At 64.9% G+C, this 56321-nt stretch carries 53 protein-coding genes and 1 pseudogene (2 of these 54 only partly in view); 20 read left to right on the forward strand and 34 right to left on the reverse strand.

The genetic code is table 11. The features are described from left to right. The 3 genes from SB764_RS23455 to SB764_RS23465 form a co-directional block, all read left to right on the forward strand. Positions 1-726: the 3' end of a TonB-dependent receptor gene (locus tag SB764_RS23455; RefSeq protein ID WP_410865072.1), read on the forward strand. The gene continues 1479 nt to the left of window position 1, outside the view; the window shows 726 of its 2205 coding nt (coding positions 1480-2205); the start codon falls outside the window, past its left edge; it ends in the stop codon at positions 724-726. A 149-nt stretch (positions 727-875) separates the two neighbouring features. After that, positions 876-2546, forward strand: coding sequence for a thiamine pyrophosphate-binding protein (locus SB764_RS23460; RefSeq protein WP_410865074.1), 1671 nt, complete (start codon positions 876-878; stop codon positions 2544-2546). A 2-nt stretch (positions 2547-2548) separates the two neighbouring features. Continuing rightward, a complete protein-coding gene (locus SB764_RS23465) occupies positions 2549-4135 on the forward strand; it encodes an aldehyde dehydrogenase (NADP(+)) (RefSeq protein ID WP_321854985.1) in 1587 nt (528 codons plus the stop codon). Positions 4136-4253: 118 nt separating this feature from the next. Here the strand turns inward: SB764_RS23465 and SB764_RS23470 are convergent, their stop codons facing one another. Next, the gene (locus tag SB764_RS23470; protein ID WP_065058463.1) at positions 4254-5216 is read right to left on the reverse strand and encodes a LysR family transcriptional regulator; all 963 of its coding nucleotides are present in this window, start codon (positions 5214-5216) and stop codon (positions 4254-4256) included. Positions 5217-5466: 250 nt separating this feature from the next. Continuing rightward, positions 5467-6708, reverse strand: a complete 1242-nt coding sequence (locus SB764_RS23475; RefSeq protein WP_065058464.1) for an MFS transporter — start codon at positions 6706-6708, stop codon at positions 5467-5469. Between the two features lie 278 nt (positions 6709-6986). Here SB764_RS23475 and SB764_RS23480 point away from each other — a divergent pair, with 278 nt between their 5' ends. Continuing rightward, on the forward strand, positions 6987-8537 hold the full coding sequence (locus SB764_RS23480) for a methyl-accepting chemotaxis protein (RefSeq protein WP_065058466.1): 1551 nt from the start codon (positions 6987-6989) through the stop codon (positions 8535-8537). A 55-nt stretch (positions 8538-8592) separates the two neighbouring features. On the opposite strand, the gene SB764_RS23485 is transcribed toward SB764_RS23480, so the two are convergent. The 5 genes from SB764_RS23485 to SB764_RS23505 all read right to left on the reverse strand — a co-directional run bounded on the left by SB764_RS23485 (position 8593) and on the right by SB764_RS23505 (position 16213). Next, positions 8593-10710 (reverse strand): TonB-dependent siderophore receptor, encoded by a 2118-nt coding sequence (locus tag SB764_RS23485; RefSeq protein WP_410865077.1) that lies wholly within the window; start codon positions 10708-10710, stop codon positions 8593-8595. A 233-nt stretch (positions 10711-10943) separates the two neighbouring features. After that, positions 10944-12986 (reverse strand): Fe(3+)-hydroxamate ABC transporter permease FhuB, encoded by a 2043-nt coding sequence (fhuB, locus tag SB764_RS23490; RefSeq protein ID WP_244145643.1) that lies wholly within the window; start codon positions 12984-12986, stop codon positions 10944-10946. Beyond that, a complete protein-coding gene (locus tag SB764_RS23495) occupies positions 12979-13824 on the reverse strand; it encodes an ABC transporter substrate-binding protein (protein WP_231957457.1) in 846 nt (281 codons plus the stop codon). Before SB764_RS23495 ends, fhuB begins: the two co-directional genes overlap by 8 nt. Before the next feature lie 125 nt (positions 13825-13949). Further along, on the reverse strand, positions 13950-14537 hold the full coding sequence (locus SB764_RS23500) for an ATP-binding cassette domain-containing protein (protein ID WP_410865079.1): 588 nt from the start codon (positions 14535-14537) through the stop codon (positions 13950-13952). Next, complete coding sequence (locus SB764_RS23505) at positions 14534-16213, reverse strand: cyclic peptide export ABC transporter (RefSeq protein WP_321904757.1); 1680 nt, start codon at positions 16211-16213, stop codon at positions 14534-14536. The genes SB764_RS23500 and SB764_RS23505 overlap by 4 nt, the downstream gene beginning before the upstream one ends. A 253-nt stretch (positions 16214-16466) precedes the next feature. On the opposite strand from SB764_RS23505, the gene SB764_RS23510 reads away from it, so the two are divergent. Continuing rightward, on the forward strand, positions 16467-17252 hold the full coding sequence (locus SB764_RS23510; protein ID WP_074983782.1) for an AraC family transcriptional regulator: 786 nt from the start codon (positions 16467-16469) through the stop codon (positions 17250-17252). 30 nt (positions 17253-17282) lie between these two features. Here the strand turns inward: SB764_RS23510 and SB764_RS23515 are convergent, their stop codons facing one another. From SB764_RS23515 to SB764_RS23525, 3 genes are all read right to left on the reverse strand, one after another. Next, positions 17283-18830 (reverse strand): intermembrane transport protein PqiB, encoded by a 1548-nt coding sequence (locus tag SB764_RS23515; protein ID WP_410865081.1) that lies wholly within the window; start codon positions 18828-18830, stop codon positions 17283-17285. Positions 18831-18937: 107 nt separating this feature from the next. Beyond that, positions 18938-19138, reverse strand: a complete 201-nt coding sequence (locus SB764_RS23520; RefSeq protein ID WP_065058475.1) for a hypothetical protein — start codon at positions 19136-19138, stop codon at positions 18938-18940. Between the two features lie 87 nt (positions 19139-19225). After that, positions 19226-19888, reverse strand: coding sequence for a DUF3313 domain-containing protein (locus SB764_RS23525; protein WP_065058477.1), 663 nt, complete (start codon positions 19886-19888; stop codon positions 19226-19228). Between the two features lie 284 nt (positions 19889-20172). Between SB764_RS23525 and SB764_RS23530 the strand changes: the two genes are divergently transcribed. Continuing rightward, positions 20173-20757, forward strand: coding sequence for a TetR/AcrR family transcriptional regulator (locus tag SB764_RS23530; protein WP_065058479.1), 585 nt, complete (start codon positions 20173-20175; stop codon positions 20755-20757). Positions 20758-20779: 22 nt separating this feature from the next. On the opposite strand, the gene SB764_RS23535 is transcribed toward SB764_RS23530, so the two are convergent. From SB764_RS23535 to SB764_RS23545, 3 genes are all read right to left on the reverse strand, one after another. Continuing rightward, entirely contained in the window at positions 20780-20980 is a 201-nt protein-coding gene (locus SB764_RS23535) for a DUF1289 domain-containing protein (RefSeq protein WP_410865084.1), read from the reverse strand. A gap of 3 nt (positions 20981-20983) precedes the next feature. Then, positions 20984-21256, reverse strand: coding sequence for a metal/formaldehyde-sensitive transcriptional repressor (locus tag SB764_RS23540; protein WP_065058482.1), 273 nt, complete (start codon positions 21254-21256; stop codon positions 20984-20986). Between the two features lie 74 nt (positions 21257-21330). Beyond that, positions 21331-22173, reverse strand: coding sequence for a nickel/cobalt efflux protein RcnA (locus SB764_RS23545; RefSeq protein WP_410865086.1), 843 nt, complete (start codon positions 22171-22173; stop codon positions 21331-21333). Between the two features lie 323 nt (positions 22174-22496). Here SB764_RS23545 and SB764_RS23550 point away from each other — a divergent pair, with 323 nt between their 5' ends. Then, the gene (locus SB764_RS23550) at positions 22497-22835 is read left to right on the forward strand and encodes a hypothetical protein (RefSeq protein WP_321904755.1); all 339 of its coding nucleotides are present in this window, start codon (positions 22497-22499) and stop codon (positions 22833-22835) included. An 85-nt stretch (positions 22836-22920) separates the two neighbouring features. On the opposite strand, the gene SB764_RS23555 is transcribed toward SB764_RS23550, so the two are convergent. The 9 genes from SB764_RS23555 to SB764_RS23595 form a co-directional block, all read right to left on the reverse strand. Continuing rightward, positions 22921-24708: an ABC transporter transmembrane domain-containing protein gene (locus SB764_RS23555; protein WP_410865088.1), complete on the reverse strand. Its 1788-nt coding sequence runs from the start codon at positions 24706-24708 to the stop codon at positions 22921-22923. 69 nt (positions 24709-24777) lie between these two features. Then, positions 24778-25074: a hypothetical protein gene (locus SB764_RS23560; RefSeq protein WP_065058487.1), complete on the reverse strand. Its 297-nt coding sequence runs from the start codon at positions 25072-25074 to the stop codon at positions 24778-24780. A gap of 16 nt (positions 25075-25090) precedes the next feature. After that, positions 25091-25711, reverse strand: coding sequence for an RNA polymerase sigma factor (locus SB764_RS23565; protein WP_183715000.1), 621 nt, complete (start codon positions 25709-25711; stop codon positions 25091-25093). 105 nt (positions 25712-25816) lie between these two features. Continuing rightward, positions 25817-27442 carry an ABC transporter ATP-binding protein gene (locus SB764_RS23570; RefSeq protein ID WP_410865091.1) on the reverse strand — a complete coding sequence of 542 codons (1626 nt, stop codon included), beginning with the start codon at positions 27440-27442 and terminating at the stop codon, positions 25817-25819. Beyond that, positions 27439-28584, reverse strand: coding sequence for an ABC transporter permease (locus SB764_RS23575; RefSeq protein ID WP_321904752.1), 1146 nt, complete (start codon positions 28582-28584; stop codon positions 27439-27441). Before SB764_RS23575 ends, SB764_RS23570 begins: the two co-directional genes overlap by 4 nt. A gap of 14 nt (positions 28585-28598) precedes the next feature. After that, positions 28599-29648 (reverse strand): ABC transporter permease subunit, encoded by a 1050-nt coding sequence (locus tag SB764_RS23580; RefSeq protein WP_322007318.1) that lies wholly within the window; start codon positions 29646-29648, stop codon positions 28599-28601. A gap of 7 nt (positions 29649-29655) precedes the next feature. Further along, positions 29656-31608 (reverse strand): extracellular solute-binding protein, encoded by a 1953-nt coding sequence (locus tag SB764_RS23585; RefSeq protein ID WP_410865093.1) that lies wholly within the window; start codon positions 31606-31608, stop codon positions 29656-29658. A gap of 46 nt (positions 31609-31654) precedes the next feature. After that, entirely contained in the window at positions 31655-33763 is a 2109-nt protein-coding gene (locus tag SB764_RS23590) for a TonB-dependent siderophore receptor (RefSeq protein WP_410865095.1), read from the reverse strand. Positions 33764-33908: 145 nt separating this feature from the next. Then, on the reverse strand, positions 33909-34547 hold the full coding sequence (locus SB764_RS23595; RefSeq protein ID WP_065058494.1) for a TetR/AcrR family transcriptional regulator: 639 nt from the start codon (positions 34545-34547) through the stop codon (positions 33909-33911). A gap of 304 nt (positions 34548-34851) precedes the next feature. Here SB764_RS23595 and gcvA point away from each other — a divergent pair, with 304 nt between their 5' ends. The 5 genes from gcvA to SB764_RS23620 all read left to right on the forward strand — a co-directional run bounded on the left by gcvA (position 34852) and on the right by SB764_RS23620 (position 39369). Further along, positions 34852-35805 (forward strand): transcriptional regulator GcvA, encoded by a 954-nt coding sequence (gene gcvA, locus SB764_RS23600; RefSeq protein WP_410865097.1) that lies wholly within the window; start codon positions 34852-34854, stop codon positions 35803-35805. A gap of 105 nt (positions 35806-35910) precedes the next feature. Next, positions 35911-36429, forward strand: a complete 519-nt coding sequence (locus SB764_RS23605; RefSeq protein WP_176080057.1) for a RidA family protein — start codon at positions 35911-35913, stop codon at positions 36427-36429. Between the two features lie 25 nt (positions 36430-36454). Beyond that, entirely contained in the window at positions 36455-37663 is a 1209-nt protein-coding gene (locus SB764_RS23610) for an aminotransferase class V-fold PLP-dependent enzyme (RefSeq protein WP_321904747.1), read from the forward strand. Positions 37664-37767: 104 nt separating this feature from the next. Further along, complete coding sequence (locus SB764_RS23615) at positions 37768-39054, forward strand: type II toxin-antitoxin system HipA family toxin (RefSeq protein WP_410865100.1); 1287 nt, start codon at positions 37768-37770, stop codon at positions 39052-39054. 9 nt (positions 39055-39063) lie between these two features. Then, positions 39064-39369: a helix-turn-helix domain-containing protein gene (locus SB764_RS23620; RefSeq protein WP_065058502.1), complete on the forward strand. Its 306-nt coding sequence runs from the start codon at positions 39064-39066 to the stop codon at positions 39367-39369. Positions 39370-39557: 188 nt separating this feature from the next. On the opposite strand, the gene SB764_RS23625 is transcribed toward SB764_RS23620, so the two are convergent. The 6 genes from SB764_RS23625 to SB764_RS23650 all read right to left on the reverse strand — a co-directional run bounded on the left by SB764_RS23625 (position 39558) and on the right by SB764_RS23650 (position 43688). After that, entirely contained in the window at positions 39558-39851 is a 294-nt protein-coding gene (locus SB764_RS23625) for a hypothetical protein (RefSeq protein ID WP_321904745.1), read from the reverse strand. Positions 39852-39908: 57 nt separating this feature from the next. Beyond that, positions 39909-40067: a hypothetical protein gene (locus SB764_RS23630; protein ID WP_156773650.1), complete on the reverse strand. Its 159-nt coding sequence runs from the start codon at positions 40065-40067 to the stop codon at positions 39909-39911. Positions 40068-40269: 202 nt separating this feature from the next. After that, entirely contained in the window at positions 40270-41337 is a 1068-nt protein-coding gene (gene tssG, locus SB764_RS23635; protein ID WP_410865102.1) for a type VI secretion system baseplate subunit TssG, read from the reverse strand. A gap of 104 nt (positions 41338-41441) precedes the next feature. Next, the gene (locus SB764_RS23640) at positions 41442-41699 is read right to left on the reverse strand and encodes a PAAR domain-containing protein (protein ID WP_410865104.1); all 258 of its coding nucleotides are present in this window, start codon (positions 41697-41699) and stop codon (positions 41442-41444) included. 190 nt (positions 41700-41889) lie between these two features. Next, a complete protein-coding gene (locus tag SB764_RS23645; RefSeq protein ID WP_410865106.1) occupies positions 41890-42522 on the reverse strand; it encodes a hypothetical protein in 633 nt (210 codons plus the stop codon). Between the two features lie 8 nt (positions 42523-42530). Further along, positions 42531-43688 carry a hypothetical protein gene (locus SB764_RS23650; RefSeq protein WP_410865108.1) on the reverse strand — a complete coding sequence of 386 codons (1158 nt, stop codon included), beginning with the start codon at positions 43686-43688 and terminating at the stop codon, positions 42531-42533. Between the two features lie 746 nt (positions 43689-44434). Here SB764_RS23650 and SB764_RS23655 point away from each other — a divergent pair. Together SB764_RS23655 and SB764_RS23660 are read left to right on the forward strand one after the other, a co-directional pair. After that, positions 44435-44557, forward strand: a complete 123-nt coding sequence (locus SB764_RS23655) for a hypothetical protein (protein ID WP_260178188.1) — start codon at positions 44435-44437, stop codon at positions 44555-44557. 160 nt (positions 44558-44717) lie between these two features. Further along, positions 44718-44921, forward strand: a pseudogene (locus tag SB764_RS23660) (helix-turn-helix domain-containing protein); the annotation flags it as partial. 302 nt (positions 44922-45223) lie between these two features. Here SB764_RS23660 and SB764_RS23665 read toward each other — a convergent pair. The 6 genes from SB764_RS23665 to SB764_RS23690 all read right to left on the reverse strand — a co-directional run bounded on the left by SB764_RS23665 (position 45224) and on the right by SB764_RS23690 (position 50453). After that, complete coding sequence (locus tag SB764_RS23665; protein WP_110327369.1) at positions 45224-46159, reverse strand: dihydrodipicolinate synthase family protein; 936 nt, start codon at positions 46157-46159, stop codon at positions 45224-45226. A gap of 102 nt (positions 46160-46261) precedes the next feature. Further along, positions 46262-47146 carry a glycosyltransferase family 2 protein gene (locus SB764_RS23670; protein WP_110327368.1) on the reverse strand — a complete coding sequence of 295 codons (885 nt, stop codon included), beginning with the start codon at positions 47144-47146 and terminating at the stop codon, positions 46262-46264. A gap of 111 nt (positions 47147-47257) precedes the next feature. Next, the gene (locus SB764_RS23675; RefSeq protein WP_231957461.1) at positions 47258-47980 is read right to left on the reverse strand and encodes a GntR family transcriptional regulator; all 723 of its coding nucleotides are present in this window, start codon (positions 47978-47980) and stop codon (positions 47258-47260) included. 69 nt (positions 47981-48049) lie between these two features. After that, on the reverse strand, positions 48050-48841 hold the full coding sequence (locus SB764_RS23680) for an aspartate/glutamate racemase family protein (RefSeq protein WP_065058534.1): 792 nt from the start codon (positions 48839-48841) through the stop codon (positions 48050-48052). Then, the gene (locus tag SB764_RS23685) at positions 48838-50082 is read right to left on the reverse strand and encodes a D-amino acid dehydrogenase (RefSeq protein WP_065058536.1); all 1245 of its coding nucleotides are present in this window, start codon (positions 50080-50082) and stop codon (positions 48838-48840) included. The genes SB764_RS23680 and SB764_RS23685 overlap by 4 nt, the downstream gene beginning before the upstream one ends. Continuing rightward, complete coding sequence (locus SB764_RS23690; RefSeq protein WP_176080077.1) at positions 50079-50453, reverse strand: RidA family protein; 375 nt, start codon at positions 50451-50453, stop codon at positions 50079-50081. Before SB764_RS23690 ends, SB764_RS23685 begins: the two co-directional genes overlap by 4 nt. 312 nt (positions 50454-50765) lie before the next feature. On the opposite strand from SB764_RS23690, the gene SB764_RS23695 reads away from it, so the two are divergent. The 6 genes in view from SB764_RS23695 to SB764_RS23720 are tightly spaced (at most 31 nt apart) and all read left to right on the forward strand, a layout consistent with a single transcriptional unit that may run on beyond the window. Continuing rightward, positions 50766-51860: an ABC transporter substrate-binding protein gene (locus SB764_RS23695; protein WP_065058540.1), complete on the forward strand. Its 1095-nt coding sequence runs from the start codon at positions 50766-50768 to the stop codon at positions 51858-51860. Between the two features lie 31 nt (positions 51861-51891). Next, the gene (locus SB764_RS23700; protein WP_065058541.1) at positions 51892-52785 is read left to right on the forward strand and encodes a branched-chain amino acid ABC transporter permease; all 894 of its coding nucleotides are present in this window, start codon (positions 51892-51894) and stop codon (positions 52783-52785) included. Beyond that, entirely contained in the window at positions 52778-53665 is an 888-nt protein-coding gene (locus SB764_RS23705; protein WP_410865112.1) for a branched-chain amino acid ABC transporter permease, read from the forward strand. The genes SB764_RS23700 and SB764_RS23705 overlap by 8 nt, the downstream gene beginning before the upstream one ends. Further along, positions 53662-54447: an ABC transporter ATP-binding protein gene (locus tag SB764_RS23710; RefSeq protein ID WP_065058543.1), complete on the forward strand. Its 786-nt coding sequence runs from the start codon at positions 53662-53664 to the stop codon at positions 54445-54447. The genes SB764_RS23705 and SB764_RS23710 overlap by 4 nt, the downstream gene beginning before the upstream one ends. Beyond that, on the forward strand, positions 54444-55163 hold the full coding sequence (locus SB764_RS23715) for an ABC transporter ATP-binding protein (protein WP_065058544.1): 720 nt from the start codon (positions 54444-54446) through the stop codon (positions 55161-55163). The genes SB764_RS23710 and SB764_RS23715 overlap by 4 nt, the downstream gene beginning before the upstream one ends. Beyond that, positions 55160-56321 carry the 5' portion of an MFS transporter gene (locus SB764_RS23720; RefSeq protein ID WP_321892236.1) on the forward strand. 227 nt of this gene lie beyond the right edge of the window, so the window shows 1162 of its 1389 coding nt (coding positions 1-1162); the start codon lies at positions 55160-55162; its stop codon lies off the right edge, out of view. The genes SB764_RS23715 and SB764_RS23720 overlap by 4 nt, the downstream gene beginning before the upstream one ends.

Here is a 56321-nt window from a genome sequence, read left to right on the forward strand (position 1 = left end):
AACGATTCCGCGACCACGCCGATTCTCGGCCTCGTCTACAAGCTTCAGCCGAATCTGTCGATCTACGCGAACCGCGCGGAAAGCCTCGTCGAAGGCGGCACGGCGCCGAGCGGCACTGCCAACGTCGGCCAGGTGCTCGCCCCGTTCCGCGCCAAACAATACGAAGCGGGCGTCAAGTACGACGCGAATCACTACGGCGCGGCATTCGCGATCTACCAGATCAAGCAGCAGGTCGCGTACACGAACAGCGTGACCAACATCTACGCGGCGGACGGCATTCAGCGCCACCGCGGCGCGGAGTTCTCGATGTACGGCGAGCCGCTCAAGGGCCTGCGCGTGATCGGCGGCGTGTCGTATATCGACGCCAAACTGATGGACACGGGCGACGCCTCGGAGAACGGCAACCGTCCGATCGGCGTGCCGGCCTGGACCTTCAACGCGAACCTCGAATACGACGTGCCGCAACTGCCGGGTCTCACGCTGATGGGCCGCGCGATCTGGACCAGCTCGCAGTATCTCGACACGGCGAACACGCAGAAGATCCCGTCGTGGACGCGTTTCGACGTGGGCGCGCGCTACAAGACGCAGATCCTCAAGCACGACACGAGCTTCAACGTGATGGTGACGAATCTCGCCAATCGCTCGTACTGGTCGTCGGCGCTCGGCGGATATTTGACGCAGGCCGAGCCGCGCACGGCGTGGTTCTCGGTGACGACGGACTTCTAAAGGGAGCCATCGCGCATGCCGCGCATAGCTGCTATGCGGCATGCGCGCGCCCAACGCCATGCGCGGTCCGGATAATTTCAGGCATTCCGAAGCGCGTCCGGCCCAGCGGCTGAGTTCGCGCGACACCTTGCAACAGGGAGCCTGAACTCATGTCTGAAATCGCCCAGCCGCGCAACGGCGGCCGCATCCTCGTGGACGCGCTCGTGCGCAATGGCGTCGATACCGTCTACTGTGTGCCCGGCGAAAGCTATCTGCCGGTGCTCGACGCCCTGCACGACGCGCATGGCGTGCGCACGATCACCGCGCGCCACGAAGGCGCGGCCTCGAACATGGCCGATGCCTACGGAAAGCTGACGGGTCGCCCCGGCATCTGTTTCGTGACGCGCGGCCCCGGCGCCACGCACGCGAGCAACGGCGTGCATACGGCGAGCGAAGATTCCACGCCGATGATCCTGTTCATCGGCCAGGTCGAGCAGGATTTCATCGGTCGCGGCGCGTTCCAGGAAGTCGATTACCGCCAGATGTTCGGCGGCATCGCCAAGTGGGTCACGCAGATCGAAAGCGTGGAGCGCATTCCCGAGATCGTCGCGAAGGCGTTCAGCGTGGCGCTCTCGGGCCGTCCGGGTCCGGTCGTGATCGCGCTGCCCGAAGACGTGCTGTTCGGTGCGGCCGCCGTGGCCGACGCACCCGCCGTGCGCATCGCGCATGCCGCGCCGGAACCGCAGGCGCTCGACACGCTGCGCGAATTGCTCGACGCCGCGACGCGTCCGCTGGTGGTGGTCGGCGGCACGGGCTGGGACGCCGAATCGGGCGCCGCGCTCAAGCGCTTCGTGCACGCCAACAATCTGCCGGTCGCGGCCTCGTTCCGCCGCCAGGATCTGTTCGACAATCGCGATCCGCATTACGTCGGCCAGCTCGGCCTCGGCGTGTCGCCGAAACTGTCGGATCGCGCCAAAGAGGCCGATCTGGTGATCGTCGTCGGTTCGCGTCTCGCGGAAACGACCTCGTCGGGCTACACGGTGTTCGAGAGCCCCGCGCCGAAGCAGACCATGGTGCATGTCCATCCCGACGCCGAGGAACTGGGCCGCGTGTTCCAGTCGCGTCTGCCGATTCACGCGTCGCTGCGCGCGTTCGCGCTGGCGCTCGACGGGGTAAAGCCGGTCGCGGCCGCCTCGCAGCAGCGCTGGCAGGCGTGGACGGAAACGGCGCGCGCCGACTACATCGCGCATTCAACGCCGCCCGCGCCGAGCGCGGAAATCCACGGCGTGGATCTCGCGCAGGTCGTCGCGCATCTGAACGACGTGCTGCCCGACGATGCCGTGATTTCGAACGGCGCGGGCAACTACACGGTCTGGGTGCATCGTTTTTACCGCTATCGCAGCCCAGCCACGGAACTCGCGCCGACCAACGGCGCGATGGGCTACGGCTTCCCGGCGGCCATCGCGGCGAAAATCCAGAATCCGCAGCGTTCGGTCGTGTGCTTCGCCGGCGACGGCTGCTTCATGATGTATCCGCAGGAACTGGCGACGGCGGTGCAGTTCGGCGCACCGCTGATTGTCATCGTCGTGAACAACAATATGCTTGGCACGATCCGCATGCATCAGGAGCGCGAATATCCGGGCCGCGTGTCGGCCACGCAATTCGTGAATCCCGATTTCGTGGCGATGGCGCAGGCTTTCGGCGCACATGCCGAACGTGTCGAGCGCACCGAAGATTTCGCGGCGGCCTTCGAGCGGGCGCAGCGTGCCGGCGTGGCGGCGCTCATCGAGCTTCGCACCGATCCGCTGCAGATCACTCCCGCTAACCGTTTGAGCGCATGAGCATGACAACCGACATTCAAGGCATGATGATCATCGGCGGCACGCCGGTGAAGGGCGCCGATGGCGTGACCTACGCGCACGCGGCGCTGACCGGCGAGGCGCTCGCGCCCGCCTTCGGCTGCGCGAGCGCCGACGACGTCGAGCGCGCCTGCACGCTGGCGGCCGACGCATTCGACGCCTACCGCGCACTCTCCGACGAGCGGCGCGCCGCGTTTCTCGAAGCCATCGCCCAGGCGCTCATCGATCTCGGCCCGGCGCTCACCGAACGCGCGCATCTCGAAACCGCGCTGCCGATGGCACGTCTCGAAGGCGAGCGCATGCGCACGGTGAATCAGCTGAAGCTGTTCGCGGCGGTCGTGCGCGACGGCCGCTGGCACGGCGCGATCATCGATCCGGCGCTGCCGCAGCGCGCGCCGCTGCCGCGCCCCGATCTGCGTCTGCGACGCATCGGCCTCGGGCCGGTCGCCGTGTTCGGAGCAAGCAATTTCCCGCTCGCGTTTTCGGTGGCGGGCGGCGATACGGCGTCGGCGCTGGCCGCGGGTTGCCCGGTGATCGTCAAGGCGCATCCGGCGCACCTCGGCACGTCGGAACTCGTGGGCCACGCGATCGCCCGCGCCGCGCGCGAAACCGGCATGCCGGACGGCGTGTTCTCGCTGCTGATCGGCGAAGGCACGGCGGTCGGCGAAGCGCTCGTGCGTCATCCGGAGATTCAGGCCGTGGGTTTCACGGGCTCGCGTCAGGGCGGTCTCGCGCTGCAACGCATCGCGCAGGCGCGCCCCGAGCCGATTCCCGTCTATGCGGAAATGAGCAGCATCAATCCGGTCGTGCTGTTGCCCGCGGCGCTCGAAACGCGCGGCGAGCAGATCGCCAGCGAGTACGCCGATTCGATCGTGCTCGGCACGGGCCAGTTCTGCACGAATCCGGGCATCGTGCTCGCGCTCGAAGGCGCGGCGCTCGACGCGTTCTGCGCGAAGGCTTCGCAGGCCATCAGCGCGAAGGCTGCGACGACCATGCTGACGCCCAATATCCACGCCGCGTATTGCCGCGGGGTCGATCGCCTCAGCGCGCTGGCCGACGTGACGACGCTCGCGAACGGCCGTGAAGCGGCAGGCGCGTTCGACGCGGTGCCCGCGCTGCTGCGCACCGATGCGCGCGCGTTCCTCGCCGAAGCGGAGATGCAGGAAGAAATCTTCGGGCCGAGTTCGCTGATCGTGGCGTGCCGCGATCTCGACGAGCTGCGCACCGTGCTGCGCCGCATGAGCGGCCAGTTGACGGCCACCGTGCATCTCGACGAAGCCGATCACGAGCACGCCCGCGCGCTGTTGCCGACGCTCGAGCGCAAGGCGGGCCGCGTGCTGTTCAATGCGTTCCCGACCGGCGTCGAAGTCAGTCATGCGATGGTGCACGGCGGCCCGTTCCCGGCGACGTCGGATACGCGCACGACCTCGGTTGGCGCGACGGCCATCGACCGTTTCCTGCGTCCGGTCTGCTATCAGTCGGTGCCCGATACGCTGCTGCCGGACGCGCTCAAGCAGGCGAATCCGCTCGACATCTGGCGTCTTTACGACGGCGATCTGAAGCGCGATTAACGTCGGAATTAAAGCCTGAATTAAAGCTGGAAAGTACAACGCCCGCGAATGCATCGCACGATGCGCTCGCGGGCGTTTTCATTGGCGCCGCGGTTTTTAAAAGCGCGGGCTGGATCGGTCAGCCTTCCGAAAGGTGCGGTTCGTCCGGCGTGCCGGGCGTGAGCGCCGTGCCGGGCCAGTCGCCGCTCGTCACCAGATCGGCGGCGACGTCGCGAATCATCTGCGCCACGCTCCAGACGCCGTCCGGCATCGTACGATTCTGCGGCCACGCAATCGCCACGTCGCGCATGACCACGGGATTGTCGAGCGGCACGCATTGCAGCCGGCCATCGGCGACTTCCTCGATCACGGAAGCGGCGGGCAGCACCGTGCAGCCGCATTGCGCGATCACGAGACGTTTGGTCAGCGAGATCGATCCGTCGCATTCGAGCACGATGCGCGGCGTGAAGCCGTGGCGCGCCGCGAGCGATTCGACCAGCACGCGCAGGCCGTGATGCGTGCTCGGCAGAATGAGCGGTACCTGGCCGAGCAGGCTGACGTCGGCGAGTCCTTCGGGCAGTGCGTAATTCGCCGGCGCGACGAGACAGATCTGTTCCGCGAGCAGCGTGTCGAACTGCATCGCGCCGCGATGCTCGGGCACGTACATGACGGCCAGATCGATTTCGCCGTCGCTCAGGCGGCCGAGAATCTGGCTCGCGAGACCTTCGATAAAGCGCACGCGCGTATTCGGATAACGCGCGCGCAGCCGATGGCCGAGGCTCGCGAACATGATGCGGGCAATCGTGGGTTGAGCGGCGATGACGAGCCGGGCGGGGCCGCTTTCGACGCCGCTGCGCATCGCGCCGCGCGCTTCGTCGAGCGTGCGTTCGAGCGTTTGCGCATAACCGAGCAGCTGGGCGCCGCGTTCGGTGAGCCCGACGCCACGGCCGCTGCGGCGGAAGAGACGCACGCCCAGTTCGGCTTCGAGCACGGCGATACGGCGGCTGACGGTGGACTGGTTCGCGCCCAGTTCCATCGCGGTGCGCGAAATGCTGCCGGTCTTCGCGACGTGGGCGAAGACGGCGAGGTCGTCTGAGTTCATGGGCGATTCACGAGCGGCGATGTACGCGCGAGTACCGGGGTGGCCGCGGGAGTGGCCGTGCGCATGATGGAGGCGCGGGCCGGTACGGATTGCGCAAGTGCTCGTTATATCACGTCATGACCCGGAAGCTGACGTTTTCCTTGATAGTGGAAAAGACGCGGCGCGTGACCGGGAATCGTTCGGAGACCCAGGCACGCGCCGCTTTCAGTCGAATTCAGGCGAATTCAGCCGAAGTGATCAAGCGTGAAAATCAGGCTTGCCCTTCGAGTTGCTTGTTGCGCGTTTCAGGCAGAAACACGGCGACGATGAACACCACCACATACGACGCCGCCGCCCACACGCCGATCGACTTCGCCAGCCCGACCGACGCGCTCGTGATGCCGACCGCAGCGGGCACCAGCGAACCGATGCCGCGACCGAAGTTGTACGAGAAGCCGCCCGCCGACGCGCGGATCTGCACCGGGAACAGCTCGGTGAAGCATGCGCCCATGCCGGAGACGATGCCCGACTGGAACAGTCCGAGCGGAAAGCCCAGCACCAGCAGCGCGGACATCGGCAGATGCAGGTGCGTATAAGCCAGCACCGTGAGCGTCGCGCCCGCCGCCGAGAGCGAGAAGGTCCAGCGTCGGCCGATCGCATCGCTCAGATACGCCATGCCGACGTAGCCGCAGAACGAGCCGAAGATATTGACGGCGAGATACATCGTCGTCAGGTTGATGGTCAGGCTTTGTGTTTCGCGCAGATACGTCACGAGCCACGTGAGAATCGTGTAGTTGCCGCCGAGCGCGCCGGCTGCCATCGCCGAGGCCAGCAGGGTGCGCGGCAACACGCTGGGCGCGAAGATGCGGCCGAAGGTGTCGAACAGACCGCTTTGCGCGCGGAATTCCGCCGCCGATTCGAAGGCCGCCGATTCGTCGACATTGCGGCGCATCCACAGCACCAGCAGGCCCGGCAGAATGCCCAGCAGGAACAGTACGCGCCACGCATATTGTTCGGGCAGCGCGCTGAACAGCACCCAGTAGAGCAGCGCGGCGAGCGCATAACCCACGGGCCAGCCGCTTTGCACGCAGCCCACGGCGCGTCCGCGAATGCGCTTGTCGACGACTTCGCCGATCAGGATCGCGCCCGCCGCCCATTCGCCGCCGAAGCCGAGACCTTGCAGACTGCGCGTGAACAGCAACTGATGGAAGCCGTTCGTGAAAGCCGAGAGGCCGGTGAACAGCGAGAACCACAGAATCGCCAGCTTGAGCACGCGAACACGGCCGATACGGTCGGCGAGCACGCCCGCAATCACACCGCCCACGGCCGAGGCAACCAGCGCCGAGGTGCCGATCACGCCGGCCTGCGCCTTGGTCATGTGCCAGGCGGTCAGCAGGGTGGGAATGACGAACGCGAAGAACTGCACGTCCATGGCGTCCAGCACCCAGCCGAGGAAACACGCCCAAAAGGTGCGCCGCTGGGAGGAATTCATGGTGCTGTACCACGTCTGCATGAGGTTGATCTCCAGCGCAGGCTGCCGCCCGCTTTGTTCTATATCGAAGGTCGGGCAAAGGCTGCCGAACCGTGAAATAACTTGTGACAGTGATTATGCGGGCATGCCCGATTGCCGCCCTTGCGTATGACGCATAGCAGATATGCGAAAAAAGACTGAGTGCGCAAATAACGCTGTGAAATGCTCAACGTTCTCAAGTTTCGATCATTGATGCCGTAGACGGGGGCAACGGCTCGAATTTGAATTCCTCTGTTCTTTCAGCGATTTCACTCTGCGATATGTTTAAAAAAATTACAATCCGCGCGCGCCTGGCTCTCGCGATGGGGTTTCTCGGCTGCCTACTGGTCATTGGCGGCTCGATGGGGGTTGCAGGTGTGAGTTCCAGCAATCACGATCTGCAAACGCTGTATTCCAATCAACTCGGCTCGGCGGTGGCGCTGAGCCAGACGAGCGTCGCGCTGGCGCGCAGCCGTCTGTGGCTGTTCCGCATTGGTCTCGCGCCCGATGCACCCGACATCGCGCGCTCCGAGCAGAATTCGCGCGATCAGCTCGATCACGCGAAGCAGTCGTGGGAGGCTTATCGCAAGCTGCCCAGCTATAACGACGAGGAAGCGCGCAAGGCCGACGAAATCGACGCCAAACTCAAGCAGTTGTTGCAGGACGGCTATGAGCCGATTTATCGCGCGATCGAAACGAAGGACGGCAATCAGATTCGCTCGGCAGTCCAGAATACGTCGTCGGCGTTATATGGCGATGTGACGGGCAGCATCGACGCGTTGCAGAAAATGCAGGCCGGTTTTGCCGTCGCCAAATACGATCGCGCGCAGGAGCGTTTCCACTGGTTCGTGACCGTGGCCGTATTGGGCGTGCTGTTTGCGCTGTGCGCCGCCGCGTTCGCATGGATCGCGTTGCAACGCGCCATCGGCCGTCCGCTTGCGCAGGCGCTCGCGCATTTCAAAGCGATTGCGAATGGCGATCTCACCGCGCGTATCGAAGTCAATTCGCTCGACGAAATGGGGCAATTGCTCGAAGGCGTCAAGGCGATGCAAACCAATCTCGTCGACATGATTGGCCGCGTGCGCGATGGCGCAAGCGCGATCAATACCGCCGCGCGCGAAATTGCCAGCGGCAATTCGGATCTCTCGCAACGCACGGAAGCGCAAGCCGCATCGCTCGAAGAAACGGCGTCGAGCATGGAGGAATTGACCGCGACGGTGCGCCAGAACGCCGAGAACGCGCGTCAGGCCACTTCGCTGGCGGGCGCGGCCTCGGATACGGCGCAACGCGGCGGCGTGGTGGTGGGCGAGGTCGTCCAGACGATGCAGGGGATTGCGGACAGCTCGCGGCGCATGAACGAAATCATCAGCGCGATCGAGAGCATTGCGTTTCAGACCAATATTCTGGCGCTCAATGCGGCGGTCGAAGCCGCGCGTGCAGGCGATCAGGGTCGCGGTTTCGCGGTCGTGGCGTCGGAAGTGCGCACGCTCGCGCAGCGCGTGGCCACGGCGGCGGGCGAGATTCGCGGCCTGATCGGTCAGGCGACGTCGCGCGTGGACGCCGGTTCGCGACTGGTCGAGGAAGCGGGCACCACGATCGCCGATATCATTCGCGACGTCTCGCGCGTGAACGAAATCCTCGGCGAAATTGCCTCGGCTTCCGAGGAGCAGAGCACGGGTATCGGCCAGGTGAACGTAGCGGTCTCGCAGATGGATCACGCGACCCAGCAGAATGCGGCGCTGGTCGAGCAGGCGTCGGCGGCGGCGCAGGCAATGGCGCAGCAGGCGAGCGGCCTCGATGAAGTGGTCGGTGTTTTCCGGGTGCGCAATTAAGCACACATCGCATTGCGCCGCGCGATATTGCCTTCGCGCGGCGCAATGCGAATCATCAGAAGTCCGATCGAACCGTCAGCATCACATTGCGCGTATCGCCGAATACGCTGTAATACGTGCTCGGCGGACGAATGTAATACTCGCGATTAAACACGTTATTCAATTGCAGCGACGCTTCAACATGCTTGTTGAATCGATAACCGATCTGCGCATTGAAAATCGCATAACCGCCTTGTTCGACGCCGCGTGAAATGCGCGTTTGCGCGAGCATGCCGCCGCCCACCGAGAAACCGCGCAACGTGCCGCGCGAGAACGTGTACTTCGTCCACAGCTTGAACAGGTGCTTCGGATCGGTGCCGTCGGTGAGATCGGGCGAGTCGTTCTCGTAGTGCGCATTCAGATACGTGTAGCCCGCGTAGACGTTCCAGTCCGGCATCGGCTGGCCCGTGACTTCGAGTTCCACGCCCTGATCGCGCGCCTTGCCCGCCGAGACGTAGTAATACTGGTGCGCGGGATCGGCGACGGCGCGGTTGTTGTCGTCGATACGGAACAGCGCGGCGTTCGCATTCAGGCGGCCATTCAGGAAGCTGCCTTTCACGCCCACTTCATACTGCTCGCCCGAACGCGGCGGCAGGCCCGCGCCCGAATACGTGCTCTCCGTTTGCGCGTCGAGAAAGCGCGCGTAGTTCGCATAGGCCGTGATCGACGGCACGATATCCCACAGCAGCCCGGCGGACGGCAGGAAGCGGTGATTGATCTGCGCGTTGGTGGTCCAGTCGCCGACGCTCGGCAGCGTCGATTGCGTGCGGTCCTGCAGGAAAGCCTCGCGGCCGCCGAGCACCAGCGTGAGCGGATCGGCGAGTTTGATGCGCGCCTGCGCATAGACGCCGTACTGCACGGTGCGATGATTGGTGCCGAACGTGTAGGGCACATCCACGGCGGGCACGGCGTTCGGATCGTAGAGACTGAACGCGCCACCGTACGGGCCGCTCAGCGCCAGATAACCCGATTGCGCGCTCGACGTCATCACCGAGTAATTCGCGCCGATGGTCAGCGTATGCGTTCGCCCGAACAGATGGATCGGGCCCGAGACGCTGCTGTCCGCGCCGAACCAGTCGTAGCTCGTGCGCTGGCGCTGATCGCCGTAGAGCGCGAGACCGTTCGCGGTCGCGCCCGGACCCGAGTACGCGTAATACGCTTTCGAGAGTTCGTGCCGATAGAACAGCGTGGTCGACGATTGCCAGTCGTTTTCGAAGCGATGCACGAGGTTCGCGTTGCCTTCCTGCAGCGAGGTGTACGCGTAGTTCCAGCTCGGGCTGAAGTTCTGCGTGAACGAGCTCGGCACGCGGCCGGTGAGGGCGGTGCGCGTGCTGTTGAGCACGCCGCCCGCGCCGTAGTCGATGCCCGAAATCGGCGAAACCTGATAGCCGCCCGAGAGCGAAAGCGTCGTGCGCGGCGTGAGATCCCAGTCGAGCGCGCCGTAGGCCATCACTTCCTTGCTGCGCGTGCGGTCGATCGACTGCGTGCCGTCGCTGCCGACCAGCACCGCGCGTCCGCGCAGCGTGCCGTCCTTGTTCAGCGGCCCGGTCACGTCGATCATCTGGCGCACGCTGCCGAACGAATCGACCTGCGTTTCGGTCGACAGATGGAATTGATCCTGCGGGCGCTTGCGCACGAGATTCACCACGCCGCCCGGCTCGCCCATGCCGTCGATCGAACCGGCCGGACCGCGCATGATTTCCACGCGGTCGTACATCGCCAGATCGAATTGCAGCTGATATTGCAGGCCGCTCAAGGTCGGCACGCCGTCGAACTCGATGCCGAGCTGCGAGCCGCGCGCGCGGAAATACGCGGTGCCGTCGCCGTAATCGATCGAGCTGACGCCCGTGACGTAGCGCAGCGCGTCCTGGATGGTCGTCACGTTCTGGTCGTCCATCTGCTGGCGCGTGAGCACGGAGACCGAGTTCGGCGTCTCCTTGATCGATTGCGCGACCTTGCCGCCGATGGTGGCCTGCTTCGCGGCGTAGGTGCCGCTGCCTTCGGTGGTTGCGTCGGCGTCGTTCGCGCCCGACACCGTCACGGCGGGCAGAACGTTGCCGTTCGCGGCAGGCGCGGTTTGCGCCCGCGCCCACGGCGAAGCGAGGCTCAGCGCCGCGAAAGCGATCGGCGTCATGGTGAGCGCGAAGCGCGGCGCGGCGCGCGTTACACGGCGAGGCGCCAGCCTCCACCATCCCGAAGCCGGTGCGCGCTGCGCACCACGGTGGTCTATTCTCGTTGTCATCGTCAATCATCCCACTGTTGAAAAAGGCCGAACGGCTTCCTCCCGCTCAAAGGCGGGCTGTAAAAAAATGCGAGGGACGATCGTTATGGACGGGTGTTTTGAGGGCCCCGTTTGCCCTTGATTGCCTAAGTGCTTCGACGGCCGCGCATGACCACGAGCGCGACGAGCCACGGACCGCCGAGCAGCGTGGCGACGAGGCCCGCCGCCACTTCCTGCGGAAACGCGATTTGCCGCCCGAGCCAGTCCGCCGAGACCATCAGCAGCGCGCCGAGCGTCGCCGCGAGATAGAGCTGCGGCATCGGACGCCGCGCGCCGGAAAAGCGTGCGATATGCGGCGCGATCAAGCCGACGAACGACAGCGGGCCGACCACCACGGTGGCCGCCGCCGTGGCCAGCGCGGCGAGCAGCAGCAGCGCGAAGCGCGCGCGGCCCACCGGCACGCCGAGGCTCGCGGCGGCATCCGCGCCGAGCGCGAGCGTGCCGAGCCAGCGCGCGGTTAGCGGCGCGACGGCGAGCGCGAGCAGCGCCAGCGCGGCCATGCTCCACGCGATGCCGGGCGCGACGTAATACGTGGAGCCGATCAGCAGATCGACGAGCACGCCCGCGCGCGGGTCGCCGCTCGACATCAGCGCGCCGACCACCGCCTGAAACAGCGCGCTGATCGAAATGCCGACCAGCAGCAGGCGCTCGGGCGCGAAGCGCGCGCGCCGTCCGAACCACAGCAACAGCAGCAGTGTCGCGAACGCCCCGGCGACGCAGCCCGCGAACAGCGCGGCGGGAACAATGCGCTGGCTCAGGAACAGCACGACGACCATGCCGAACATGCCGCCCGATCCCACGCCGAGCAGGTCGGGGCTCGCCATCGGGTTGGCGGTCATGCGTTGCAGCAGTGTGCCCGCGGTCGCGAGCAGGCTGCCCGCCGCGAGCGCCGCGACGAGATGCGGGACGCGCCAGAACAGCAGGGCGTCGATATGCGCGCGCGTCGCGATGCTCCAGCCGTCGGCGCTGCGCGACACCATCAGCGAGAGCACGCAGACGAGCGGCAGCAGCATGGCCCACAGCAGCGGCAGCGCGCGCGGCGCGAGTGAATTGTGGTGCGGAGCGTGGGGCGCATGGGTGTCGGGCCGCGTGCGCAAACGCGGCAGCAACGCGATGAGCAAGGGCACGCCGACAAGCGCGGTCACGCTGCCGGTTGCGATCAGATGGGCGGCAAACACGTCGGCGCGCGCGGCGAAGCGCACGATTTCATCGGTGAGCCACAGCAGGGCCGCGCCGGTCAGCGGCGCCCAGACGAGCCGGTCGCGCAGACGCCGCGCGCCCGCCAGACGCGCCAGCAGCGGCGCAGCCAGTCCAATGAAGCCGATCACGCCGACTTCGGCGACCACGAACGCCGTGAGCGCCACCGCGACGAACAGCGCCGCGCCGCGCATCCAGCCGACCGCCACGCCGAGATTGCGCACCGTGGCGTCGCCCGCATCGAAGAGACTCAGCGGACGGTAGAGCAGCACCGCGCCGACAAGACACAGCGCGAGCCGCACGGTCAGATGCAGCGCCGCTTGCCAGCCGCTCTGGTCGAGCGCGCCGCCGCCCCAGATCTGCAGGCCGGCGAGCCGGTCGAAATGCACCACCGAAATCGCGAGACTGATCGCGCCGCAATACAGGTTGACCACCATGCCGCCGAGGATCACCCCGAGCGGCGACATGCCTTGCGCCCACGCCAGCGCGAACACGGCGAGCATGGCGATCGCGCCGCCCGCGAGCGCCAGCGTGTCGCGGCCCAGCGCGAGCCAGCCCGGCATCCAGATCGTCGCGATCGAGAGCGCGAGATAGGCGCCCGGGAACACGCCGAGCGTCATCGGTTCGGCGAGCGGATTGCGCAGCACCTGCTGCATCAGCGTGCCCGCGAGGCCGAGCGCGGCGCCGCAGAGCAATGTCGTCGCGATGCGCGGCAGCAGGCTGTCGTGGACCAGCACCGCGCCGATGTCCTGCGCGCTGATCGATGCGGGCAGCGTGAGCGCGCTCCAGAACGGCGCGCCCGCGAGCACGCGATGCACGTCCGCGGCGGCGAGGCACGCGGCGAGCGCGAACAGCGCGCCGACCAGCGGCCAACGCCAGTCGCGCGGCAGCGCGGCGCGCTCAAGGAAGGGACGACGCGCAAGGTTACGCAAGGCCGCCTCCGCCGTTGTCGAGCGTGGCCTGCGCCACGGGAAGGGCGGCGGCGAAGCGCTGCATCGAGACGAGGCCGCCGAACGCGGCGATCACCGGCAGCACCGACACGCGCCGTTCGCGCACGGCGGGCAGCGCGCGCCACAGCGGGCTCGCGCTCAGCGCGGCGCGCAGGTCGTCGTGCAGCGGACCGACCAGCAGAATGTCCGCCTGCGGCACGTCGAACAGGCGTTGCAGCGCGACGGTGGCCGAGCCCGCCGCGTTGGTTGGCCAGGGCGCGTCCTGTGGACGACCCGCCGCGTCACGCGGATTCGCGGCGTTGCGCAGGCCGATGCGCGCAAGCACAGCGTCGAACAGACTGCCCGCGCCGTAGACGCGAAAGTGCCGCTCGTCGAGCGCTTCGGCGACGATCACCGGGCGCGTGGCGCGCGTCGGCGTGGCCGCGATCGCGTCGGCGGCCGCGGCGAATCCGCGCTGCGTGGCGGCGATCAGCGCCATGGCATGGTCCGGCGCGGCGAGCGCGCGCGCCATCGTCTGCGTTTCAGCGCAGAGCGCCTCGAATGGTTGCGCGGCGCTCATGTACGCGCCGAGCGTGAGCGTCGGCGCGATGCGTTGCAGCGGCGTCATCAGCGCCGCGTGGGCGGGCGTGACGATCAGCAGGTCGGGCGCGAGCGTGAGCAGCACGTCGAAATTCGGCTGATAGAGCAGCCCGACGTCGACGACGCCCGGCGGCAGCGGCGGCGCGACGATCCCGCTCGCGTACCAGTCCGGCAGCGGAATGCCGACCGGCGCGCGGCCGAGCGCGAGCAGCGTTTCGGTCAGCTCCCAGTTGAGGACCACGATCCGCCGGGGTGAACGAGGCGAACGAGGTGCGCGAGGCGGCGTCGCGCCGAAGCTTGATGTGGACGCCAGCGCGCCAAGTGCAGCGAGCACGCGACGGCGGCGCGGATTCGTGGTGTGCGCGCTCATGCCGGAAACCCCAGACGGCGCCCGCTCGACGGATCGACGCTCACGCTCATCGGCACGCCGTAAATCGATTCGAGCCGCAGCGGGTCGATGATGTCGGCGGCGCGCTCGCGCATCAGCAGGCGCCCCTCGCGCAGCGCGACGATGCGGTCGCAAAAGCGCGCGGCCAGGTTACGCGCGGCGTCGTCGTCGTTGAAACGGCCCAGTGCGCCGTGCCACGGATAGCGCCCGAGCGCGACGAGTTCGCGCACGGTCATGCCGTCGGTGAGCGGCGTTTGTTGCGGCAGATACGCGACCTGGCGCGCGAACTCGCGGGCGCTCCACTGTGCGAGCGGCCGGCCCGCGTAACGGATCGTGCCGGCGGCGGGATCGAGCTGGCGCGCGAGCAGTTTGACGAGCGTCGATTTGCCCGAGCCGTTGTGGCCGACGAGACCGGTCACGCGCGCGTGCTCGATCGTGAGGTCGAGCGGATGCAGCAGCGTGCGGCCACCGGCGGCGAACGCGACGCCTTCGAGCGCGAAGGCCGTCTGCGTCCCTGCCGTGTCGTGCGCTGATTCGTGAACCGCGTCGTGCAGGATCGCGTTCATGCTGCGCTCGCCATGTTGTTGCCGCTGTGGCCGTTACCGTCGGCGAGGCTGGAATGCGTCGCGCCGATCCGCCCGCTGTCGAGCTTGATCAGACGATCGGCGAGATCGAAATACCGATCGTCGTGCGTAATCACGAGCACCGTTTTTCCCTTCGTTTTCAGCTCCGGCAGCAGCGTGCGATAGAACACGTCCTTGAAGGCCGGGTCCTGATCGGCGGCCCATTCGTCGAACACGTAGAACGGCCGATCCTCCAGAAACGCGACCAGCAGCGCGAGGCGTTTGCGCTGTCCCTGCGAGAGCGCGAGCGTGGAAAACGCGCCGTCCTGAATCCGCACCTTGTGGTCGAGCTGCAGCGCGACGAGCAGCGCGCGCGCCGCGTTTTCGCGTCCGGCGCTCAAGCCGAGCAACGAATCGAACAGATGGAAGTCGCTGAACACCACGGAAAAATACTGTCGATAAGCGGCGCGTGTCGCGTCGTCCACGGCTGCGCCGTCGACGAGCAGGCGGCCGCGCTCGGGCGCATACAGGCCGACGAGCAGTTTCGCGAGCGTGGTCTTGCCGCTGCCGTTGCCGCCGACGAGGAACACCGTTTCGCCCGCACGAAACGTCAGATCGATCGGGCCGAGCGTGAAGAAACCGTCCTCGTTTTCGCGCACGTAACGATGCTCGACGCCTTCGAGCGCGATGCGCGAAAACGCGGGCTGAGCGGCTTGCGCGACATTTGTACCGACATCGGCAAGCCGGCCCTGTTCAGGTGGCAGCGCGGCTTCGAGCTTGCCGATCCGCTCGAACGCCACGCGCGCCGAGCTGATCGCAGGCAGCGCCGCCAGCAGGCCTTCCACGGGCATGATCAGGTAGAGAAAGACGAGTGCGTAACCGGACATCACGTGCGCATCGGCGTCGAACAGGCGCGCGAGCACGAAGATCGTCAGGCCGACGAAGCCGAACAGCAGCAGATTGCCCCAGCTCGCCGCGAGCGCATGCAGCACGTAGCCGCGCGTGCGTTGCGCGCGCACCGCTTCGACGTGCGGCGCGAGCTGGCCGCCGACGAACGCTTCGGCGCGTGCGCGATGCAGCTTCAGTTCCTTCGCGCCGTCGAACAGCGCGCGAAACTGGCGCAACAGCTCGTCCTCGCGTTCGCGCGATGCACGCAGATGACGCAGCGCGCGCGAACCGACGAGATGCGTGCCGAACGTCCCCACGCCTAGCACCGCGAGCGCGACGCCGAGAATCGGCAGCGACAGCATGCCCAGATAGGCGAGGCAACCGGCGATCACCGCACCCTGCATCGCAATCGACGGCAGGCTCACGAAGAACACGACGATGCTGTCGAGGTCCTGGGTCAGCGCGCCGAGCGCACGCGCCGCGCCGCAGCGCTCCAGATCGCGGAACGAGGCCGCGGCGATGCGGCCGATCGTCTGCATGCGCAGGCGCGCTTTCACGCGCTGGCCGAGATACATGAAGAGCGTCTGCGAACCCACGCGCGTGGCGAGCACCAGCGCCGCGAGTAGTGCGAAGCGCACGCCCAGTTGCACGAGTTGCGCGCCCGACGCCTGTAACGCCTGGTTGATGAGCGCGACGAGCGCCGCATTCGCGAAGCCGCTCACGAGACTCACGAGCAGGGCGAGTGGCAGAAGCCAGCGCGAGCTGCGGATCAATGAAGCAATCAGGGGCATAAGCGGCGGAAAAGTCGTTCGTGCGCGTGGCGATCGTGTGTGTCGACCCTATCGACCACAGGGTCCACCGGGGTAATTCCACGAATGAGAAGCATTATTGATTTCGGGCGGGGTTCCGCCAGAAGCCTTGATGGGTAAGGAGATTACCGGCTTATGCGAATTAAAGGCGGACAGGAGATATCGATTTTTTGACAATTTTTTGTCAATTTCCAATATCATGGGCCACTTCCTTTCGCGCCCGTACGTCCGTCCGATGAAGTCGTTTCTGCTCAAGCGCTACCCGATGGCTCGCACGCCGCTGCCGCGCGAGGTCGCTGCGACGCTCGTGACCTACCGCCACGGCGAACGCGTGACATGGCATCAGCATCGTCATGGTCAACTGGTATTCGCGGTCAAAGGCGTGATTCGCGTGCTCACGCCCGCGCGCACGTGGACCGTGCCGCAGTCGCGTGCGGTGTGGCTGCCGTCGGATGTCGATCATGAACTGCACGCGGTCGGCGATACGGCGCTGTGCAGCGTCTATCTGGAACCCGATGTGTTTCCCTGGCCGTGGGAAGATCCCGCCGTGATCGGCGTGTCGGCCTTGCTGCGCGAACTCGCGCTCACGCTGGTCGAGGGCGCGGACAGCTATACGGCCACGAGTCGCGCGGGCCTCGCCGCGCCGTTGATGCTGAAGGTGCTGGCGGAAACGCCCAGCCTCGCGGAGCCCGGCGTGCCCTTGCCGCGCGACGAGCGCCTGCTCAAGCTCTGCGAGCACATGATGAACGACCCGGGCAGCGATCTCTCGCTCGATTTTTGGGGCGAGCAGTTCGGTGCGAGCGGACGCACGCTCGCGCGCCGCCTGCATGCGGAAACCGGGCTGACCTTCGTGGCGTGGCGTCAGCAGATGCGCGTGGCGGAAGCGATCACGCGCCTCACGCTCGGGCATTCGGTAGCGCAGGTCGCGAAAGATCTCGGTTATCGCAGCGCGAGCGCGTTTATCGTCATGTTCCGCCAGGTGACGGGCGAATCGCCGCAACGCTATCTGGCGTCGAGTTGACGGCGCGCGGATGATTGACTCACGTCGCCTTCACTGACCCGAAGGCTTGCCCCACACGATCGATTCCGGATGGCGCTGGAGATAATCGGCCAGCGCGTTCACGCTCGCGAGCGTCCGGCGCAGTTGCGCCGTGGCCGTGCGCACGTCGGTTTGCAAGGGCGAATCCGCTTCGAGCGTGGCGCGTGCAGCGGCAAAAGACGTCTGCGCAAAAGCCAGCGTGGACTGCGTTTGTGGAACGGTTTCATCGTTCAGGGTCTTGAGTAGCGTATTCGCGCCGTCGAGCGACGCATCGACGTTCCTTCCGATTTCGTCGAACGGCACGCGATCGAGTTTCGCGACGATATCGCCGAGCAGATCTTGCAGTTCTTCGATGGTGTTGGGCACCGTCGGCAGTTCGACCGCCGCGCGCTTCGCATCGAAATGAACGGGCGGCGCCTTGGGGAAAAAGTCGAGCGCGATATAGCGCTGGCCCGTGAGCACGCTGCCCATGCGCACCTGGCCGCGCAGACCTTGCGCGATCATGTCGCTCAGCAGCGTGCGTCCGCCCGGGCCGTCGCCTTTGCCGAGCGCCGCGCGATAGCGTCGCCCGAGACGGAACGGATAGAGATTCAGGCTGACGATCATGTCGAAGCCGCCGTGCGCGGTGTTGTTATCGACGTCGATCCGTGTGACGTTGCCGATCTCCACCCCATGAAAATCGACCGGCGCGCCCACAACGAGGCCGCGCAACGATTCGCGAAAGCGCATCTGCACGGGCGCGGCCGGGCCGTTCGTGCTGCGCAGCGCGTCGGTGCGGTTGTCGGCGAGGGTGAAGGTGCGGCTGTCGTGCGACGGCGGAGCGGCTTCGGCGGGCGAGTCGAATTGCACGCCGCCGCGCAGCATCGCTTCGAGCGGCTGCAGGTCGACGTTGAAGCCGCGCGAATCGAGTTGCACGTCGATTCCGCTGGCCTGCCACCAGCGCGTCGACGACGTGACATAGCGATCGAACGGCGCGTTCACGAACACGTCGACATCGACTTCCTGGCCGTTTTTCGGCAGCGTGTAGCCGAGAATCTGTCCCACGGCGACGCGATGAAAATAGACCGGCGAACCCGCCTGCAGCGAACCCAGCGACGCGGCGCGCAGAATGAAGCGGCTGCCGCGTCGATCGGCGCTCACCACGGGCGGCGTTTCCAGGCCGATAAAGCTGTGGCACGTTGTGCGGGCGGCGCCGATATCCACGTCGATATACGGCGCGGTGCGCAGGGTTTCGAGCCCCGAAATACCGCCGGCGTCGATACGCGGACGCGCCACCCAGAAACGCGTCCCGCAGGTGGCGAGGCGGGCGGCGTCCGCCATCAGCCGCACCACGGCGGTCACGTGCGAGCGGTCGCGCGACAGATGCAGCGTTTCGAGTTCGCCCACTTCCACGTTGCGATAGCGCACGCGCGTCTTGCCCGCCTGCAATCCGGCTCCGCTGACGAAGTCGATCGTCAGTTGCGGGCCGCGCGGGAACAGCGTGTGAGCGAGCAGCAGGCCACCGGCCAGCAAGGCGATGAGCGGCGCGAGGCTCATCGGCGAAAACATCGTGCGCGACATTCAGAGCTTCCCTGCGATGACATCGCCGAGCGCGCGCCGGAACCGGCCGAATGCGTCGCGTGCGCGAATCCACAAGCCGCAGATGGCACTGGCTTTGCCGTCGACGGTCATGGGCGAAAGCCCAGTATCAGCGTCAGATAGGCGAGCGCCGCGAAGACGCCCGCCATCGTGCCGTAGTAGTCGCGCGCGCCCGGGCCGAGCAGGCAATGCGCGGGAATGCCGACCGCGCAATACGCAGCCGTGAAGACGAGCGTGATGACCAGCGTAGGATGGCCCGCCGACCACGCGAATTCCGCCAGGTGTTTCATGATCAGGCCTCCTGATTATTTAAATGATTCCGGGCGATTGAATCTCGCGTGGCCGGGCCGGTTGCTTCGGTGTTCTGGTGCGCGGGATTAATGCATTTGCGCGACGAGCGCTTCCGCACCTTTATCGAGGCCGGTTTTCGCGGCGCTGAGCGAGCCGAACGCCGCGGGCAGATTCATCGCATTCGGATATTGCTTGGTCACATAGGCTTTCAGCAGACGGCCATCGTTGCTGTCGTACACCTCGACCGCGTACGACACCGAGCCGCTGAACGCGCCCTGGCCGCCGCGCACCGCCTGCACGCCGTTGTAGAGATTGCCGGCGATATCGAAATGCATCGCCTGACCCACGAGCAGCGTGGTGCTCTCCGCGCCGGTCAGCGTCACCTTCACGCGCAGCACGCCGGGGCCGGTCTGGTTCGTCATCTGGAAGCGTTTGCCGAGGTTTTCGGTGAAGGCCTGCTGCGCGTAGCGGGCGAGCGTGGTTTTGTCGTCGTCTTTCATGTCGCCGAATTGCGCGTCGGCGCCGCGATAGACGGTGACGGGGTCGAGCACGACCTGCGTATAGCGCGACCAGGAGACGGGAATGCCGTAGGCGAGCGGCACCTTGTTGCGGTCGTCGCCGTGATTCGGCTGCAACTGGTGCGTGGCGTCGATGCCGGAGTAGGCGACCGGCTGAACGCCGGCGCAGGCGGCAAGAAGAAGGGACAGCGTGCCCGTGACGAGGGGAAGTGCGAGGCGTTGGCCGAACATCGGAAGGTTCCTTGGATGGATTAAGCGGGCGCTGAAAGAGGACTGGGTGAAACAGTGAGAAACCGCTGTTCACTGCGGACGCAGCGTAACGGCAAATTCGAGAAATGTAAACCGTCTACCCGGTTTGTTTTTATGGCGAGGCGGAATTGGTTACAATCATGTCCGCAACCGACCGACCGTTCGCCAGGCGCCGCCTTTCATGCGGATCGGCGCGCGATTCCCTTGCCGACGCTGTCATGCCCGAAGTCACGCTGTCACGTTCTTAGTCACGCCCTCGAATCGACATGGATAACCCGACCCGCTCCGAACTGTCCCGCAAGAAAGCCATCGCCGCCGCGCTGGCGATTCTGACGAGGGAGGGCGCGGGCGCGTTGACGTTCGACGCGTTGTCGCGCGAAAGCGGCATCAGCAAGGGCGGGCTGCTGCATCAGTTCCGCACCAAGAACGGTGTGCTGGAGGCGCTGCTGGAGCATCAGCTCAGCGAGTTTCAGCGGATCGCGGCCGATTATCTGGGCAAGGAAGGCGCGAAAAAAGCCGAGCCCACGCTCAATGCGCAGATCGAAATTTTTCGCGAGGCCGTGAATCAGCCGAATTCCGTCGCGCGCGCGATGCTGGCGGTGATGGTGGAATCGCCCGAGATGCTCGGGCGCGTGCGCGACACCGACAATCGAGTGACGAAAACCATCGAGAGCGAAGCGCGCGACGAGGAACTCGCGCTGCTGCGGTATTTCGCGGCCAGCGGCATGGCGTTTCACACGCTCATCGGCTTGACCGAACTGGACGGCGCGCGGCGCAATCGCCTGTTCGACCGCTTGCAGGACGACGCGAGCTGGGCGCCGCTCGAAAAGAAACGGAAGACGGCGAAGTAGGCGCGCGTTTTTAATCGGGTTTTTAGTCGCCTTTCACGCGCGGGCCGGTTTCGCGACCGATTTTGGCCTGACGACGCGCGCGCTCGTTGATGATCTGATGACGCCGATGATCGGTCATCTTCTTCCAGCCACGCGCTTCCTCGCGCGTGCGGTAACAGCCCGTGCACAAACCGGTTTTGCCATCGAACGCACAGCGTTCGATGCACGGCGATTTCACGGCCATGGCTTACTTGAAATAGCTGTGGACGACTTCGATCAGCTGCTCGGTGCCGCTGCCGTGTTCGTCGGCGGGTTCAGCATCGACGAGATGGGTGCGGATGTGATCCTCCAGCACCACGGCGAGCAGGCCGTTCATCGCGCCGCGGCTGCTGGTGATCAGTTGCAGCACGTCCATGCAGCCGCGCTCGTCTTCGAGTGCGCGCTCGATGGCCTCGACTTGCCCCTTGATGCGGCGCACGCGGTTGAGCAGCTTCTGTTTTTCGCGAATCGTGTGACTCATGCCTGACCTCGACGGATGGAAACCCGAGTATACCGCTGCCTATAGCGAGGGGGACTACGCTACGCGCCGCGACATCAGGCCGCGAGCGCCGTCAAACCCTGATAGCCGACGATCAGGCCGACGAGCAGGATCAGCGCGCCGGAGAAATACGGCGCTTTGCGCGCGAAATCGCCGAATCCGCTCCATTTTTTCGACACGTGCTTGACGCTCAGCGCCGCCAGCGTGCCGGAGACGACCATCGTCAGCGCAAGTCCGATGCTGAAGCAGAGCACGAGCGACGCGCCCAGCGCGAAACGCTTCAGTTGCAGGCACAGCAGCAGCACGGTGATCGACGCGGGGCACGGCACGAGTCCGCCGGTCAGGCCGAACATGACGATCTGGCCGGTGGTGACGTCGCGATTCGCGAAGCGGCGACGGATGTCGTTCGCGTGCGCGCGTTCGTGGGCGTCCTGGTACTCGGTGGAGGACGCATCGAGGTCGGCGTGGTGGTGATCATGGCCGTGATGATCGTGATCGTGATCATGGTGGTGATGGCCGTGCGCGTGTCCATGCTCGTGCTCATGCGCCGCGCGCTGCTCGCGCCAGGTGCGCCAGATCATCCATGCCGCGACGCCGACGATCAGCACCGCCGAGGCCACCTGAAACCACGGCTCGCTGCTCGCGGCGTTCCAGTTGCGGCCGAAATACATGCCGATGAGCGCGATGGCCCACACCACGGCGGTATGCGAGAGCGTCGCCGACAAGCCCAGCAACACCGCCTGCCCAACCGTGCCGCGAATCGCCACGATGAACGCGGCCATCATCGTTTTCGAGTGGCCCGGCTCCAGTCCGTGCAGCGCGCCCAGCAGGATCGCGCTCGGAATGAACAGCCAGGCGCTGGAGGCGCCCTGCGAAAGAAGATGCGAAAAGTCCATCATGCTGCGGTTTCCTGGATGACTGGCTAACTGGCTGCGGCGCGCGCCGCGTCACGTCTCATCGAGACGATTCGTATACGGTAGGGGGGTATATTACACAAATAGGGTGAGGGGATATACTAATTCGCACTGGTTCGCGCTAATTCCCCGTGATTCTCGCGCCCGTTTCGTTGCGGGGCATTTCTCGATGCGCTTATAATCCAGGCTCTTTTCGGGCAGTCGCCGCGCCTCGCGCGCGCCTGCCGTCTGCTGACTCCCAAGCGCGCGCCGTGCCCTGACGCGAGGCCGTCACCGCTTGCGACGCGCGTCGCATCGATGTGAATTCCATGAAGAAAAAACGCTGGATTGCGCTGCTGTGCCTGATTCTTTCGGCGGCAGCGCTGGCGCACTTCCTGCTCCCGCGCTACACGCCCGCCGAGCGCGACTATTACACCGTGCTGTTCTGTCTGGTGAAGAACAACGGCACCGACGACCCGCGCAAGGACATGCGCGATATGGTCGAAAACGGCAACTCCGATTACGCGCTGCACAAGCAGGAATACAACCCGGCGGCCGCCAACGACGCGCTGGCGCGCTTCAACAAGCTCGGTAGCGAGGATCAGCGGGCGGCGGGGCAGAGCCGTGCGGAATGCCAGCGTTTGCTGGGCTTGAACGCCCAGCGCTAGACACGCCAGGCAAGCTGGACAAACGCGGCGGGAAGAGAGCAGGCGCTCGCGCGATGCGAGCGCCCGAAGTGCGGCACGTCGTGACTTATTCGTGCGCCGCGGATTGAAGCTTCGCCGTGGCATCGCCGAACTGCAACGCGGCCAGTTGCGCATACAGCGGCGAGCTTTCGAGCAGATCCGCGTGACGCCCTTGCGCGACGATGCGGCCATGCTCCAGCACCACGATGCGGTCGGCTTGCTGCACGGTCGCGAGCCGATGTGCGATCACCAGCGTGGTGCGATTCTGCGCGGCGTTGTCGAGCGCCGTCTGGACGAGCCGTTCGCTGGCGGCGTCGAGCGCGCTGGTGGCTTCGTCGAGCAGCAGAATCGGCGGGTCCTTGAGAATCGCGCGGGCAATCGCGATGCGCTGGCGCTGTCCGCCCGAGAGCCGCACGCCGCGCTCGCCGAGGAAGGTGTCATAGCCTTCCGGCAATTGCTCGATGAACCCGGCGGCGGCCATGTCGGCGGCGCGGCGCACTTCGTCGAGCGTGGCGTCCGGCATGCCGTAGCGGATGTTGTCGAGCACGCTGCCCGAAAAAATCACCGATTCCTGCAACACCACGCCGATCGCCTGGCGCAACGAGGCGAGCGTCACATCGCGCGTCGGCACGCCGTTGATGAGGATGCGGCCCGACTGCGGATCGTAGAAACGCAGCAGCAACTGGAACAGCGTGGTCTTGCCTGCACCCGACGGCCCGACCAGCGCGACATGCTCGCCCGGTCGCACATCGAGCGAAAAGCCCGCGAGCGCCGCGATGCCAGGCCGCGACGGATACGAAAAGCCCACGTTCTCGAAACGGATGCCGTCGCCCTGCGCGGGCAGCGGCACGGGCTTGTCGGCTTCTTCCACCGGCGAGCGCGCCGCCAGCAACTGCAACAGCCGCTCGGTCGCGCCCGCCGCGCGCTGCAGATCGCCCCAGACTTCGGCCACCGCGCCCACGGCGCCCGCCGTGAACACCGCGTAGAGAATGAACTGCGAGAGCTGGCCGCCCGTCATGCTGCCCGCGAGCACCGCCTTCGCGCCGAGCCAGAGCACGAACACGATGGCCGCGAACACGAACACGATCACCACGGCCGTCAGGCTCGCGCGCGCCCGGATGCGCGTGAGCGCGGTGTCGAACGCGGCTTCGACCGCGCCGCCGAAGCGCTTCGTCTCATAGCCTTCCTGCGTGTACGACTGCACGGTCGGCATCGCATTGAGCACTTCGCCGGCCAGCGCGCTCGCATTCGCGACCTTGTCCTGACTCGCGCGCGAGAGCCGCCGCACCCGCCGCCCGAACACGACGATCGGCAGCACCACGACGATCAGCGTCGCAATGATGTAGCCGGACAGCACCGGGCTGGTGGCCACCAGCATCGTCACGCCGCCGACGGTCAGCAGCGCGTTGCGCAGGCCGAGCGACAGGCTGGTGCCGACCACGGCCTGGATCAGCGTGGTGTCGGTGGTGAGGCGCGAGAGCACTTCGCCCGTCTGCGTGGTCTCGAAGAATTGCGGGCTCATGCGCATGACGTGCGTGTAGACCGCTCGCCGCAGATCGGCCGTCACGCGCTCGCCGAGCCACGAGACCCAGTAGAAACGCAGCGCGGTGGCGGCCGCGAGGATCAGCGACACGACGAACAGCGCGATGAAATAGCGATCGATATGCGCGCGGTTGCCGCTGGCGAAGCCGCGATCGATCAGATACTTGAACGCGACGGGCAGCGCCAGCGTCGCGCCCGCCGAGGTCAGCAGCGCGAGAAAGGCGAGCGCCCAGCGCCCGGCATAAGGGCGCAGGAACGGCAACAGGGCAAACAGCGGGGCGACGCGCGACGAGCGGACGGCGGCTTCTGGCATGGCAAGTCTCGGAGTCGAGCGAATGAGAAGGAAAGCGTGACGATACACGCAGCGGCGCTGCGGGCGATGTCAGTCCGGCAGCGGCCCGTTGCGCAACTGTTCGCGCTCTTGCGGCGTCATGCTTTGCCATTGCTTCCACTGACGCCATTTGCCGCGCTGGCGGCAGCCGCCGTGGCCGCGGAATCCGCCGAACAGAATCCGGCAGAGCACGAGCAGGCCGATGGCGCGCGGATAGTCGATGGCGTGCGCATCGACGACGAGCGACGGCACGATCCAGTTCCACAGGCTCATGACGACCCAGCCCAGCAGCGCGACGATGGCCAGCACCACCACGATCCTGGCGAAAATCTTGCGGCGAAATTGCATGTTGTTCTCCTTCGGTTCAGATGTCATAGCCGTCCCACGACGCCCGCAGACGCTCGCGCAGATGCAGCACCGCGTAACGCTTGCGCGCCAGCAGCGTGTTCACGCCCACGCCGGTCGCGGCGGCCAGTTCCTTGAAGCTGCGCCCGTCCAGTTCGTGCGCGACGAACACCTCGCGCTGGCTGGCGGGCAGTTCGTCGAGCGCGTCGCGCAGCGTGTCGAGCAGCGCCGCGCGTGCGTACGCGGCCTCGGGGCCGCCGTCGGCCGAGGGCAGCGCGAGGTCGAGGCGGTAGTCGCTGTGATCGTCGCCGGGCTCGGCACCGCTTTGGCCGCTTTGGCCGATGCCGCCGCCGAGATCGGCGAGCGGGACTTCCTTGCGTTTTCGAAAACGGTCGACGATCCGGTTGCGCGCGACGCGAAACAGCCACGCGCCGACCTGTTCGATCGGCTCGGGCAGTCGCCAGGCCTCGACGAGTTCCTCGAAAACGTCCTGAAGAATGTCCTCGGCTTCGTCCTGGTCGATCACGCGGCGACGGATGAAACTGCGCAGCCTCGGACGCTCGCGGGCGACGGTGTCGGCGATGTCGCGGTCCGGACGGTCCGGATGGGGCAGCGGGTTCGGGGTGAGCGGCGGTTCCATACCCGTGAAGACGATTCGGGAAGGGGAATATTGTGACACCCGCCGAAGATCGGGTTGGGCCGCCGGCGTGGCCCAACCCTGCGTGCGCGAAAGATTACGCGGGGATTACGCCGCCGCGAGACTGGCGGGCGCCAGTTGCGCCGCGCTGACGAGCTTGCGCGTGTAGGCGTGCGCGGGCGCGTCGAGCACCGCGAGCGTGTCGCCGGTCTCGACAATCTTGCCGCCGTGCATCACCACGAGGCGATGCGAAACAGCGCGCAGCACGTCGATATCGTGGCTGATGAACACGTAGCTCAGGCCGTGACGCCGTTGCAGCGTCGTGAGCAGCGCGAGAATCTGCTGCTGGATCGAGACGTCGAGCGCGCTCGTCGGTTCGTCGAGCACGAGAATGCGCGGATTCACCGCAAGCGCACGCGCAATCGCGATGCGCTGGCGCTGGCCGCCCGAAAACGCGGCGGGCAGCCGCGAGGCTGCGTCGGCGGGCAGGCCGGTTTCGGCCAGCAGCGCCGCCACGCGCGCGCGCCGCGCATCGGCGGGCAGATCCGGATGATGCAGCGCGAGTCCTTCCTCGACGATCTCGCCCACGGTCAGGCGCGGCGCGAGCGAGCCGAACGGGTCCTGAAACACCATTTGCACGTGGGCGGCGAGCACGCGACGTGGCGGTGATTGCGGCGCGCCATCGAGTCCATTCAGCCCCGCAAAGCGGATCGTGCCCGCCACCGGCTGCACCAGCCCGACGATGGCCGCCGCGAGCGTCGATTTCCCGCAGCCCGACTCGCCGAGCACGCCCAGCGTTTCGCCCGCGCGCAGATGCAGGTCGATGCCGTCGAGCACCGCGCTCGTCCCCGCACGCAGCACGCCGCGCCAGCCCGGCGCCCGCGCGCGATAGCCGGCGCGCAGTCCGTCGACGGCGAGCACGCGCGACGCATCGTCGGGAACCGGCGCGAGCGTGCGGCGCGGCGCGCTGTCGAACAGCTTGCGCGTGTAAGGATGCCGCTGCGCCGCGAACAGCGCCTCGGTCGCGCCTTGCTCGACAATCGCGCCATGCTGCATCACGGCCACGCGATGCGCGAAGCGCCGCACCAGATGCAGGTCGTGCGTGATCAGCAGCACGGCAAGACCGCGCCCGTCCGCGTCGGCTTCCTGAAGCTCGATCAGCAGATCGACGATCTGGCGGCGCACGGTCACGTCGAGCGCGGTGGTCGGTTCGTCGGCGATCAAGAGGCGCGGGTTGCAGGCGAGCGCCATCGCGATCATCGCGCGTTGGCGTTGTCCGCCCGACAACTGGTGCGGATAGCAGTCGACCTTGCGCTCGGGTTCGGCAATGCCGGTGCGCCGCAGCAGCGCAATCGCACGTTCGCGCGCGGCCGCGCCGCGCAGATTCGCATGCAGACGCAGGCTTTCGCCGATCTGCCGCCCGATGCTCCAGAGCGGATTGAGCGCGGTCATCGGTTCCTGAAACACCATGGCGATGTCGCCGCCGCGCACGGCGCGCCATTGCGCCTCGCTCTTGCCGAGCAGTTCCTGGCCCGCCAGCCGCACGCTGCCGCTGACCTGCGCGGCGTCGGCGAGACCGAGCAGCGCGAGCGCCGTGAGACTCTTGCCCGAGCCCGATTCGCCGACCAGCGCCACGCGTTCGCCGCGCGCGATCGTCAGATCGATGCCACGGACGATGCGTCGCGATCCGATGCGAATGTCGAGGCCGTCGACTTCGAGAACTGGCGTCGTCATGAACGCTCCTGGGTGTTGTCGTGCGCGCGATGACGATCGGTCGACAGCGATTCGCGCAACGCATCGCCGATAAACGTGAGCAGCAGCAGCGTGACGACCAGCGCGGCAATCGCCGTCGCCGAAATCCACCACGCGTTGAGATGGTCCTTGCCTTCGGCCAGCAGTTCGCCGAGGCTCGGCGCGGGCGGCGGCACGCCGAGCCCCAGGAAATCGAGGCTCGCGAGCGAGAGAATCGCCGCGCTCATGCGAAACGGCAGCCACGTGATGACGGGCGTGAGGCTGTTCGGCAGAATGTGCCGCCACATGATCTGCCAGTCGGACAGCCCGAGCGTGCGCGCGGCGCGCACGTAATCGAGCGCGCGCTTTTGCAGGAATTCGCTGCGCACGTAGTCGGACAGCGTGATCCAGCCGAACGCGGCGAGCAGCACGAACAGCAGCGCGAGGCTCGGCTCGAAGATCGACGACAGAATGATCAGCAGATAGAGGTCGGGCAGCGCATTCCAGATTTCGATCAGACGCTGGCCGAGCAGGTCGACGCGGCCCGCGTGATAACCCTGCAACGCGCCCGCGAGCACGCCGATCAGCGCGCCGCTGAGCGTGAGCGCGAACGCGAACAGCACCGAGCTGCGCAGGCCGTAGAGGGCGCGCGCGAATACGTCGCGGCCATAGGCGTCGGTGCCGAGCCAGTTTTGCGCCGATGGCGGCGCGGGAAACGGTCGCGCCGAGTGATAGTTCACGGTGTCGTAGCGGAACGGGCACGGCGCGTAGAGCGCGAAATTGCCGTCGCGCGAGAACTGGTCGCGTATGAAGGGATCGAGATAATCGGCCTCGGTGGGCAGCGCGCCGCCGAAGTCGCGATCGGCGTAGACGTGCAGCGCCGGGAACAGCCAGTGGCCGTGATAGCGCGCGACGAGCGGCCGGTCGTTGGCGATCGCGCCCGCGCAGAGGCTGGCGGCGAACAGCACGGCGAACACGATCAGGCTCGCCCAGCCCAGTCGCTGGCGGCGCAGACGTTGCCAGAATGGCGTCGATGCGGGTGCATCAGGCGCATCAGGCGCGGCGGGCGCAAGGTCCGGTGCGGCCGTTTTTTCATCGTCGAACGCGGGCTGCGCCTCGTCGCGCAGCGGTGTGATGGCTTCCATGCAGAACCCCGAAGTCAGCGGCCGTTGCCGCCGAAATGAATGCGCGGATCGATCAGCGCGTAGGCAAGATCGCCCGCGAGCCGCGCGACGAGACTGACCACCGTGAACACGAACAGCGAGCCGAGCACGACCGGATAGTCGCGGCCCACGATGGCGTCGTACGAAAGGCGGCCCACGCCGTCGAGCGAGAACAGCGTCTCGATCAGCAAACTGCCGCTCACATAGGCGGCGATGAACGCGGCGGGCAGGCCGGTCGCGAGCGGCAGCAGCGCGTTGCGCAGCACGTGCCGCCAGACCACCGCGCTGCGCGCCGCGCCTTTCGCGCGCGCGGTCAGCACGTACTGGCGCGCGAGTTCGTCGAGAAACGCGTTGCGCGTGAGCAGCGAGACCACCGCGAGACTACCGGTCACCGACGCGGTCACCGGCAGCGCCAGATGCCAGAGCCGGTCGAGCACGCGTTGCGCGAATGGCAGCGCGTCATGGCCTTCCGAGCCGAAGCCGCCGAGCGGAAACACGTGTAGAAACAGATCGCCGCCGAACAGCATCATCAGCAGCACGCCGAGCACGAAGCCGGGAATCGCATAGGCGGCCAGCAGCGCGGCGCTGGTCGCGAAGTCGAACGCGGTGCCGCGATGCAGCGCCTTCGCAATGCCGAGCGGCACGGCGATCAGATAGGTGAGCACGAGCGTGAAGCTGCCGAGCGTGACCGTCACCGGCAATTTGCTGCGAATCAGCTCCCACACCGAGCGATGCTGAAAGAACGACTGGCCGAGATCGAAGCGCGCGTAATGCGCGAGCATGCGAACGTAACGCGTGAGCGGCGGCTGGTCAAAACCGAATTCGTGGCGGATCGCCGCGATCTGCGCGGGATCGACGCCTTCGTTGCCGTGATAGCCGCCGTTGCCGCCGCCGCCCTCGCCATGCATCGACGTGCCTTGCAGGCGCGCCATCACCTGCTCGACGGGGCCACCGGGCACGAACTGCATGATGATGAAAGTGACGGTGAGCACGCCGAGCAGCGTGGGGATCATCAACGCGAGACGCCGGCCGATATAGGCGATCATGATGCGCTTACTCCTGTCGTTGCGCGAAAGCGGGCGCGTTTTGCGGCGCGGCGTGCCACCAGCCGATCACCCAGTCCATCCACGGATATTGCTTCGGCACCCGCGCGGGCGGCGCGATGCGGCGGTTCCACGCGACGCGCGCGTGCGTGATGTGCCACTCGGGCACCATGATGCGGTCGCAACGCAGCACGCGGTCGAGCGCGCGCGCCGCCGTCACGAGCGCGTGCTCGCTGTGCGCGTGCTGGACGTCGGCGATCAGCGCATCGACGGCGGGCGAGTCGACGCCCGCGTAGTTTTCCGAACCGGGCGTGTGCGCGGCCTCGCTGCCGAAGCGTCGCGCGAGTTCGCCGCCCGGCACGCTCGCCGCGCGATAACCAAGCGTCGTCATGTCGAAATCGAAATGCTTGAGGCGCTCGTTGATGACCGTCTGGTCCATGATGCGCAGACGCGCGTCGATGCCGAGCATGCGCAGATTGCGCACGATCACCATCAGAATGCGTTGCATGCCGGTGCCGTCGTCGAGCAGTTCGATCGTGAACGGCGCGCCTGATGCATCGCGCAGCACGCCGTCGCGGTACTGCCAGCCCGCGCTGTCGAGCAGCGCTTCGGCGCGCGCGAGATTGCGGCGCAGGCCGTCGCGTCCCGTGGTTTGCGGCTGCGGCGGCACCTCGCCGAATACCTCGGGCGGCAGCTTCGCGCGCAGCGGTTCGAGCAGCGCGAGTTCGTCCGCGTCGGGCGCGCCGCGCGCGGCGAATTCGCTGTCGTCGAAAAAGCCCTGGCTGCGTTCGTACTGCCCGAAAAACATGTTGCGGTTGATCCACTCGTAATCGAGCGCGAGACCCACGGCTTCGCGCACGCGCGGGTCCTGAAACTTCTTGCGGCGCAGATTGAAGAACAGACCTTGCGCGTCGCTGATGCCTTGCTCGGCGAATTCCTGCTTGTGCAGCGTGCCGGCGGCGAAACCTGGACCGCTGTAATTGCGCGTCCATTGCTCGGCGCTGCCTTCGAACATGGCGTCGATATCCCCCGCGCGGAACGCCTGGAGCGGCGCGGAGTCGTCGCTGTAGAGGCGAAAGCTCACGGTGTCGAAGTTGAACATGCCGCGCCGCACGGGCAGATCCGCGCCCCAGTAATGCGGATCGCGCCGGTAGACGATTTCGCGGTCGCTCGCGCGCGAGGCGATCAGATACGGGCCGCTCGCGATGGGCGGCACGGTCGCGAGCTGGTCGAAGCTGCGTGTGCCGCCCGCTGGCGTGCGCGCCCAGTCGCGCGAGAACACGTAGAGGTCGCCCGCGTCGAGCACGGCGCGCCGCTGCGCCGCGCGAAAGTCGAAGCGCACGGTTTGCGCGTCGAGTGCGTGCGCCGCGCGGATCAGCGCGTAGCGGCCACTGTAGAACGGCGACGTGGGCGCGCGGCTCAGGCATTCGAACGACCAGACGACGTCGTCGGCGGTCACGGGCTTGCCGTTCGAGAATCGCGCGGCGGGATTCAGATGGAAGGTCGCGGAGCGTCCGTCCGGTGCGATGGCCACGCGGTCGGCGAGCAGCGGATATTGCGTGCTGACGTCATCGAGGCTGCGTTGCATCAGCGTTTCGAACAGCAGAATCGGCGCGGCTGGCGCGGCGTTGCCGCGCAGCAGGAACGGATTGAGCGAGTCGTACGATGTGACGACCGGCGTGGCGTCGATGTAATTCGCGAGCCGCAGCGTGCCACCGCGCGGCGGTGTGTCGTCGGCGTACGGCAGGCGCGCCGGGACGGCGGCGGGGCGCGCGTCGTCGAACAGGGCGAGGGTGGTTTGCCAGTGCCCGGCTTGCGCTTCGTTGTTCGACGCGCCGTTCGTCGTGCCGATTGCCTCATGACTCGCCGCATGCGCCATCGCCGTGACTTGCGCGAAGACGATCGCGCACACGCCTGCCCGGATGCGCGCGCGCCGCGTTGCGTTTTGCAGGAACGCGCTCATAGCGGCGCATTCCCGCGCGAGGCACCGGAACGGAGCAGGGCGGCGCTCACAGATCGAAGCGCGCGTTGAGCGCGAGCGTGCGCGGCGCACCGACGAACATATAGTCGGACTGGAGGAAGCCCCAGTAATGCCGGTTGAAAATATTGTCGACTTCGGCGCGCAGCGTCACGCCATGACCGGCCACCGTCGTGCGATAACTCAGCCCCGCGTTGAACAGCGTGAAGCTCGGCAGCACGTAGTTGTTGTTCGCATCGGCCATCATGCTGCCGTAGTAATGCGCCTCGGCGTTCGCGGTGAGGCCCGTCACGCCCGGAATGCGATCGCTCAGTTGCAGCGTGGCCTGCCAGCGCGGAATGCCCTCGATGCGCTTGCCGATCAGATCGGCCTCGGTCTCGCTATACGTGCCCGCTTCCCAGGCCGTGCTCGCTGCTACACGGAAGCCCGCGGGCAGATCGACGTGACCGTCGAGTTCGAGGCCGTTGATGCGCTCCTTGCCGTTCGAAACGTAGACGTTCTGCGCGTTGCCGTACTCCGCGCCGCGCTCGATGCGGAACAGCGCCGCCGACGCGCCCACATGGCGGCCGTCGTATTTCACGCCCACTTCATACTGCTTGCTCTTGATCGGATCGAGCACCTGGTTTGCGTTCGCATAGCCTTCGGCTGCGGTGCCGCCGTCTTCGAGCGCTTCCACATAGCTCGCGTAGAACAGCAGGTCGCTGCGCGGACGGAACATCAGCGCGAGCGTGGGCGTGACCGGATTCTGCGTATAGCTGACCGGCGACGTGGACGGCGAGGTCCACGACGTCTGGTGATAGCTCGTGTAGCGAATGCCCGCGAGAATCGACCAGTATTTCAGGAAGCTCAGCGTATCGCTCGCGAAAATCGACTTCTGCTGCGAATTGAAATTGTTGTACTGCTGGCTGTAATCGTACGTGCCGTCCCACGTGTGCTGCGTGATCGTGTCGTAGAGATTATTCGAGCCGATATCCGTATAGAGCGACGCCGGCACGGTCTTCTTCGTGAGCCATTGCTGGGACACGCCCAGCACGACCTGATGATCGACCGGGCCGGTCGAGAACTTGCCTTCGAGCGTGGCCTGCACGACGTCGTAAATCGACGATCCGCGCGAACGGTTCAGATAGGTGTTGAAGTCGCCTTGCTCGTTGAGCAGGTCGAGCCACTGGCCGGAATAATTGCGCTCGTCCTTGCTGTGGCTATAGTCGATGCTCGCTTTCCAGACCGGATCGATCTGCCAGTGCAGGCCGCTGCTGACGAAATACACGTTCGAATTAAAGAACGTATCGCCGTAAGCAGAGAGGTTCGTGCGTCCGCTCGGCGCGCGCGGCAGGCTCGATCCGGTGTAGTCGCTGAGCATGACGTCCTGAATGCCGCCGTCAACTTTGCGCGACTGATAAAGGCCGTCGAAGGTCCACGTGAGCGAGCGCGTGAGGCGCGCATCGACCGACAGCGACTCCGAATTGCGCAGCACGTGCGCATCGTTATAGGTGTCGCCCTGTTCGTGCGTGATGTTGAAGCGATAGCCGAACATGCTGTCCGGGCCGAAGCGGCCGCCCGTGTCGATGTGCTGGCTGAACACGGAATCCGAGCTATAGCCCACGTCGGCGCTGAACGTGAAGGTGTCGGTCGGCTTCTTCGTCACGAAATTGATAATGCCGCCCGGCGCGCCGAATCCGTACATAAAACCCGATGCGCCCTTGAGCAATTGAATCGATTCGAACGATTCGACCGGCAATTCGACCGTCGTCATATAGAACGGCAGACCGTTGATCTTGTAGCCGTTGTAGTCGTCGAGCGGAATGCCTCGCACGTTGATCGAATACGCGTTGAACGAATAGGTGTCGCCGAGCGACATCACCGCCGCGTCTTCCGAGAACACCTTGCCGAGCGATTTCACCTGACGGTCTTCAAGCTCCTGCTGCGCGACCACACGCGTGGAGAACGGCGTTTCCAGATCGGAGCGCGTGCCGAGCGCGCCGCTCGATACTTTCGGCGCTTGCTGGCGCGTGCCGTTGATCGTCACCGTGGCGAGGCTGTGGACTTTGTTGTCGTTTTTATCTGCGCCTGACGCAGCATCGTTCGCGGGATTCTGCGCGCCGTTCGAGGTGTCGTCGGCGTAAGCGAGAGTGGCGGTCAACGTGCCTGCGCCAATCAGCAACGCCGGAATCACTCGCAAACGGAATATGCTTTTTCTCATACGTAGTAGTCCGATATATTTATATTGATGGCAGCCAGGCACGCCTTGGCGAGAAGGTTAAATTGAAATCAAGCGAGACCGGGTATCAGGGAACAGGCAAGGCTTCGCGCGCGACCGTGCCTTCGATGTGCGCGCTCAGAATCTCGATGAAGTGATCGAAAGCCTGATCGGGAACCGATGCATCGCGTACGAAGAGTTCCTGCAGGCAGAGTCCGCGAATGAAGCACGCGATCACGTAACGCGTAAGCCACGGCGCGGGCGACTGGTCGATGCGCGTATTCGCCGGATGATGGCGCATGTCGTCGCCGATCGAATGCGTGAGCAGTGCGGCGTTGAAGCGTTCGCGCAGATCAGCGTCGCTGCGCAGCGCACCGTAGAATTCCTGCGTCATCGGAAACGTCTCGCGCATTTGCGCGCGCCAGACGCGGACTTCGTCGCGCACACTCGCGCCGTTTTCGATGCGCTGTTCGAGTGTGTCGAGCTTGCCGCTGATCCACGCCACGTAGGCGGCCACCAGCAGTTCGTTCTTGTGCGGAAAGTGATGGAGCAGCGCGCCGCGCGAGAGTCCCGCGCGCTGGCAGATTTCGCTGATCGACGCCTTGGCGAGACCGACTTCGGCAAGGCAGGCGAGCGTGGCGTTGATGAGCGCGACGCGCGCCGCCGTGCTGCGTTCGTGTTGTGTGCGCCTGACGCGTGGTGCGGTATTCGGAGTGGCGTTATTCATGGTGCTGGGCGAAAACGTCGTGCGGCGCACGTCGAGTGGCGGCGTATCGCGGACGTTCTAAAAACGTTACGGCGAGATACAGTACGGTTGGTATGTTATTGAGCACGCATCAACGTGTCCAAGAAAATTCCCTCACATGCTTATCTGCGGGATGTGCGGTGGCGTACGGTAATCCCCCGCGGTTTGATTCGCGTGCGAGCGACTTGAGGCGTTCGCCACAATAACGCCGCTATAACGCCGACAAAGCCGACCCCACGCGCAATCGCGCTAAGATCGTTGCTTTCCTGATCCGATGTTTCGTGCCATGTCTTCGTCGCGCTCCATTCCACCGCTTCTTTCGCTGCGCGTCTTCGAGGCCGTGGCGCGGCATTTGAGTTTTACCGCGGCGGCCGAGGAGCTTCACGTCACGCAAAGCGCCGTGAGTCATCACATCAAGAAGCTCGAAGAGGAACTCGGGCGGCGCCTGTTCGAGCGGCGCGTGCGCGCGGTCGCGCTGACGAGCGACGGCGAGGCGTATTTCGAACACGTGCACGCCGCGTTCGATCTATTGCGTCGCGGCACCGACGCAATGCGCGCGCCACGCCACGCGGCGGGCACGCTGACTGTCGGTCTGCTGGCCTCGTTCGCCACGCGCTGGCTCGCGCCGCGTCTGCGCGATTTTCATGCGGCGTTTCCCGATGTCGATGTGCGTCTGCGTCCCGATATCGCACTCGCGGATGTTTCGCAGGGCGACGTGGATGTGGCGATTCGATACGGGCGAGGCGTCTGGTCTGGCGTGCAAACGCAGAAACTGATGCCCGAGCGGCTTTCCGTGGTGGGCGCGCCGGAGCTGATTGCGGCGCACGGTCCGTTCACGCGCGCCGACGACCTGCTGCGTCTGCCGATTCTGTATTCGCACAGCAAGCAGCCGTTCGAATGGGACGCATGGACCGCGCGATTCGGCGTGGACCTGAGCGCGGCGCGCGCGGTGCATCTGCATGACTACAACATCGTCGTCGAGGCGGCGCTGGCCGGGCAGGGCGCGGCGATGGGCCGGCATCGCCTGATCGCGCCGCAACTCGCCAGCGGCGCGCTCGTGCCGGTGTTTCCCGAGATGACGCTCGACGATTCCGAGATCGGCTGGTGGCTCGTCACGCGGCCCGGACCGCGCAGCGAAGCAGCGAATGCGTTCTGCGACTGGCTCGTCGCGATCGCCGAAAACGAAGGCGATCGCGACGACGGAAGCGACGACGCGGCCTCGTCCGCATCGACGCATTAGTTCCGCTCATGGCCGGGCGGCAAGGATTGATTGGTCGCGGGCGAGGCGAATGGCTAGGATCGGGTTCCCGAATCCAGCAACCCGCATCACGCCAGGAACCCTGCCATGAACACCGCCCTGAACACCGCGAACGCATCGCCCGACCCCCTCAACGCGCTCACCATTTCGGCGCGCGTCGCCGCGCTCGGGCTGACGCTCGAACCGGCCGCCGCGCCCGCTGCCAATTACGTGTCGTTCGTGCAGGACGGCCATCTGCTCTACATTTCCGGACAGATCGCGCGGCGCGACAACGCTGTGCCGTACGCGGGTCAACTGGGCGCCGACGTGACGGAAGCCGATGGCATCGAAGCGGCGCGTCTGTGCGCGCTCGGCGTCGTCGCGCAGATCGCCGCCGCGACGGGCGACCGGCTCGAGCGCGTCGCGCGCGTGGTCAAGCTGGGCGTGTTCGTGGCGAGCGCGCCGGGATTCAGCCGCCAGAGTGTGGTGGCGAACGGCGCGTCCGATCTGATCGTCGACATTTTCGGCGATGCCGGACGGCACGCACGCAGTGCGGTTGGCGTCGCGATGTTGCCCGCGGGCTCGGCGGTCGAAGTGGATGCCGTGGTCGCGCTGCGCGAACTGTGATCGCAGGGATTTTCGAGGAGACCGCATGACCACGAACACAATCCTGACCGACGCCGTCGTCGACGCACTGCGCGCCCAGACGCCCGGCACGCGCACGACGACGCATTTCAATCACGCGGGCGCATCGCTGCCTTCGTCGGCCACGTTGAGCGCGATCCACGCGCAGCTCGAACGCGAGGCGACGCGTGGCCCGATGGAAGCGGGCGTCGCCGCCAGCGCCATCACCGACGATGCGCGCGCGCTCGCCGCCACGCTGTTCAACGCACAGCCCGACGAGATCGCGCTGACCGGCGGCAATTCGCAAGGCTGGGGCGCGGCCTTTGCGGCGCTGGGCGGCTGGAAGGCGGGCGAGCGCATGCTCGTCGGACGGCACGAATGGGGCGGCAATCTGGCCGCGATGCAGTTCGCGGCGCAGCGGGCGGGCGCGACGATCGACGTGATTCCCTCGCGCGCAGACGGCACGATCGACACGGCGGCGCTCGCCTCCATGATCGACGAACGCGTGCGTCTGATCGCGCTCACGTGGCTGCCGGCGAACGGCGGCCTCATCAATCCGGCCGACGCCGTGGGCGCGATCGCGCGGCGCTTCGACATCCCGTATTTCGTCGATGCCGCGCAGGCCGCCGGACAGCTCCCGATCGACGTCCGGGCAATCGGCTGCGACGTGCTGTGCGCCGCGCCGCGCAAGGCGTTGCGCGCGCCGCGCGGCACCGGCTTGCTGTATGTGCGGCGCGCCTTTCTCGATCGTCTGACGCCCGCGTATGTGGATCGTTATTCCGCGCCGCTCGATGCGCGGGGCGAGCCGTATCTGCGTAACGACGCCGGTCGATTCGAATCGGCGGAAACATCGATGGCGCTGCGTGCCGGACTCGCGAAGGCGCTGAGCGAGGCGCTGGCGATTGGCGTGCCCGCGATCCGTCGGCGTATCGATCAGATGGCGACGCGGCTGCGGCAGCGTCTGGCCGGGATCGAGGCGGTCGAGTTGCTCGACGAAGGCGTCGAACGGTCCGGGCTGGTGGCGTTCAATCTCGCGGGCCGCGACCCGCAAGCGGTGCAGGCCGCGTTGGCGGCGCGTGGGATCTCGATTGGATTGAGCGGCGTGGCTTATACGCCGCTCGATATGCGCGCGCGCGGGCTGACGAACGTGGCGCGGGCATCGGTCAGCTATCTCACGACGGATGCGGAAATCGCGCGCCTGGTGGCGGCGGTAGCGGAGATAGCAGCGGTTGCGTGATGCCTGTTTCGCGCGTCCAGCCGGTATTTAGCCTCTTATAAGAGGCATTTCAAGCGAGACTCATCTCTTTGTGCTACATTTATGAGGCATATAGGAGGTGAGCGGTGGAATGCACCCTGCAGCTATTTCTGGACGACCGCTGGATCGACAGCGCTCAGGTGGAGTTCCGCGACGGCCGATGTCAGTGGGATTTCGAGGTCATGTACGCGGTCGAGCATACGCACGATCCGCTGTCGCTCGTCGAGCCCGTGGATACCGAATTCCGTTTCGGCCGCGCGCTGCCGGCGTTCCTGTACGACCTCGTGCCGCAGGGCGCGGGCCGACGCTTCCTGCTCGGCGAACTCAAGCTGCAGGACGGCCCGGACGCGGATTTTCCGCTGCTCTGCGCAGGCGCGTTCAATCCCATCGGCCGCATCCGCGTCGCCGAGGCGGTGGCGTATTTCGAGTCGCACGTGCGTCGACATCCCGGCGCGCGCGGCTTGCCGGGCATGTCGATCGACAACGTGGTCGAGCGTAGCGCCGACTTCAAGGAACGCATGTATCTGCATGGCATGCTCGGCACCGGCACGACCGGCGTGCAGGGCGCCGCGCCGAAATATCTGCTCACGCGCGATCGAAACGGCCTGTTGCACGGCGACGCGGTCCTGCCGGACGCACAGGCGGCCCAGCATCTGATCGCGAAGCTGCCGCGCGGCAACACGGCCGCCGACCTCAAGGTTCTGCACAACGAGGCGGCCTATATGCGCGTGGCCGCCGAAATCGGCATTCGCACTTACGGGCAACTGCCCAGCTTGCACGGCGACGTGCTGCTCATTCCGCGCTTTGACCGGCGCGTGCGCGATGGCCGCGTCGAGCGGCTGCATCAGGAAAGCGTGGCGTCGTTGCTGGGTCTCAGCGGCTTCGATCAGCGTCCGGATCTTTTCGAAGTCGTGGCGGCGATCCGCCGGGTGGCGACCGATCCGCACGCCGAAACGCTCGAGTTCATCAAGCGCGATGTGCTCAACCTGGCCATGCGCAACACCGATAACCATGCGCGCAACACCGCCATGCAGCTTATCGACGGACGCCAGCAGTTGACGCCGTTGTTCGATTTCGCGCCGATGTATCTCGACCCCGAGCTGGTGCCGCGCACGCTCCGGTGGTATCGGCCGGATGCCACGCGCATCGAGCTGACCGAGTGGGGCGATGTGCTGGCCGCACTGCCGGTAGGCGCGGACGAAAGGCTGCGGCTCGGCGAGGCGCTCGGCCGCTTTGCCACGCAGGTCGAGCGCCTGCCCGACATCATGCTGGCGCAGGGCGTCGATCACGACATCGTGCAGTTCCTGACGCCCGCCATCGACACGCAGGTCCGGCAGCTTAAGGCCTTGAATCCCGATTCCCGTCATTCCTAGAGGACGCGTATGCCTCGTCGTAACCCTCTGAGCCGTGAGGAACAGAACGCCCAGCGCCGGGAATTCTATGAGCGCATCGAGCGTGGCGAGCTGAGCATCGCCGACGCAATGAAGGCGATGCGGAAAATGACGGGCCTGACGCAAGCGGAATTCGCGGCTCATCGCGGCGTGAGTCGGCGTGTGATTCAGGACATCGAGCGCGGCACGGGCAATCCGACCGTGGAGTCGCTTAACAGCATCGGCAAGCTGTTTGGGCTTCAGGTGGGGTTTGTTCGACGGCGGCGTGGCGAGGCGGCTGGAGGGGCGTCGGAATAAAACGTGTTGGGTGCGGGCGCGAGGCGATTCACTCTGCGACGAAGCGAATTTCAGATTGGACGACGTGGCCGGACGATGAGGCACGCCAAATGCTATTTACCTTCCGGAGGGTGTGCGTGGGCTGCTCGTATGCCATGCGCCGATGCTGGATCACGCGTCGTTTGGTCGGATCGTGGTGGTTGAGCGTGTCACTGGAAGTGTTCAACCAGGCGCACGCGCTGTGGATTCATGATGGGCTCGCGCGGCTGCCGGTTGGCCGATGGGACCATGATCACCTCCAGCACGGCGCGCTCGCCGTCGACCGTCGCTGCCGGCGAGGCCTGCGTGAACAGGGTGCGGATAATCCCATCGACCGTGCAGCCGCGAAATACCTGACCCACATCGATCATGCGCATCTGCGCAAGCGACTCGTTCACCAGCTGGAACGGCACCGTGAGCGGCCCCGTCAGGTCCAGATGCTGCCGGCTTGGCGAGAAGTCCATGTTCTGTTCGAGCAGGGGCGAGGCCTCGTCGATCAGCGTGGCGCTATGGCGCTCTGACTAGATCGCGCGCCCCGCATCGGCCGTGTCCGCGGCCTCCGTCATCGGCGCGCGCGTGAGCGTGATATCGATGGCGTCGTTGTGGGGATAGATTTCGCGCGCGTACTGGCCAGCGAGAATTTCCATCGTGACGATCAGCTCGTCGCCGAAGCGGTTCATGTAATCGCGATTGCAAATCGACGCTCGTGACCTTCAGAGGATTTACGATCCGGCCGGTCGCATCGACGAAGATGCTCGCTGACAGCGAGAAGTGCACCGGGTTCGCGCCGGCATTGAGGATCTGGTTGACGTCGAACATCAGGGCCGATTGTTCGAACTCCATCTCTCCTCCTTTGCGCGGGCGCTTCATCGGCGGCGCGGTTCAATGCGCGGCCGCTACCTCCTCCGGCATCGCCGCGCTTTCTACGAGCCGATCCAGGTATGCCTCCGGTTCAAAGCGCATGCCGATGACCGGCTTGCCGTCGGGCGACTGACCGAGCCAGCTCGACCACCCGAGTTGGTGCTCCTCGCCCAACACTGCTGGAGGCGCGTAGTCTGGCTGAATCTGCAATTCCAGCAGCCATTCGTACTCAAGCCCGACGTACGCGCGCACCCAGGCGACGAGCCGCAACAGATCCTCGCCGCGAGGGGTGAAGCGGTGATACGTTTCGGTAGCGAGGGGACCGACCACCATGCAAAAGCGGTGACGCCTGGAAAGCACATGACCGCCGAGCGTGGCACCCAACCCAAGACAGGCCGAATCCCCTTCTTCCCCCATCCTGCAATGAAGTTCTTCGGGCAGTTCGATCCAGTGTTCGGCATACGGCTCAATATGGACCGGCACGCCAAAATGCCACGCAACCGACATTGACAACGCGTCGAGGTTACGGGCCTCGTGCACAAGATGAGGTGACGAAGCGAGGTAGGCGTGGGTAGGCAGCGAAACTGTGCGCGCGGGTAGGGCAGAGTGGCCCGACAAACAACTGATGTAGAAAGAGAAGCGATCGTCATCAGGGCGGTCGAGACTGGCTGTCGCCTGCGCCGACGCCCAGGCGCGGTAGAAGAGCGTGAGTGCCCGATGATGGAAGATGTCGAGGAAATTGCTCAACGTTGGATCCCGACGCAACTCTTCGCGCTCGCGCGCGATCTCCGAGACGTGCAGCGGAAGCGGACCATTCGGCCCGAGCATTCCGAGGCTGTAGAGACGGGTATGCAGGCGTCCTCTCTTCATCTTCGCGTCCGCTATCTCCCTGGGCGCGAAGGTAAGGCTTGGTTTCTGACCGACACGAAACGGCTCGGCCGTGGGCAAGAGCGCGGTGCCGACCGGGTCGTCCGCTCCATTCGCGTTTATACGGCGCATGAGCGCCAGGAACCCAAAATTCCAAGGTTCTTCCTGCAATCGCTCGATCAGGTCAAGCGATAGTGCAAGCTTTCTGGATTTTCCATCCATCCAATCGTCCCCGAAAATAGTAAATGAAACTTTGCCTGCACGCGTCTTTTTTGGTCACCGCATTAAATGTTGTACCTTCTTGCACGTAAAGTACTTCAGACAGATCAAGTGGCGTCGTTTACAGTTGAAATTAGTAAGCATCCGCACATCACACGAAAATGATGACGCGCGATTGGAATTCCGTTGTCAGTTATTTCCTCATCACCTTCGATGATTTCATTGGGATGCACTTCGGAATGCAACGAACAGTCGACAAGATCGCCTTTTCTAGCCACTGGTCTTCCCTCGTATTCCATCGTCGTAGATGCTGTAACCACTACGCCGCCATTGTCGGTGGTGTCACCTAACCGGATGATGTCCATAGCTCACTCCTCAAATTAAGACATTGCGTATGCAGAGCATAAACAAATTTCACTTTGGCAGTGTGGCGCAAAGAAAAATCTTCATTTACCAATACTGTTGTAAAATCAATGCAGCTTCGCAAATTTATACACTCGATAACATCGACGCATGTAACGATTGAAGCCGCGCTTCTTCGATAATGTTCCTGTATCACTGCCCCTGATTAAATCGTTCACGGCTCGAATCTTCCTTGTCTTCAAACTTTATACTTCGCAGAACCTGTAGGGCATAATTAAGCATGTCACTCTTACTATCCGCGAGCCGCATCACGACGCCATCACCACATACAGCCATCGCACCTCGAATCAAACAGTACGAGATATGACGCATACGACGTGATAACTCCCCATCGAGATCATCTTGAATTGTGTAAAATCCCTTAGCATTTTTTGACGTTAGTGGAAATGTTTTCGTAACCCGTTTGAGACGAACAACATCATCGGCTGAAGCATCTCCGAAGTCAGGCATCCATTTGTTCAGGGTAGCGTTAAATCGGCCTCCAAATTTTTCGGGAACTTCTATATTGTCATCCCCCATTTCCTGACAAGAAAAATTGAATCCGAACGATCGAACAACGCCGTTAACACGTACACCAGCTTCATAACCAGCAAATCGAAAATCATTTTCCTCCCTCGGCTTAGTAATGGATCCGTGAAACGCATCACTAATACTAAATCTACATTCCCCAATTTCCATTTTGATCGGAACGTCGGCTCTTGCAAAACATACTTCAGAAAATAAAAAAAGCGCGATATATAGACATATAACCTGAAATTTTCTCATTGTCACTCCTAGTCTCGCCTCGGATTACAGCCCTCGGGGAATTCATGCGTTTGACCCTGCTGCCCCGGGAATCGCACCTCGCTGACGACTGCAAGCACTTGCCCAAACGCACGACAGCGGGCGATGTATCCGTTAAATGGATACTCAGGATGCCCAACTGCAGCAGGAAGATTTACGATTGCAGATGCATCGCGAAAATTGTCACTATGATAATAAATTTTTATCACACTAGGTTGATTTGTCGGGTGATGTGGATTTGGCGGACGCGTCGCTGAAACCGTTCTTCTAACAAGACGAATAGGACGATCTGCGTATTCTGGCATACGCATCATTAGCCAATAAAATCCAGCACTGTCTGATGGGGAAATTAAATCTCGTGAAATATCGTGATCGTCGCCAACATCGTCTCGCCATTGAATAACGTTTTGACTTGCACCGTTGACGCCGTCGGCGTTGTACTGCTGTGCTGTCGGTCGATGCGCGTTCGCCTGGGAGTGATGATTTAAAACCGACTGGCGAACTGATGCTGGAATCTGTCTCGCGCGCGCTGTAAAATCCCAGTAGGAAAAGTAATTAGCGGGGTGCGTGAGTTGCAGAAATCCGCGGCCATCCCATGGGTAATACCACGCCGCAGCATTATTCTCGTGCAAAGATGCCAGCCAAGTCGTTTCTTGCAAAGAATTTCCGAAAAATGCAGCTAGTCGTTGATGAGAGGAAATTCGATACTTTCGAATTGCCTTGTTCAGTGGCACGAGATGATTGTCAATCATATTCTGTCGTGGTCGACTCATCGCAACGTCTTCATAGTAGATAACTGTCTGTGTGCGCTCGCGCAAAACCTCGGTTGGAAGAAGCTGTTTGAATTCGCTCTTACTGAACCACCAGCAGCGTCTGAACTGTTGTATAAACGCAGTCGGCGGAAAATGCCAACATTCGTTAGCCGACGGCAAGTCTGGGTCTTGAATGCTTTCCCAAAATGCCAAGTCGCGCGCGTGGTTCATTAAGGTAGCGAAATCGTCCTCGGATAGGGGAGTAGATAATGCTTCATGCGGGCTCTTTAGCCAGCTATATCGCTCCTCCAAGCCTTCCCGGCTCCACTCAGTAGGAAACTGGCAGACCGCTCTCGACAGGCGCTGCTGAATATTCGAGACGCTCAAAGCACTCATGGCTGATGCGTGTGTAACATGCCCACTATGTTCGACATCCAGCCAACGCTTGATAGTCGGAGAATCGCAATGGCTATCTGGCGTGGGGTCATCGTTAATAAAACTCCAACCATCCCAATCCGGAAAATCTGCGTCGCTGTACGCTCGTACACCAGCCCCCGCTAGATCAACCCAACCGTCTCCCTCTGGTGTCCTTATCTTTCTCCAATGACTAAAGCGCGCACCGGGTGGATGTTGTGTCGCTATGCACCGTCCGAAGCTAATCATCTCCAAGACCGAGCTAGGGGAAGGTGCCACGACGCCCTGTACCCCCCCGAGACTGCCATCCGTGTAACGCCCAGCCAAGCGAGTGGCGCGAACATACAGATCGTATTCTGCGTTCCGTTCGGCCTGCATTGCACCAAGGATTGACCAGCTCCCGTCGGTTTCCTGTCGATAAGTCGTTAGCGTGCAATCCCGCTCATAGTGCATGCGAATTACAAGATCGCTTCCTGTTACCGAACCATGATTGCCCGATCACGCGCGGTTGCTGACCTATACCCGTGAGCAACGGTTCAGCTCATACGCAACGCGCTGTCAACTTCATCAGCGGGAACGTGCAGATTTCAGGCCACCGGGGCGCGGCGAGCTGGTTCGAGGAATCGTCGTGCGGCAGACTCGGCAAATTCTCGGCTTCGAGATTGTGCCGATCGCGCGATCGTGCGTCGTCGGCCTCCACACCTTTCTCGTTGTCGCCGATCGCCGCTATGGCCGTTGGCACAAGTGTGCTCGTGTGTACCTTCGTGGCCGATCACGAAACGCTGGCCGAGAAGGGCATCGCGCTGCTGGACAGTGCGGGCATGGTCCCCGCGAGGCTGCGCCGGCGTTGACGTCCCTCCAATTTTTGACGATTTACAATTTAACATAAGATAAATTATCGACATTTTGTGTGTAGGTCCTAAATAGAAATGTCGTGTTCTAGCCAGATAGAAATGTCGCGTTTTCCCCTCGGTATGCTTGCTGGTTCCTTGTGGGATCACGGAACTGGCTATGCATCGAGCATCGCAGGTGACATTGAACATGCGAGAACTCGACCGTCTGAAGCTCATCGAGGCTGTAGTTGAGACGGGCCTGAAGCCCGGACGTGCGGCGCAACGGCTGGGACTAACGGTGCGCCAGATCGAGCGGCTGGTGATCCGATACCGGGAATCTGGCGCGGCTGGGCTGACGTCGCGCAAATCAGGGCGTTGTGGTTGAGCACAAACGGCTGAGTCATGTGCTTCAGGTCGCGCAAGCGATTCAGGCTCAGGGAGATAACCGTAGGGCCTCCGGCTCGCCTTCCCGCACGAATCAGGGCCAGCCAGTCCGCGCCAGGGATCGGATATGAGTCCGGCATCGGAACGGATATCAAGGTGTTCAGCCGCTGCCGGATCTGCTTGATGCCGGTCAGCCTGACTGTGCTTCGTCGTCGCCGAGCAAGTCCAACATGCCCGGCGCCCACGTCATCTTCAACAAGCTTGCGCGAGACTTCACCACATCGCGCCAGCCCACCAACCTCAATGCGCCCAGCGCAGCACCTTCGCATCGAGTCGCCGGGCGATCTCGATCAGCCCCGCGCGCGTCGCCGGATGCAGTGGCACGAGCGGCCGGCGCACCGCATCGGACGCGATCACGCCCCCCTCCATCATCAGCGCCTTACAGGCGATCAAACCGCACTGCCGATTTTCATAATTGATGAGCGGCAGCCAGCGCGAATAGGCCGCCACGGCCTCGTCGCGGCTCCCGGCGAGATGCGCTTTCAGGATCGGCTGCAGCCCGTCCGGATAGCCGCCGCCCAGCACGCTGCCCGTCGCGCCCGCATCCAGGTCGGCCAGTAGCGTGATCGCTTCTTCGCCGTCCCACGGCCCTTCGATCGCGTCGCCGCCCAGCTCGATCAATTCGCGCAACTTCGCCGCCGATTGCGGCACCTCGATCTTGAAGTAGCACAGATTGCGGATATCGCGCGCGAGCCGCGCCAGAAACGCCGCCGACACCGAGGTGCCGCTCATCGGCGCGTCCTGGTACATGATGGGAATCTCGATGGCGTCCGACACTTCGGTGAAGAAGCGCTCGATTGCGGCTTCGTTGCAACGGATCGTCGCGCCGTGGTAAGGCGGCATGATCATCACCATCGCCGCGCCCGCCTCTTGCGCCGCGCGGCTGCGCGCCGCGCAGATTGCCGGACTGAAATGCGTGGTTGTGACGATCACCGGCACTCGCCCCGCGACGTGATCGAGAATCGTCGTCGTCAGCAGCGCGCGTTCGTCGTCGGTCAGCGAAAACTGTTCCGAGTAATTCGCGAGTATGCACAGGCCGTCCGCGCCGGCGTCGATAATGAAATCGACACAACGTTTCTGCCCTTCGAGGTCGAGCGCGCCCGACTCGGTAAAGATGGTCGGCGCGACGGAATAGGCACCCGTATAGCGACGCTTGATCGACTTCGTTGCATTCATCTCGATTCCCTTCCTCGTTAGATTAGGATGACATACTAAATAATCGATTCCATTTTTTATTCATTCATGGATGCGGTGGAATCGGACCGAATCGCTACGACTTCACACGCGACCGTATTTACCCCGCAGACCGTCGCCGATACCGCAGAGAATCGCGTGAAGTTTCATGCGCTTTTGCTGGCCGTGCAGCAGCACGAACGCGAGATGTTTCAGCGTGATCAGATTGATCAGCGCCAGTGCCGGATAGCTGTGCCAGTAGTCGCGCGCGACCAGAATGCAGTTGCGCGCCGCGTAGTAATGCCTCAATGCGCTCTGATCGAAAATATCGACACGCGGCCAGTGCTGTCCCGGCGTCGGCTTGCCGAGTTCGTGCGGCAGCGACACATCCGCATTCACGCACACGGGTACGCCATGCGCCTGTGCGCGCATGCAATACTCCGCGTCGACATGGTCGATAAAGAAGTCTTCGCGAAAACGCCCCAGCGCCCGGAACGCTTCGAGTGAAATCGCCGTACCGGAAGAAATAATCACCGAGCACGGTTGCAGCCCGTGCGCGCCATCGCGAATCGGCTCGATCTGCGCCGACCAGCGGCGCACGGTAAAGAGCGGTAAATCGCGCTGAACATTCAGATTGAAAATGCGCGGGCCCACCAGAAAGCGCGGGTCGCCCACCGAGGCGCATCCGAGCAGCATGCGGTGAAAGTAGTCGTCGGGAACCGTCGAATCCTGATCGAAAAGGAAAAACACATCGCAGCCGCGGCGGATCAGAAATTCGACGCCAGCGTTGAATGCACCGGCAATACCGCCGCGATTGTGATTGGCAATCACGTCGACGCCCTGCGCGGCAAGGCGCGCATGCAGCGCGGTATCCGCGTGCGGAGAATTGTCGACCGCGACGACCACTGGACTCAGCGCAGGCAAACGGAGCAGATGGTCGGCCTGCTCCGCGCTCGGTTTGAACAGCGTAATCAACGTTCCATATTTCATGAACGTCTCCGGTCAAAGTGACGGTCAGGCCGCCCGATGCACGGACGGCCGCTTCCTCCTTTTGACGACTGCTGTCTCGATGGAACGCGTCGGGCGCATTCGGTGCGCCCGTTATTTTGCGTAGAGCTTCACCACGCTCGCATGCACGACGCGGGTGATTTCCTCCATGCGCCAGCGGATATGCGTATCCGTCAGCGCCATGCAACGTGCGGCATCGCGCTCGGCGAGCGCGTCGAGAATCTGCAGATGCTCGGTGAACGCCTCGTTGCGGCGCTGATCGACATCCACCCAGCGCACGTAATGAATGCGCGCGTTGATGCTTTGCAGTACCCGCCCGATCTCGACGTTGCCCGACATCGCGGCCAGTTCCAGATGGAACTGTTCGTCCTTCACCACCAGTTCGTCCGACGACATGCGCCCGGCGCTTTTCATCACCTGCTTCCAGAAGCGGCGCAGCGCCTTGATATCGTTGTCCGACGCGCGCTCGCAGGCGAGCATCACCGCCGTGGATTCGATCGAGCGCCGCAATTCGAAGAGATCGAACACGTCCTTACCGTCCAGTTCCCGAATGAAGAATCCACGGTTCGGCACGAACGCCAGCAGGTTTTCCGCCACCAGCCGGTTGAGCGCTTCGCGAATCGGCGTGCGACTCACATCCAGACGCTCGGCCAGTTCGAGTTCATTGACCCGTTCGCCCGGCCGGATCTCGTACAGCACCGCCATCTGCTTCAACTGCTCGTAAATCTCGTTGACCGTCATCCCCGTGCGCTTCGGCGCGACGGAGTCCCGCACACCGGGACGCAGGTTCCGCGTCATCACGGAATTCGCTGCCATTTCGTCTCCTGAATCGACCTGTAACCGCTCATTATCAACTACCCTGCCGGACTTCCCGCGCACCGCGCGTCAAACCGTGAACAAACGGCCGAACCTGGGCAGCGTGTCGTGCACGCCCGCAAGCCGCAGCGCGTGCCACGCCAATGCATGATTACTCGACAAAACCGGCTTGCCAAGCCGCGTTTCGAGTCCGGCGATCGCATCGGCCAGCCGCAGGCTCGTGCACGACACGAACACGGCATCGACCGCCGGATCGCTCGCCAGCCCGGCCACCGCCTGCTCCAGCGAGGCGCGGTCGATGCGTGCGACTTCGTTGTCGTCGCGATGCTCGAACGACCCCATGCGCACGATGTCGACGCCGCGCTCGCGCAGGTAACGGGCCATCGCCTCGTTGATGGGTCGTTCGTAAGGCGTGAGGAGCGCCACGCCGCGCGCACCGAGCGCACCGAGCGCCACTCGCGCCGCTGTGATCGGCGTCGTGCACGCAATGCCGGGGCGCGCTTCGCGGATCCGCTCGAAAACCCGCTCCTCGCCGAGCACCATCGACGCCGACGTGCAGCCGAATGCCACCACGTCGAGATGCTCGCCTGGCCGGATCAGTTCGACGCCAGGCGCGATCCGGCCGTCCATTTCCGCGAGCGTCTCGGGCGTGATCTCCGCCGAGTTCGCCACGCGGCTCTCGTAGAACGCCACGCCGTCGAGCGCGAGCATGTGCCGCCATTCGTATTCGATCGTGTGGTCGGTGGCGAGCACGACGAGGCCGATCGCCGCGCGCGAAGCAATGCCGGCGTCGAGCGTGAAGCCGAAGCGCGCGTAGGCCTCCACGCCGGGCTCGATGCGATTCGATAGAAGTTCGCTCACTGTAGTGTCATCCCTGTGATGTCGATCTCGGGCTGCCGTCCGTTCATCAGGTCGGCGAGGATTTTCGAGGTGCCGCACGACATGGTCCAACCCATATGACCATGCCCCGTGTTGAGAAAGAGATTGCGATGCCGCGTCGCGCCGATCAGCGGCGTGCCTTCCGGCGTCATCGGCCGCAGTCCGGCCCAGTAGGAAGGCCGCGCGTAGTCCGCGCCGTTCGGAAACAAGGCGCGCGCGGTCGCCAGCATGTGCGTGAAGTCGGCGGGCGTGTGCGCCGTGTCATAACCGCAGAACTCGGCGGTCGCCGTCAGGCGCAAACGCTGGCCGAAGCGCGCCCACGCGACCAGCTGGTTTTCCTCGACGCCGCCGAGCGTGGGCGCGTCGTGCGTATCGTCGACCGGCAGCGTGACCGAATAGCCCTTCACCGGATAGATCGGCAAGCGATAGCCCAGCTCGCGTGCGAGAAGCGGCGAGTACGAGCCGAGCGCGAGCACGTAGCGGTCGGCCTTGAGCCGTTCCTGCGCGGTTTGTACGTAGTCGATCGCGTCGCCGTTTGCACGGATGCCGTCGATGGCGGTGCCGAAGCGGAAATCGACGCCCATCTCGCGGCAACGCTGCTCCAGCGCACGCGTAAACAGATGCGCGTCGCCGCTTTCGTCGCTCGGGCAATAGATCGCGCCGGCGATATCGTCGCCGCCGCTTTTGAGCGCGGGTTCGCGCGCAATCGCCGCCTGACGGTCTAGCGTTTCCAGCGGCAAGCCGTTATCGGAAAGAATCGACATATTCGCGACGCCGCGCTCGAACGAAGCAGGATCGCGATACAGATACAGCAGCCCGCCGCTGATGCGGTCGTACGCGAGCCCTTCGTCGCGCGTGGCCTGTTGCAGTTGCTGCTGCGCGTAGCGGCACAGGCGAACCTTGATGGACGTATTGCGGCGCGAACGTTCGGCGGTGCAGTTCTGCAGGAACAGCCAGCACCACGCCCACATGCGCCAGTCGGCTTTCGGCTTGAGGCGCAGCGCCTGGCCTTCCATGAACAGCGACTTGAGCAGGATCTTCGGCGCGCGCGGGGACGCCCACGTGTACGAATGCCCCGGCGCGATCAAACCGGCATTCGCGAAGCTCGTTTCGAGCGCCACACCGTCACGCCGATCGAGCACCACCACTTCGTCCCCCGCCTTCGCCAGAAAGTAGGCCGTAGTCACGCCGACGATCCCGCCACCGAGCACGATGGTTTTCATGCGGGCGCTCCGGGAGCAGCCGCTCCGATTGCCGCAATCGCCGCGATCTCGACCGTGTACGGCGGAAACGCCAGCTTCGACTCGACACAGGCGCGCGCGGGCGCCTGTCCCTTCGGTACCCAGGCGTCCCAGACGCTGTTCATCTCCGCAAAGCTGCGATGGTCCGCCAGCCAGATGCTCGCAGAGACGATCAGGCGCTTGTCGCCGCCCGCCAGTTCGAGCAGGCGGTCGAGCTTGTCGAGAATCTGGCGGGTCTGGCCCGCGACATCGAGCGATGTATCGTCCGCGACCTGCCCCGCGATAAACGCGAAACCGCCCGCGATCACCATCTGGCTCATCCGCTCGCCCGTTTCAAAACGCTTGATTTCCATCCGGCCATCTCCTTTCGGGACAGGTAAGTTGAGGTCGATGCTAGCACTCGTAATTCAAAGCTGTATACACTTTTTCAATAAAAATCCGCCCTTGCTCCACGTCTGTGCAAGCCGTCCAGATCGGTGCGAGCAGGAATCCTACGAGTGCAGAAAAGTGCGCTATTTAAGGGAATTTATGGATATTTCATAACAACATCGACGCGGGAATAAATTCCCGAAAAATTTCTCGCGCAAGTATTTTTGATCAGCAATTCTGTAGACACTTTTGTATTTTAAACAGCGTTCAATACTCAACCGGAGAAGGAGAAAACGATGAACCTGTTTCGCTGGAGTGTCGGAGCCGTCGTGGCGTGGCAGCTTTGCGCGTCGAGTGCCTGGGCGGACGTCGAACTCGGCGCCGTGCTGCCGTTGAGCGGATCGAGCGCGTCGATCGGCGAAGATCAGCGGCGCGGCATCGAACTCGCGGTCGCGAAGATCAATGCGCAAGGCGGCGTGCTCGGCCAGAAGCTCAAAGTGCGCGTCGAGGATTCCGGCGGCACGGCCAACACCGCGCTCGACGCCACACGCAAGCTGGCCACGGTCGATCACGTGCCCGTCGTGCTCGGCGAGTTCTCCTCGTCGGTGACGATTCCAATCGGGCAGTTCCTCGTCAGACAGGGCGAGGTGCACGTCAATATCGGCTCGTCGAGCCAGCAGGTGCGCAAGATCGGCGCGGGTTCGTTCAGCGTGATCGGTCTCGACGATCTCTCGGCGCGTTTCGCCGCGCAGGACGTCTACGCGCGCAATCTGCACCGCGTGGCTTTCATCGCGCCGAACAACGGTTATGGCCAGGGGCTCGCGGGCGAGTTCAAGAAGCGCTTCGAGGCGCTCGGCGGCGCCGTGGTCTCGCAGGTGCTGTACACCGAGGGGCAATCGACCTATCGCCGCGAACTGGAACAGGCGGCGCGCGCGAAACCGGACGCCTACGTGTACAGCGCCTACGGCCAGGAAGCCGCGACGCTCAATCGTCAGGCTTACGAAATGCAGCTCAACAAGACGCCGTGGTACGGCATCTATCTGACGATGTGCACGAGCGATACGCCGCCGCAGATCGCGCAAGGCCAGATCGGTCTCGAAGTGGGCGCGCTCGGCGGCACCGCGAAAGCTTACGCCGACGCCTACCAGAGCGCCTACAAGGAAGCGCCGCGCTCCGCGTTCGGCAGCTACGCCTACGACGCCACCATGCTCGCGGCGGCCGCGATCAACAGCGCGCATTCCGCCGACCCGGCGAAGATCCGCACCGCGATGGCCGCGATCGGCAAAGGCTACGACGGCGTGACGGGCGACATCGCCTTCGACGGCGACGGTCAGCGCGCCGTCCAGCCCTACGAGAAAGTGGTCTTCAAGCAGGCGGTCGTCGCCCAGTAAGCGTCCACGCCCGCCTTCCACGGAGAACGCCATGCTGCAGTTTCTGCTCGACGTCCTGATCCGCACTTCCGACCTGCTGCTCGTCTCGATCGGGCTGTCCACGCTGTATTCGCTGATCCGCTTTCCCAACATCGCCCACGTGCAGTACGCGATGCTCGGCGCGTTCGCCTCGCTCGGCTTCGAACGCGCGGGCTTGCCGCTCGTGCTCGCGGCCGCGGCATCGTGCGCGCTGGTCGGCTGCCTCGCGGTGCTGCTCAACGTGTTCGTGTTCGCGCGGCTGCTGCGCTCGGGGAGCGCGGTCGCGATGATCGGCTCGCTCGCGGTGTCGCTGATCGCCGTCGCGCTCGTGCTCGGCACCGCGGGTTCGCGGCCGCTGCAATACGCGCAGGATCTGACGCCGCCGCTGCTGATCGGCGACGTCGCGATCTCGCGCGCGCAACTCGATTCGATCCTCTGCGGCGCGCTGACCCTGCTGCTGTTTTCCGTGCTGCTGTACCGCACGGATATCGGGCGCTCGATGCGCGCGCTGGCGTCGAACCGGCCGCTCGCGCTCGCCACCGGCATCGACGCGCAACGCGTCACCAACGTCATCACCTTCGCGAGCGGCGTGCTCGCGGCGTTGGGCGGCACGATGCTCGGGCTCACCGAAAGCGTGCACGTCAATCTCGGCAACAACCTGCTGATTCCGGTGTTTTCGGCGGCGATCCTCGGCGGCCTCGGCAATCCGCTCGGCGCGGCGGCGGGCGCGCTGCTGATCGCCCTCGCCGAAACCGTGATGCTCGACACCGACCTCGGCGCGCTGACCGGGCACGGATCGCTGGTCTTTCCGGTCACCTACGTCAGCGCGGTGTCGTTCCTGATTCTGCTCGTCGCGCTGATGTTCAGGCCGTACGGGATCTTCGACCGGGAGGTGCGGCGTGTCTAGTTTCCTGATCCATCTGCTGACCTCGGCGTGCCTCGCCGCGATGATGGCGCTCGGACTCAACCTGCAGGCCGGCTACGCGGGCATGGTGAATTTCGGCTTCATCGCGTTCGCGGGACTCGGCGCCTACGCCGCCGGGATCGCGTCGCAGCTCGGCTGGCCGCTGCCGGTGGCCGTGCTGCTCGCCCTCGCCGCCGCCAGCGTGCTGGCCGTGGCGATCGCACGGCTGGGCCGCATGCTGTCATCGGATTACTGGGGCATCGCCACGCTCGCGGTCGCGGAGATCCTGCGCACCGTCGCGCTCAACGAAACCTGGCTCACGGGCGGCGCGCAGGGCATCGGCGGCATCGCGCCGCTCTTTGGCGGACTCGCCGCGCCATGGGCCGATCTCGCGTTTCTCGCCGTGACGGCCGCGTGTCTCGCGCTGGTCTACGCGGGCTACCGGCGCATCGTGCGCGGCCGCTTCGGCCGCGCACTGAAGGTCATGCGCGAGGAACCGGCGCTGGCAGTGTGCTTCGGCTACGATCCGCTCTCGCTGAAAACGCGCGCGAGCGTCGCGGCGGCGTTGCCTGCCGCGCTCGCGGGCGCACTGCTGACCTGGTACATCAGCTATGTCGGGCCCGACACGATGCTTTCGTCCGAAACCTTCGCGCTCTGGACCATCGTGATGGTCGGCGGGCTCGGCAGCAACGCGGGCGTGCTGGTCGGCGCCGTGCTGGTGCAGGCGGTGTATTCGCTCGCGCCGTTTCTCAAGGACTGGTTCGGCGTGGGCAGCGATCTGGCGGGCGCGGTGCGGCTCGGCCTCGTCGGGCTGATGCTGCTCGCCTGTCTGCTCTGGCGGCCGCGCGGCCTGCTGCCCGAACGTCTGGAGATCCACCCATGAGCGCGCTCCTCGAACTGGATGGCATCGCCATCCGCTACGGCGGCAATACGGTGCTGTCCGGGCTCGCGCTGTCGGTCGGCCAGGGCGAAATCGTCGGCCTGCTCGGCCCGAACGGCTCCGGCAAGAGCACGGTGCTGAACGCGGTCACGGGCTTCGCGCCGCTCGCGGGCGGCGAAATCCGCTTCGACGGCCGCCGCATCGACCGGCTCACGCCGCAGCGCATTGCGCAGCTCGGCATCCGCCGCACGTTTCAGTTGCCGTCGATGCCCGCGCGCATGTCGGTGCTCGAACTGACGATGGCCGCGTCGTCCGAGCGTCACGGGCTCGGCGCGGCGCTGCTGCGCGGGCGCACGATGCGCGCGCTCGAAGACGCGACCCGCGCACGCGCGCGCGCCTTGCTCGACGAACTGAAGCTGAGCGCCGTCGCGCAACTGCCCGCCGCGTCGATCTCGGGCGGCCAGAAGAAACTGCTCGGTATTGCCTGCGCGATGATGACCGAGCCGAAGCTGCTGCTGCTCGACGAACCGACGGCGGGCGTCCATCCGAACCTGCGCGGCGAACTGGTGGCGGAGCTGCGGCGCATCCACCGGCTCGGCGTGACGCTGATGGTGATCGAGCACGACATGCATTTCATCCGCGAACTGTGCGACCGCTGCGTCGTGCTCGATCGCGGCTCGGCCATCGCCAACTGCAAGCCCGCCGAGCTGGAGCGCAACCGGCGCGTGCTCGATGCGTATCTGGGCCGCGCGCACGCCGCCCGCCAGCCGCTGGAGGCGTCATGATCGAAGTCGATGGACTCGTCGCGGGCTATACGCCGGGCGTCGATATTCTGCATGGCGTGTCGCTGAGCGTGGGCGCGGTCGAGATCGTCTCGATCCTCGGCCCGAACGGCTGCGGCAAGTCCACGCTGCTCAAGGCGATCGCGGGCTTCCTGCTGCCGCGCACCGGCACGGTCAAGCTGCAAGGCGTCGACCTCGCGCGCGAGCCGGTGCATCGAAAGGTGCGTCTGCACGGGGTCGGCTACGTGCCGCAAACCGACAACGTGTTCGGCGCGCTCACCGTGCGCGAGAACCTGATGCTCGGCGGTCAGGGGATGTCGTCGTTTCCTCGCGAGGCGCGCATCGACGAACTGTGCGAGCAGTACCCGGTGCTGCGCCGCCGTTACCGCACGCCCGCCGCCGCGCTGTCGGGCGGCGAACGGCAGATCGTGTCGCTCGCGCGCGCGTTGATGCCGCGTCCCGCCATGCTGCTGCTCGACGAGCCCTCGGCGGGCCTGTCGCCGAAAATGGTCGACGAGGTGTTCGACGCGATCGTGCGGATGCGTGACGCCGAGCACATCGGCGTGCTGATGGTCGAGCAGAACGCGATCGAGGCGCTGCGCATCTCCGATCGCGGCATCGTGCTGACGATGGGCCGCGTCGCGCTCGAAGGCCCGGCGCGCGCCCTGCTCGACAGCGACGAAATGCGGCGGCTCTATCTCGGCGGGAGAGCGGCGTGAATCCGGTCTCGGCGAAAACGCCTGCCACGCCCGCAACGCTCGCGCCGCCTGGCGCGCGCCCGGCGACGATCATGGTGGCGCTCGCGTGCGGCTTCGTGATGGCGATGCTCGACGTCACCATCGTCAACGTCGCGCTCAAGGCGATGCAGACGAGTCTCGCGATTTCGCTGACGACGCTCGTCTGGATCGTCGACGCCTACGCGCTCAGCTTCGCCGCGCTGCTGCTGTTCGGCGGCGCGCTGGCCAACCGCTACGGCTCGAAGACCCTCTACCTGATTGGCCTGGCGCTGTTCGTCGCGGCCTCGGTGCTGTGCGCGAGCGCCACGACGCCCGCCGCGCTGATCGCCGCGCGTCTGCTGCAAGGCGGCGGCGCGGCGCTCTTCATGCCGAGTTCCCTGAGCCTGCTGACCCAGGCGTTTCCACCCGGTCCGCTGCGCACGCGCATGATCGGCATCTGGGGCGCGCTGGTGTCGGCGGCGATGGCGCTCGGGCCGTGCGTCGGCGGCGTGCTCGTCGATGCGATCGGTTGGCGCAGTATCTTCTGGGTGAATCTGCCGGTCGGCATCGCGGGCCTGTGGCTCACGCAGCGCCATGTCGCGCGCTCGCCGCGCCATGCCGGACCGCTCAACGGCGCGGGCCATCTGCTCGCCGCGCTCACGCTCGGCGCGCTGAGCCTCACGCTGATCCAGGGCCCGACGCTCGGCTGGACCTCGCCCGCCATCCTCGCCTGCGCGCTGACGACCGTCGCGGCCACGGCCGCCTTCGCGCTGCGCGAACGCTACGCGCGTCACCGCATTTTGTCGCGCGCGCTGCTCGGCGAACGGCGTTTCGTGGCGGGCAGCCTGCTCGGGCTCGCGATCAACTTCGGCATCCTCGCCGAGATCTTTCTGATCAGCCTCTATTTGCAGCAGGAACGCGGATCGAGCGCGCTCGTGACGGGCTTTCAGCTATTCCCGCTGATGGCGATGTTCGGCATCGGCAATCTCGCCTCCGCGCGCGTCAGCCGACGACTCGGTCCGCGCGGCACGCTGCTCGCCGGGCTCGGACTCGCGACGCTCGGCAGCGCCGCGCTCGTCGGCATCGACGCACTGCCTTACCCGGCCCTCGCGCTCATCATCGGTATCGCCAACTTCGGCGCCGGCCAAGCCATCCCGGCGA

Source organism: Paraburkholderia sp. SIMBA_027 (genome assembly GCF_046535315.1).
Lineage (GTDB): Bacteria > Pseudomonadota > Gammaproteobacteria > Burkholderiales > Burkholderiaceae > Paraburkholderia > Paraburkholderia tropica.

Excerpts from the sequence above, each read along its gene's own strand:
- SB764_RS23460 (WP_410865074.1), top strand. The coding sequence starts at position 876 with ATGTCTGAAATCGCCCAGCCGCGCAACGGCGGCCGCATCCTCGTGGAC.
- SB764_RS23465 (WP_321854985.1), top strand. The coding sequence starts at position 2,549 with ATGACAACCGACATTCAAGGCATGATGATCATCGGCGGCACGCCGGTG.
- SB764_RS23470 (WP_065058463.1), bottom strand. The coding sequence starts at position 5,216 with ATGAACTCAGACGACCTCGCCGTCTTCGCCCACGTCGCGAAGACCGGC.
- SB764_RS23475 (WP_065058464.1), bottom strand. The coding sequence starts at position 6,708 with ATGCAGACGTGGTACAGCACCATGAATTCCTCCCAGCGGCGCACCTTT.
- SB764_RS23480 (WP_065058466.1), top strand. The coding sequence starts at position 6,987 with ATGTTTAAAAAAATTACAATCCGCGCGCGCCTGGCTCTCGCGATGGGG.
- SB764_RS23485 (WP_410865077.1), bottom strand. The coding sequence starts at position 10,710 with ATGACGCCGATCGCTTTCGCGGCGCTGAGCCTCGCTTCGCCGTGGGCG.
- SB764_RS23500 (WP_410865079.1), bottom strand. The coding sequence starts at position 14,537 with ATGAACGCGATCCTGCACGACGCGGTTCACGAATCAGCGCACGACACG.
- SB764_RS23505 (WP_321904757.1), bottom strand. The coding sequence starts at position 16,213 with ATGCCCCTGATTGCTTCATTGATCCGCAGCTCGCGCTGGCTTCTGCCA.
- SB764_RS23510 (WP_074983782.1), top strand. The coding sequence starts at position 16,467 with ATGAAGTCGTTTCTGCTCAAGCGCTACCCGATGGCTCGCACGCCGCTG.
- SB764_RS23515 (WP_410865081.1), bottom strand. The coding sequence starts at position 18,830 with ATGTCGCGCACGATGTTTTCGCCGATGAGCCTCGCGCCGCTCATCGCC.
- SB764_RS23520 (WP_065058475.1), bottom strand. The coding sequence starts at position 19,138 with ATGAAACACCTGGCGGAATTCGCGTGGTCGGCGGGCCATCCTACGCTG.
- SB764_RS23525 (WP_065058477.1), bottom strand. The coding sequence starts at position 19,888 with ATGTTCGGCCAACGCCTCGCACTTCCCCTCGTCACGGGCACGCTGTCC.
- SB764_RS23530 (WP_065058479.1), top strand. The coding sequence starts at position 20,173 with ATGGATAACCCGACCCGCTCCGAACTGTCCCGCAAGAAAGCCATCGCC.
- SB764_RS23535 (WP_410865084.1), bottom strand. The coding sequence starts at position 20,980 with ATGGCCGTGAAATCGCCGTGCATCGAACGCTGTGCGTTCGATGGCAAA.
- SB764_RS23540 (WP_065058482.1), bottom strand. The coding sequence starts at position 21,256 with ATGAGTCACACGATTCGCGAAAAACAGAAGCTGCTCAACCGCGTGCGC.
- SB764_RS23545 (WP_410865086.1), bottom strand. The coding sequence starts at position 22,173 with ATGATGGACTTTTCGCATCTTCTTTCGCAGGGCGCCTCCAGCGCCTGG.
- SB764_RS23550 (WP_321904755.1), top strand. The coding sequence starts at position 22,497 with ATGAAGAAAAAACGCTGGATTGCGCTGCTGTGCCTGATTCTTTCGGCG.
- SB764_RS23555 (WP_410865088.1), bottom strand. The coding sequence starts at position 24,708 with ATGCCAGAAGCCGCCGTCCGCTCGTCGCGCGTCGCCCCGCTGTTTGCC.
- SB764_RS23560 (WP_065058487.1), bottom strand. The coding sequence starts at position 25,074 with ATGCAATTTCGCCGCAAGATTTTCGCCAGGATCGTGGTGGTGCTGGCC.
- SB764_RS23565 (WP_183715000.1), bottom strand. The coding sequence starts at position 25,711 with ATGGAACCGCCGCTCACCCCGAACCCGCTGCCCCATCCGGACCGTCCG.
- SB764_RS23570 (WP_410865091.1), bottom strand. The coding sequence starts at position 27,442 with ATGACGACGCCAGTTCTCGAAGTCGACGGCCTCGACATTCGCATCGGA.
- SB764_RS23575 (WP_321904752.1), bottom strand. The coding sequence starts at position 28,584 with ATGGAAGCCATCACACCGCTGCGCGACGAGGCGCAGCCCGCGTTCGAC.
- SB764_RS23580 (WP_322007318.1), bottom strand. The coding sequence starts at position 29,648 with ATGATCGCCTATATCGGCCGGCGTCTCGCGTTGATGATCCCCACGCTG.
- SB764_RS23585 (WP_410865093.1), bottom strand. The coding sequence starts at position 31,608 with ATGAGCGCGTTCCTGCAAAACGCAACGCGGCGCGCGCGCATCCGGGCA.
- SB764_RS23595 (WP_065058494.1), bottom strand. The coding sequence starts at position 34,547 with ATGAATAACGCCACTCCGAATACCGCACCACGCGTCAGGCGCACACAA.
- gcvA (WP_410865097.1), top strand. The coding sequence starts at position 34,852 with ATGTCTTCGTCGCGCTCCATTCCACCGCTTCTTTCGCTGCGCGTCTTC.
- SB764_RS23605 (WP_176080057.1), top strand. The coding sequence starts at position 35,911 with ATGAACACCGCCCTGAACACCGCGAACGCATCGCCCGACCCCCTCAAC.
- SB764_RS23610 (WP_321904747.1), top strand. The coding sequence starts at position 36,455 with ATGACCACGAACACAATCCTGACCGACGCCGTCGTCGACGCACTGCGC.
- SB764_RS23620 (WP_065058502.1), top strand. The coding sequence starts at position 39,064 with ATGCCTCGTCGTAACCCTCTGAGCCGTGAGGAACAGAACGCCCAGCGC.
- SB764_RS23625 (WP_321904745.1), bottom strand. The coding sequence starts at position 39,851 with ATGGACTTCTCGCCAAGCCGGCAGCATCTGGACCTGACGGGGCCGCTC.
- SB764_RS23630 (WP_156773650.1), bottom strand. The coding sequence starts at position 40,067 with ATGAACCGCTTCGGCGACGAGCTGATCGTCACGATGGAAATTCTCGCT.
- tssG (WP_410865102.1), bottom strand. The coding sequence starts at position 41,337 with ATGGATGGAAAATCCAGAAAGCTTGCACTATCGCTTGACCTGATCGAG.
- SB764_RS23640 (WP_410865104.1), bottom strand. The coding sequence starts at position 41,699 with ATGGACATCATCCGGTTAGGTGACACCACCGACAATGGCGGCGTAGTG.
- SB764_RS23645 (WP_410865106.1), bottom strand. The coding sequence starts at position 42,522 with ATGAGAAAATTTCAGGTTATATGTCTATATATCGCGCTTTTTTTATTT.
- SB764_RS23650 (WP_410865108.1), bottom strand. The coding sequence starts at position 43,688 with ATGAGTGCTTTGAGCGTCTCGAATATTCAGCAGCGCCTGTCGAGAGCG.
- SB764_RS23655 (WP_260178188.1), top strand. The coding sequence starts at position 44,435 with ATGGCCGTTGGCACAAGTGTGCTCGTGTGTACCTTCGTGGCCGATCAC.
- SB764_RS23665 (WP_110327369.1), bottom strand. The coding sequence starts at position 46,159 with ATGAATGCAACGAAGTCGATCAAGCGTCGCTATACGGGTGCCTATTCC.
- SB764_RS23670 (WP_110327368.1), bottom strand. The coding sequence starts at position 47,146 with ATGAAATATGGAACGTTGATTACGCTGTTCAAACCGAGCGCGGAGCAG.
- SB764_RS23675 (WP_231957461.1), bottom strand. The coding sequence starts at position 47,980 with ATGGCAGCGAATTCCGTGATGACGCGGAACCTGCGTCCCGGTGTGCGG.
- SB764_RS23685 (WP_065058536.1), bottom strand. The coding sequence starts at position 50,082 with ATGAAAACCATCGTGCTCGGTGGCGGGATCGTCGGCGTGACTACGGCC.
- SB764_RS23690 (WP_176080077.1), bottom strand. The coding sequence starts at position 50,453 with ATGGAAATCAAGCGTTTTGAAACGGGCGAGCGGATGAGCCAGATGGTG.
- SB764_RS23695 (WP_065058540.1), top strand. The coding sequence starts at position 50,766 with ATGAACCTGTTTCGCTGGAGTGTCGGAGCCGTCGTGGCGTGGCAGCTT.
- SB764_RS23700 (WP_065058541.1), top strand. The coding sequence starts at position 51,892 with ATGCTGCAGTTTCTGCTCGACGTCCTGATCCGCACTTCCGACCTGCTG.
- SB764_RS23710 (WP_065058543.1), top strand. The coding sequence starts at position 53,662 with ATGAGCGCGCTCCTCGAACTGGATGGCATCGCCATCCGCTACGGCGGC.
- SB764_RS23715 (WP_065058544.1), top strand. The coding sequence starts at position 54,444 with ATGATCGAAGTCGATGGACTCGTCGCGGGCTATACGCCGGGCGTCGAT.